Source organism: Rodentibacter heidelbergensis (assembly GCF_002000125.1).
GTDB classification, from domain to species: domain Bacteria; phylum Pseudomonadota; class Gammaproteobacteria; order Enterobacterales; family Pasteurellaceae; genus Rodentibacter; species Rodentibacter heidelbergensis.
This window is the reverse complement of sequence record NZ_MLHH01000005.1, coordinates 57,672-115,342: the sequence shown is the minus strand read 5'-3', so window position 1 is coordinate 115,342 and position 57,671 is coordinate 57,672. Positions and strand designations below refer to the sequence as shown.

Below are 57,671 nucleotides of genomic sequence, written 5' to 3'. Positions count from 1 at the left end.
TTAAAATAAAGGGGACAATGAATTTCTTTTCTAATACTTTGGCACTCATAATATTTTCCTTATATTAATTAGTAGAGAAGCACACAAAGAATCACTATTCTTCAATGCGTAATCCATAGGTATGGAATTTTCCTAATACCACTTGCATTTGCTCATGACTCAAAAGTGGAATATCCAAACCGGTGGCAAGCAACTTCAAATACCAAGAAGCCAATACCTCAACCTCTTGTGCCAGCCACAATGCTTTATCAAGATTTTCACCACAAGCGATTAAGCCATGGTGCGCCAGTAAAATTGCCTTACTTTTCTTAATTCCCTCAGAAACGTAAGAGGCAAGCTCATAGGTTCCAAATGTTGCGTAAGGCACACAAGGAATATGATCACTTCCTCCCACCGCAACCATGTAGTGAATAGCCGGAATAGGTTTTTCAAGAATGGATAACCCGGCACAATGAAGAGAATGATTATGAACAACCGCATTGGCCTCTGCACGAGCTTGATAGACTGCTAAATGAAATTGCCATTCACTGGAAGGCAGTTTTCCCTCTTCATGTTTACCTTGACTATCAACATAAACAATATCGTCCGGTGTAATTAAATGATAGGGCATACCGGTGGGGGTAATCAGCATACCTTCTTTATAACGCACACTGACATTTCCTGCAGTCCCTTGATTTAACCCCAATCGGGTCATTTCAAGGCAGGTATCGATAATTTTCTGTGAAAGTGTTTTTCTATTCATTTTTAAGACCTCTAAATTTGTTATAAAACCGGGGTAACCCCTTTTTTGATAATGATATTGCCGTATTTTGCAGTTTCGCCACTCATCACCACAGCATAGGCATGTTTTGTTCGCTCATAGAAATCAAAGCGGTCAATACGTTCAAGATTCGGCACAAAATCGACCGCACTTTGAATGGCCTCTAAATAGCGTTTTTCTACTTCAGGATCTAAACTATCGCCTTGTACTGCCTGCATCATCACAAGCGGTGCAGTCACATAAGCATCAAATTCAAACAATGGCGCAATCCCTTTTAATAAAGTCGCAATGGCAATCCCATCAGCTCTCACAACATGATGATGAAGCGAATGAGCAGGAAAATGCGCGTCAGCAAGGACAAGTTCATCACCATGTCCCATTTCAGCAAGAATTTTGAGTAATTCAGGAGAAATTGCCGGATGAATACCTTTTAACATTAAGATGACTCCTATTCGTTGTTTACAAAATTAAATCGTGGGTAAATTCGTTTGCGTTGCGGTTGCATCGCCTTTTGTGCCATTTCTTCATTGTCGTACACACCAACACCGACAAAAGTAAACATTGCCGCACCTAAAACGGTTGCTTCTGCGACATCAACCACATCAATCGGTAACCCTAAAACATCGGCACGAATTTGATTCCATAATGGATTTTTTGATCCACCACCAACACAAAGCAAACTCTCTGCTTTAAAATGACTCACCTGTTGTAGCACAGCCAATCCCTGTTTAAGCTGATTCGCCATGTAATAAAGCGCTGCACGATAGATCTCGCCACGAGAGGTAAACATAGAAAGCCCCTCTATCCGTCCTTGTCCGAGTTGATTAAAAACGCCCTGAAAATCGACCGCACTTTTACTCTCCTCGGCAGCCATAGCTTCTGTAATCATCGTTGAATAATAGCGATCAGTGCCATATACATCTGCAAATAACAGTTTTCCAAGCCATTCCATAATGCCGGAACCCACCCATTGCACTGCGGGGTTGAAGCAATTCCGTTGAACATCGAATTCTGTCGTCAGCCCTTGTGAAACAAAATCAAATTGTGGCTGTGCATATTGCGTACGAGCCATCAAAATTTCCCAAGTACCGGAACTAAGCACGGGTTGATTCAATCCTGCCCCTGAACCAAACACGGCAAATTGTGTGTCGTGTCCACAAGCGATTACCGGAATACGCTTTAGCCCCCACTTCATAGCAAGTGAAGGCATAAGATCACCTACTTTTTCACCCGCATAGCGCATTGGTGGAAAATGGGATGAGGTAAGCCCAAGCCATTGCAAAATATCTTCATCCCAATCACCGGTAGCGAGATTTGTCATCATTGATGTCCCCGCCATGGTGTGATCGGTGCTCCATTCCCCCGTTAAACGTTGAGTTAGCATGGAAGAAATGAACACGAATTTATCCATTTTTTGGAAAATTTCCGGTTCATATTCTTTTAACCAAAGCAACTTGAATAAAGTATTAAAACTGTATTGTCCGATGCCATTACGTTGATAAAGCGCTTTAACATCTAACAACTTATCTAATTTTTCCATTACCGGAAGTGTGCGTGGACACTTCCAAGAAATAATCGGATAAAGTTGCTGCCCATGGCGATCAAAAGGAGCCCCATCTACCCCAAATGTCGTCACAGAAATACCAACAATCTCTGCTAAATCAATATGTTTCTCTCTTAATTGTGCAATAGTTAGATCCGCACAATGAGATAATTTCTGCCAGATTTCTTCAAAATCCCAAATATGATAATCAGCGAATTTGATATCCGGTTGGGTATTGTTCGCCATATGATGGGAGGCCAAAATTTCACCCTTATCGCTCATCGCAATAGTACGCAAATTGGTTGCACCGCAATCAAAGATCAGCACGATAGGCATAAAAACTCCCCCTAAAATTGAGAAAAAGTGCGGCTGAAAAAGACATCGATTTTTACTTATAAATCACTAAAGTGATTTATTCGGTCCTTTGGATTTTATAACCGCACTTCAATATGGGTGTTGATTGAAATGGTGGCACACACAAAAAAGTATGTGCCATTGCGATTATTTATAAAGTGGACCGAAGTTTTGACAAGCTCGATAATCCTGACCTTCTTTATCTTGACCAAACCCATTCCAAGCACTTGGTCGGAAGATATTGCGTTCTTCAACGTTATGCATACAAACCGGAATGCGTAGCATAGAGGCCAGTGTGATAAGATCCGCACCAACGTGCCCATAAGTGGCAACACAGTGGTTCGCTCCCCAATTAGCCATTACGGAATAGACATCAGTGAATGCCCCTTTACCGGTTAAACGAGGTACAAACCAAGTGGTCGGCCAAGTTTCATTAGTACGTTTGTTGAGAATATCGTGTACCTGTTCAGGCAAATCGATTGACCAGCCTTCTGCAATTTGCAATACCGGCCCTAAGCCTTTGATAAGATTAATACGATGCATGGTAAACGGCATACCACCCTGCGTTAAAAACTGAGAAGATAAACCACCGCCACGGAAATATTCGTGTACCGCTGGACACCAACGAGTGTGCGCTAGGCAACGTTTTCCGTCCTCTTCAGTCACTTCCCAAGCCGGTTTAATGGTTGGGTTACCATTTGCATCTTTATGTTGACCTGTACCATCAAGTGCAGCAGAACCGGAATTAATTAAATGGATAAAGCCACTTTCCGGTTTCCAACCCGTCACACGCTCAACGGATTCAGGGCTCCAATAAGTGCGTACATCAGCAAACACTTGAGCCTGCCCGGTCAACTGATGGCCGAACAACATACACACGGCATTTAAACTGTCATTTTCGGTGGCCAAAATATAAGGTGGGCGAACACCATTCCAATCATAGGTAGAATTGAGTATGGCCTCCATAAAATCGCCGTTTGGTAAATGATCCGTCCAATGACGCTGACCTTGGAACCCTGCAGCAATGGCATTATGCCCTAAGGCTTCTTCAGCAAAATTCAATTTCGCCAGTTTTGGATTCCCTACCATCAAGTCACGGGTAATAATGCTCATTTTCACTACATTTTCCCAAAGTTCGGCCCGCTCTTCCGGTGTACGTTGGTTTTCCTGGCTGTTTACATCAATACCCTCTTGGCAATATTGTTTTACCCAAGAAAGGGCTAAATCCACTTCTTCTTGATCGTAGATTTTGCGATCTAAACGGCGTTTGATTTCCGTCATATCCACATATTCGTTACGCATACCAAGGTATTCTTGGAAAAATTGTTGGTTCACAATGGAGCCTGCGATCCCCATAGAAACAGAACCAATAGATAAATAGGATTTTCCTCGAAGAGTAGCAACAGTAAGACCGGCACGGGCAAAACGTAACAGTTTTTCTTTTACATCTTCCGGGATATTTGTATCATTGGCTTCTTGCACTTCGGTTCCATAAATTGAGAAGGCAGGCAAACCTAATTGAGAATGGCCGGCTAATGCAGCAGCAAGGTAAACCGCGCCAGGACGTTCCGTACCGTTAAAACCCCAAATCGCTTTCGGCATATGCGGATCCATATCAATCGTTTCAGAGCCGTAACACCAACAAGGGGTGACCGTAATCGTTAATCCAACATTTTCACGTTTGAATTTATCCGCACAAGCTGCTGCTTCAGCCACCCCACCAATACAGCTATCGGCAATCACACATTCAACAAAAGAACCGTCTGTATAGTGAATATGGGTTTGCAATAAATCGACAACAGATTTCGCCATACGCATGGTTTGATCTTCTAATGATTCTCGTACCCCCATACGGCGACCGTCAATGGTCGGGCGGATACCGATTTTAATACGATTAGTTTGAGTGAAAGATGTCATAATCGTGTTTCTCCTATCATTTTTAGTTCATATTGAAATCCCAGATAAGCGATTTATCTGCTTAACTTGAAATTATTTTTGAATAAAAAAATAGAAGAAGATAGAAGGGAAAGACCGTTAATTTCAAATTTGTGAAAAGGATCACAATAATCGGTCATTTTTAAAGAAAAATAATGCCCGTTTCTTACTTAAATTTTCAAAAATCGGGCAATTCGGTCATTATTTATTATAAAACGGTCACAATATCGTTTTTTTCACAATAGGTTTGGAGCGTTTCCGACAAATCGGTATCACTAAAAAGAGTATTAATTTTGCTCAATTCCGTTAATTGTATGAGGCTTTTTTTCTCAAATTTAGAATGATCCGCCAAAAGGTAAGCCTGTTCTGAGGCCTCCATCATTTTACGCTTCAAAGAGGCATTTAATTCATTGGATTCCCAAATATTTCCTTGATTATCAATACCGGAACAGGAAAAAATAGAAAAGTTAATATGCAGACGTTGTAATAAATATTCTGATAATGGACCGTAAAATGCTTCATACTTTGATGAATAAACCCCTCCGGTCACAATAGTTTTGATGTTGGGTTTATCAACCAATGCATTGATATTAAGCATAGAATTCGTCACAACAGTGCAAGGAATATCCGGCATTAAATGTGCGAAATACCAACTTGTAGAACTCGCATCTAATCCAATCACTGCATTTTCATAAAGCAATTCAAGGGCATTTTTAGCAATGTATCGCTTTGCCGTTGCATTGATATATCGCCGAGCCTGAAAAAAGGATCCAAGATCTGTCGTTTTATTACTTATCGCTCCACCATGTGTACGATAAAGTAATCCTTGTTTCTCAAGTCGATTAAGGTCACGTCGAACGGTTTCAACAGATATTTCACATTTTTCAGCCAATTCAGTTACACTGGCTTTTCCTTGCGAATTAACCCATTGTAGGATCATCTCATCTCTATTACGCATATCCCCCCCAACCGTTCAAAATTGTTTCATTATAGAATGTTTTAAGAAAAGATAAACAGCTTATCATCTCAGAATTTCTAAGCTAAAATACCGCCAATTTTTGATAATAAGAGATATTTTTTATGACAAATAAAACAATAAGTGCGGTCATTTTAGCGGCAGGAAAAGGCACTCGGATGTATTCTGATTTACCAAAGGTGTTGCATAAGGTAGCGGGTAAACCGATGGTAAAACATGTTATTGATACGGCTCATTCTCTGGGGGCTGAAAATGTGCATTTGATTTACGGACATGGCGGTGAATTAATGCGTGAACATCTTGCCGATGAAAAAGTCAATTGGGTCTTGCAAACCGAACAGCTTGGCACAGCACATGCGGTGCAACAGGCCGCACCTTTTTTTAAGGATAATGAGAATATTGTCGTACTTTACGGTGATGCCCCGCTGATTACAAAGGAAACCTTAGAAAAGCTCATTGCAGCAAAACCTGAAAAGGGTATTGCATTACTTACGGTGAAGTTAGATAACCCAACAGGTTATGGCCGTATTATTCGTGAAAATGGCCGTGTCATCGCTATCGTTGAGCAAAAAGATGCCAATGCAGAACAATTGAACATTCAGGAAGTGAATACCGGCGTAATGGTTTCCGATGGGGCCAGTTTCAAAAAATGGCTTGCCCGGGTGGGTAATAATAATGCTCAAGGTGAATATTATTTGACCGATTTAATTGCCCTTGCCAACCAAGATGGTTGCCAAGTTGTTGCGGTGCAGGCAACGGATATGATGGAAGTAGAAGGGGCAAACAATCGCATGCAATTAAGTGCGCTTGAACGCTATTATCAACGTAAACAGGCGGAACGTTTATTATTAGCCGGCGTGATGTTGGCCGATCCTGATCGTTTTGATTTACGCGGTTCCCTTGAGCATGGTAAAGATGTAGAAATTGATACCAATGTGATTATTGAGGGAGATGTGCGCTTAGGAAATCGGGTGAAAATAGGAACAGGCTGTGTATTAAAAAACGTTGTGATTGCCGATGATGTGGAAGTGAAGCCTTATTCTGTGTTAGAAGATACCAGCATTGGCGAAAAGGCCGCAATTGGGCCGTTCTCCCGTTTACGCCCGGGTACAGAATTGGCCGCAGAAACCCATGTGGGTAACTTTGTGGAAATCAAAAAATCCCTTGTCGGTAAAGGCTCAAAAGTCAACCACCTAACCTATGTAGGCGACAGTGAAATCGGGGCAAATTGCAATATCGGTGCGGGGGTGATTACCTGTAATTATGACGGCGCCAATAAATTTAAAACCATTATTGGTGATAATGTCTTCGTAGGTTCGGATACGCAATTAGTCGCCCCAGTCACCGTTGAAGACGGCGCAACTATCGGTGCTGGCTCAACGATTACACGCCATGTGGGAAAAGACGAATTGGTGATTACCCGAGTGCCACAACGTCATATTCAAAATTGGCAACGCCCGGTGAAAAAGAAATAAGTGATAAATCCCACACTATGTGGGATTTTTTTATGAAAAGTGCGGTTGATTTTCCGCTTATTTTTATACTTTGATATCTCGATAAAAAAGCTCACTTTCGTGAGCCTTTTTATTAATCATGTAACCCTAATTTTTTCTCAAGGTAGTGGATGTTGGTGCCGCCTTTTTGGAAGTTTTCATCTTCCAAAATCATTTCATGCAATGGAATATTGGTTTTAATGCCTTCAATAATGGTTTCCGCCAAGGCATTTTGCATACGGCGGATTGCCACATCTCGGGTATCACCGTAAGTGATCAATTTAGCAATCATGGAATCATAGTGCGGAGGCACGGAATAACCGCCATAAATATGGGAATCCCAACGCACACCAAAACCGCCCGGTGAATGTAAGTGATTGACTTTACCCGGTGATGGCAAGAAAGATGTTGGATCTTCTGCATTGATACGGCATTCAATGGCATGACCTTTCACTTTAATATCTTCCTGTTTGAAAGAAAGCGGTAAGCCTGCCGCAATACGGAGTTGCTCTTTCACCAAATCCACACCGGTAATCATTTCTGTCACCGGGTGTTCTACTTGGATACGGGTATTCATTTCGATGAAATAAAACTCGCCGTTTTCATATAAAAACTCGAATGTACCTGCACCACGATAGCCGATTTCTACACAGGCATTGGCACAACGAGAACCGATATCACGGCGTAGTTCTTCAGTAATTCCCGGTGCTGGGGCTTCTTCCACCACTTTTTGATGGCGACGTTGCATTGAGCAATCACGTTCTGCCAAATACACCGCATTACCGTGCGTATCCGCCAATACTTGAATTTCCACATGGCGTGGATTTTCTAAGTATTTTTCCATATACACCATATCATTATTAAAGGCTGCTTTCGCTTCAGCTTTGGTCATCGCAATTGACTCTTCTAGCGCCTCTTCGTTACGCACAACACGCATACCACGACCACCGCCGCCACCAGAAGCTTTAATAATAATTGGATAACCGATACGTTTTGCGATTTCTTTATTTTTGGCAATATCGTTGCCAACCGGGCCGTCAGACCCCGGCACACAAGGCACGCCGGCTTTTTTCATGGCTTTAATCGCCGAAACCTTATCGCCCATTAAACGAATTACATCTGCGGTAGGGCCAATAAAAGTAAAGCCTGAGCGTTCAACTTGTTCTGCGAAATCGGCATTTTCAGATAAAAAACCATATCCCGGATGAATCGCATCTGCCCCGGTGACCTCTGCTGCAGCAATAATAGCCGGAATATTGAGATAGCTTTTTGCAGAAGGCGGAGGCCCAATACAAACGGTTTCATCCGCCAATAAAACGTGTTTTAATTCACGGTCGGCAGTGGAATGGACAGCAACGGTTTTGATGCCTAATTCTTTACATGCACGCAAAATGCGTAATGCAATTTCACCACGGTTGGCAATGACAACTTTTTCTAACATAAGAATTCCATTTGTTAAAAAATGGCAAGTCTCCCCGCCATTTTAGATAATTGATAAGATTATTCGATAACGATTAATGGTTCGTCAAATTCAACCGGTTCGCCATCATTCACAAGAATGGCTTTGATGACGCCCGCTTTATCCGCTTCGATACGGTTCATCATTTTCATCGCTTCAACGATACAAAGCGCATCACCCACTTTTACGGTTTGCCCCACTTCAACAAAGGCTTTTGCTTCCGGGCTTGGGCTACGGTAGAAAGTTCCCACCATTGGTGAGCGAACAATATGACCGGATAATTCATCGGTAGTCGGAGCCGGGGCTGAAGCCGGTGCAGCACTTGGTGCAGGGGCTGCCACCGCAGCCGGAGCAGATACCGGTGCGACTGCAATCGGTGCGGAATATTGTGCCGCAACAGGCGCTACCGCAGGGGCTGCACGGCTAATGCGTACCGTGCCCTCTTCCTCTTGAACTTCTAATTCGGTGATACCGGATTCTTCAACTAATTCGATAAGCTTTTTGATTTTACGAATGTCCATATGTTCTTCCTAAAATAATAAAATTCTTAACCGCACTTTTATGACAATGCACAGTATTACCTCGCCAATACACAAAAGTGTAGTTAGTGATAAACGGATTTTTAATCGGGCAAAGATTACCCTAAATTGAACTAAATTGCGATAAAATTCTATAAATTTCGCCAAAATAGCTATTTTTTATTGTTTTTTTGATAAGAAATCTAAAGCGAATAAAAAGGCAAATTCATAGCCTTTTGCGCCTAATCCGCAAATCACGCCCTCTGCCACATCACTAAAATAAGAATGATGACGAAACGGCTCACGTTTGTGTACGTTCGACAAATGAATTTCCACAAAAGGGATTGAAACCGCCAATAAGGCATCACGCAATGCCACGCTTGTGTGCGTATAAGCGGCAGGATTGATTAAAATAAAATCGGTTTTTTGGAAACTTTGATGAATTTTCTCGATCAACTTTTCTTCACTATTGGCCTGAAAACATTCCAATTCAATATTGTGCTGTACGGCTAATTCTTTTAGCTTCGTTTCAATATCAGCCAGTGATAAACGGCCATAGTGTTTTGGCTCACGCGCCCCTAACATATTTAAGTTCGGGCCATTTAGCAGCAAAATTCGGGATTTTGGCGACATATTCTCTTCCTTTTAAGGTTGGGCATTATACTGATTTTTCCATCATCGCTGGTCGTATCAGATAATTTTTTTAATCCATTGTGAATCCAAATCAATGAGCGGTAAGGTTGATCCTTGCCAAGAACGCAACACTTGGTAATCCATTAAATCCAGTGTATCTAACCCCGGTGTGATATTGGGGGTATATTGTTGGGCAATTCGAGCCAGTTGGGTTAACCCTAAGCTACTTTCAATACTGGAGCTTATTACCGCTTTTAAACCTAAAGTATGGGCTTGCTTGATAAGTTCAATACAATGCTCAAGAGAGCCGATTAATGTTGGTTTAATTACAATGGCTGCCAAGTACGGTTCTTTTTTAAGCTGAAAATCGCTTTCTCGTAAGGATTCATCCCAAGCAATGGCAATGCCGCTTTGAGCAGCAAATTCACGACTTAATTCAGGTGTTTTGCAAGGTTCTTCCAAAAATTGAATTCGGCTACGGTGTTCAGGTTTGATTTTCGAAGCAAACAACAAGGCTTTCTCAAGCGTCCAACGGCGATTGGTATCAAGGCGTAATTGCAATTCAGGGATAGCCTCTAAAAACATATCTGCAATCAATCCATCCCGGTTGGCTTCATACAGCCCCACTTTGATTTTGGCCACTTTTTCACCCGGGAGATTAGCTAATTCGGCATAAAGTTCATCAGGATCGCCATAACACAAGGGCGCTGCATGATAATTTCCCTCTGCATTGAGTTTGCCTTTTAACTCTGCTAAAGCACAACTCAGCCCAAATGCAACGGAAGGATAAAGCCCCTCAAATGATAACTTCTCACCACGGGAACGTGCCTCATTCCAATCGGCAAGCCATTGTATTGTTTGTTCTTCCGCTATTTCTAAAGATTCTTCACTGAACCCCGGCAAAGGGGCAATTTCCCCCCAGCCTTCATTATCTTGGCATTGAATTTGTACCAACAATCCCTCACGGCGTTTTAAAAACCGATCTCGCAAAATCAGTTGGCTATCAACAGGAATGGAATAACGATAAAGATGATATTGTCGAATTGTCATCACATTTACCTACAAAAAGTGCGGTTGAAATTCACCGCACTTTTACTTGAATGATTAAGGATTGCGTCTAAACTTACTGAAATCCGGTGCCCGTTTTTCATTGAAAGCATTGCGCCCTTCTTGGCCTTCTTCTGTCATATAGAACAACATAGTAGCGTTACCCGCCAATTCTTGAAGACCGGATTGACCGTCACAGTCTGCATTTAATGCCGCTTTCAAACAACGTAATGCAATCGGGCTGTTACGCAACATTTCACGACACCAACGTACCGTTTCTTTTTCAAGATCGGCATAAGGCACTACGGTGTTCACTAAGCCCATATCCAAGGCTTCTTGTGCATTATATTGACGACATAAAAACCAAATCTCACGGGCTTTTTTCTGACCGACTAAACGGGCCATATAGCTTGCTCCCCAGCCGCCATCAAAAGACCCCACTTTCGGCCCGGTTTGACCGAAAATAGCATTATCTGCCGCAATGGTTAAATCGCATAACATATGTAATACATGACCGCCACCAATGGCATAACCTGCCACCATGGCAACCACCGGTTTCGGGCAAGTCCGAATATCCCGTTGGAAATCCAACACATTTAAGTGATGTACGCCACTTTCATCTTTATAGCCGCCGTAATCCCCACGAATTTTCTGATCGCCTCCGGAACAGAACGCTTTTTCACCTTCACCGGTTAAAACAATGACCCCGATTTTTTCATCAAAACGAGCATTAGAAAAGGCATGAATCATTTCTTTAACGGTTTGTGGACGGAAAGCATTACGCACTTCAGGACGGTTAATAGTGATTTTGGCGATCCCATCAGTGGATTTGTGATAGCGAATGTCCGTATAACCCTCGCTATGGTCAACCCATTCAACGGGCGCATAAAGTACATCATCTTTTGGATTTTGCATGAATATTCCTTTTAATTAACGAAAAGTACGGTCATTATAGCGGAAGTTTTTCCAATCGGGAAAATGAAAATTTATCTCAACCTTTATCTATCCGGTGCTTATTGCTAGAATTTGGTCTTTATCAATCCCTTAACCCAAACCCAAAATGAAATTGATTGTTACATTTGCCACCATATTACTTCTCAGTGCGTGCAATTTTTCCACCCCATCACAATCCCCTATTCCGGCGGAATTTGCCGGGGCAGATTATCAACTTTCCGATAAACAAGCCAAACAATGGGCGATGGCCAGCAAACAGGCAGAACAATGTATTTACCCGCATCTTACCCGTATTCAGCAAGCACATTTTGCAAAAGAAGATCGCTATATCCATTCCCAATATGTTTTTTTCTATCCATTGGAAAACCTCATTGGCGAAGACTATGTGAAGATCATCCAACAAGATGAAAAATCCATGAATTATGCCACTTATCAATTTAAAAAATTCCGTACCGCCGTGCTAGACGTAGAACCCCTATCCCCTCAACAATGCCAAATTTTACGCACCCAAGCCCGTGATGATTTAGAAGTCGTGAAAGGTCAATATAAAAACGGTATGGTGGATAAATCAAAGGACGAAGAAAGCAACACAAAAAATAGCGATGGCGTGGCAACCAATCAAAATAAATTCTTTTTTGACATTATAAAATGGGGTTCGGCACTGTTGTTATAATCGCAATCAAACGCAATGAAATACCACAAAGGAAAATCATTCCACAGGTTTTTGGCAACAAAAAATAAGAGAAATAAAAAGTGTTACCTAGATCAAATTTTCACTAAATAAGCCTTTGAACTTTAATGATTTTCCGCTAGTCTATCCATGTGTTTCTTTAAACTTAATAAGGTGGAATTATGGCAACGCTTTTTGATGTAGCACAAAATTGGTTAAACCAAGATCCGGATGCAGAAACTCGTGCAGAATTGACCGCACTTTTAGCCTCTGCCAAAGCAGGCGATGCAAAAGCAGAAGTAGAATTACAAGCTCGCTTTGATGGTCGTTTACAATTTGGTACAGCAGGGTTACGCGGGCCGTTACAGGCCGGCTCAATGGGTATGAACCGTGTATTAGTGGCACAAGCTGCCGGCGGTTTAGCCGATTTTTTGAAAGGTTACGACAAAGAACCTTCGATTGTGATTGGTTATGATGGCCGTAAAAATTCTGATGTCTTTGCGCGTGATACCGCAGAAATCATGGCAGGTGCAGGAATAAAAGCTTATCTATTACCACGCAAACTCCCTACTCCGGTGTTAGCCTATGCCATTCAATATTTTGACACCACAGCCGGTGTAATGGTCACCGCAAGCCACAACCCACCGGAAGATAACGGCTATAAAGTGTATCTCGGCAAAGCCAATGGTGGCGGACAAATTGTCTCTCCGGCAGACAAAGAAATTGCCGCACTCATCGACAAAGTGGCGGCAGGCAGTATTCAAGATTTAGTGCGTAGCGATGATTATATCGTGCTAAATGATGAAGTCATCGATGCTTACATTGCCAAAACCGCCTCCCTTGCCAAAGAACCGCAATGCGACATCAACTATGTTTATACGGCAATGCACGGTGTAGGCTATGAAGTATTAAGCAAAACACTTGCCAAAGCAGGTTTACCACAGCCTCATATTGTGGCTGAACAAGTTTGGCCGGACGGCACTTTCCCAACCGTGAATTTCCCAAACCCAGAAGAGAAAGGGGCATTGGATTTAGCCATTAAAGTGGCGAAAGAAAACCACGCCGAATTTATTATTGCCAACGACCCTGATGCCGACCGTTTAGCTGTTGCTATGCCGGATGCACAAGGAAACTGGAAAGCCTTACACGGTAATGTGGTCGGCTGTTTCTTAGGTTGGTATTTAGCCAAACAATATCACGCACAGGGTAAACAAGGGATATTGGCCTGCTCTTTAGTATCCTCCCCTGCCCTTGCCGAAATCGCTAAAAAATACGGTTTCCAATCAGAAGAAACCTTAACCGGTTTTAAATATATCGGTAAAGTTCAAGGCTTACTGTTTGGCTTTGAAGAGGCACTCGGTTATTTGGTCGATCCGGACAAAGTCCGTGATAAAGACGGGATTTCAGCCGCGATTATGTTCTTAGATCTTGTCCGCAACTTGAAAAAACAAGGTAAAACCTTGAGCGATTATGCCGATGAATTTACTAAAGAATTCGGTGCCTATGTGAGCGGACAAATTTCCATTCGTGTGAGCGATTTGGCTGAAATCGGTAAATTAATGACCGCACTTCGCAATACACCACCAACTGTTATCGGTGGCGTGAATGTGGCACAATTTATCGATCACACAAAAACTGATCGCCAAAGCGATATTCTTGTCTTTGTGTTGGAAAACGGCTCTCGTTTAATTGCCCGTCCTTCCGGTACAGAACCGAAAATCAAGTTCTATCTAGACGCTCGTGGCACAGATCCGAAAAATGCCGAACAAGTGCTGGCTGAGTTTGATGAAGGTGTACGTCATCTTCTTCGTCAAGATGCTTACGGTAAACAAGATTGCTAATAAATTAAACCATAACCTAATGAAAGGGGACGCCTATTAGCGTCTCTTTTTTATTTGATAAGGAATATTCAATGAACCCTTGGATTTTACTTGCTCTTTCCATTTGCTTAGAAATTGCTGCCACCAATTTATTAAAAGTAAGCGATGGTTTTACTAAACCACTGCCCACTCTCGGCTCACTCACGCTCTATGGCATTTCTTTTTATTTTGTGTCCATTATTTTTCGAACCCTACCCGTAGGGTTAGTTTATGCCATTTGGTCCGGGGTGGGCATTGTGCTGACTGCTGTTGTGGCGTATTTTGCATTCGGACAAAAAATTGATCTGGCGGGAATGATTGGCATTGGGCTGATTATTGCCGGCGTGATTGTGATTAACCTCTTCTCTGCTATCTCTCATTAAAAAAGAGCGGAAAATTAACCGCTCTTTTTCACATTAGGCCTTCACATCTTGCTCATCACGCAATTGGCGATCAAACACATTGGCACATTCATCCGTGCCGGAACCATACCAAGTGGTATCTCGCAATGCCACCTCTCCCTTACGGTATTTTTCCACTTCGCTTTTCTTCACCAAATAACCCGTCACACGAATGAGATCGGTATTTTTTAAATAAGTCGTGATGTAACGATAGCCCAAAGCAAAAGCGCCATCAATAATATCCACCACCGCATCGCAATGATCCACATAGGTTTGATCAAAAGCAAATAAATCCCCCGTACCGGATGGGAAATATTTGTGGAAAGGGGCCGATTGTTTGAGGTGTGCGAGTAATGTCGGCTCTTCCCCCACCCGAATACGATGTGCCGGTGCATTGTGTTTATCTTCCTCATGATTACTTGCCCCAACTTGGGCATGTAATAAATAGCGATTGCCCGTACGCTCGGCATAAACTCCCTCATGACTATCGGTGATTTCTTTTAATTTATCCATAATGGCGGTTGCGATCTCATCCCCTCGTTGGCTTTTTCCAAAGGTTTCGTTTAACCCCTCACAGTGCAACAAGTGATTGGTCGCATCCGCTAAACCTACAATAGCGAACATCCCGGTAAAATTAGTGCGTTTAATAAAGCCTTCTTTTTCTAAAAAGGAACTGCTAAAAAAGTGGCTTTCTTCCACCACAAATTTATGACGTTTATCCATGGTAGAAAGGGCGCATTTCGCTACTCGTGGTAATAATTCATTCACCATTTCGTCTGCACTTTTGCAAGCCCGAGCAATGGTTCCAAGGCGTAAACGGGTTAAAGTATAAGCCCCGCCACATTCCGGAAGCGCATTGTAGCAACTTGCTATGCCGTATTCTTCGCCTAAATCAGCAATATAGTAGGCATCGTTTGCAAAGGAAGGTTTAGAAACCAACAAACAGGCTTTTGCTGCCAGTTCGGCAAATTCACGGCTGGTTTTTGTTTTGTCATAACGGATAGTCATATTCGGTGTAGGGGCTTCAAGCTCAATGACTGCGCGTAAAATTAAACGTCCGGCTTTGGTATCATAAGGCCCAATATTGGCATGACAAAAAGAATCTGGCACGGTTTTATCAATATGATTTAAAAAGCGTTTAATTTTGATGTAATCTTTTTCTTCATCCGTAATGAAAGGCTCAAGTAAACTGTCCAATCGCCCCACATAAACGGGGTAGGTCGTAATAGAAGGGATATGGGAATAAAGAATAAGCAAACCATCAAGCGCTTCATCAAGATCCTTTGGCGGCGGTAATTCTAAAAATTCACAGCCTTTTTGAATATACACATTGTAATCAGGCAGGATATAACGAGGACGATAAATCGCATACCCCTCGCATAAATCACAAATCATTTGGTTCTGTAAAAAGCCCCATTCTTCATCGGTGTAACCCAACAATTCTCTGGGGTCAAACAACCGTTCGGCAATATTGCCCAACATCATTAATTTTTGGTGATAAGTGAGATTATTAGCTTTAACAGTATCGAGAATATCTTGAAGGGAAGCGAGCATAATGAGTTCCTTAGAAACAAAAATCAGTCATATTTTACTTGAAGGTAATAAGAACTCAATTTTCAATCAGTGATCAAGATCACAGTTTTTAAAAATAAAATCTTTGGCCTAAATTTGCCAACAAAAAAGATGAGGAATGTTCCTCACCTTCTATACTCACTTAGTAACCGGTTTTCATCACCTTACCAATACCTTCATTTATTTTGGCTGAACCATGAATTTTTGCAGAGTTCACTGCACTGTCTTTCGCTGATTTACCTAAATCTTTGACCGTATCTTGCAATTCAGCACAGCCAACTAATCCCATAGTCAAAGCGATGGTTAATGATGATAAAAGTAACTTCTTCATAATTTTCTCCTTAAGGTTAGTTATAAAATCCGAAAGAATTTTAAACCATGTCAGTTTTATTATCAACTATTTTGGTTTTAAATCAAACCAATATGGTTTTCATATGAAGTTTTATTGAGCACATAATTCCTCTATGAAAATACGAACAGAAAAAGAAAAATTTGGCGAGCGATTACACCTCGCTTTAAATCAAGCAAATCTGGCACATTTAAAGGTCAGTGAAATTGCTGTTAAGTTTAATTTACGCCATTCGGGAGAAGCCGTCACTAATCAGGCGGTTCATAAATGGTTAAACGGCTTGGCCATCCCATCTCCGGAAAAGATTGATACCCTAGCAAAATGGCTTGATGTTTCACCTCAGTGGTTGCGTTATGGGGTTTCAGATGAAGAACAACAAGATTTAACTGAGCTTGATAATCTGCTTTTAACCCGTTTTCTTACACTTTCTGAGCCTCAGAAAAAACTGATTTTAGAAGTGATTAATCATTTCAAAATAGACAATGAACACTAAGAACCGTTACTTCAGAAAGTCGTGGCTATTCCTTTTTCTTAATGTATCGAAACACAACACACCATTTGATTTCTAATCACATTTCTTAGATAGACTAAGATAGCCCATCAAATTGTTTTATTTTTATGAAGTTTCCTTTTATGATAAATGCTCAAATAAAAGGATATCATTATGAAAAAAGCACGCGTTATCCCCTATCCCTGTTGGGCAGCGAGTTCATTGTGGTCTGCCAATTTTTCGACCCTATCGGTGTTAATCTTATCATTGGCGATTTTAGGCATTGGCGATGGTTTAATTGTGCTTTCCGGATTGGGGTCTACGCCTTGGACAGTACTTTCTCAAGGGGTAGCATTACAAACTGAAATCAGCATTGGTTGGTCATCGTTTTTTATTAGCGTTGTTGTGATGCTTTTGTGGTTGCCATTAAAACTCCGCTTTGGGTTAGGCACGATCTTAAATATTATTGTGATCGCTTTCTTTTTAGGTATCACCACAAAAATCCTGCCACAACCCACCGCACTTTCAAGCAAAATCGGCTTTGGTATGATAGGTATGTTGTTATATGGATTAGGCACAGCATTTTATCTGACCTGCCACTTAGGGGCAGGGCCAAGAGATGGATTAATGGTGGGATTATGCCAACGCTTTCACCTCAAGGTCGGCGTTGTTCGCACGACACTGGAAGTGTCTGTTTGCCTATTGGGCTTTATTCTCGGCGGCACCGTTGGCATTGGCACGCTGATTTTTGCCAGCGGAATTGGCTGGATCGTGCAAGGCTATTTGAATTTAATTTCCCGTCTGCCACATTCGTTGAACGAACGCCCTGATCTCAATTAATGCCTGCGGAATGGAAATTAAACCTAAATTCATCTGTGTTGCTTTGCCCTTTGGTGGACAAAAGGCGATATGCTTATCCGCATCATTAATCGGTTTCCAACGAATCGGTAAAGCAGAACGGCGACTTGGATAGAACCCTACGGTCGGCACATTCAATGCTCCACTTAAATGCAAAGGTCCTGTGGAGCCGGCAATAAATAAATCCGCACAAGCTAAGGAATGGGCAAAATCAACCAAACCCTGATTTTTATCGTAAATAGCAAGGCGTTCATCCCCCACTAATTGCGCCAATTCATGGGCTTGTTCGCTTTCCCCCGGGCCTGCAGTCAGCACAATTTGACAATCAAATTCAGCAAGCAACCCTTGAATTAATTGTGCATATTGCGCCAGTGAAAGATTGGTTGCAGATCCCCCAGAACCGCTATGCACAAAGACCCATTTTTTCTTCGCAGAAAGTCCCAAGCTTTGCTGTAAAAAAACACGTTGATTTTCAACCGCACTTTTATCAAATACTAAATAGGGCGGGGTTGGCTCTACAATCGGCATTTGGTGTTTTTTCAAAAAGGCACGCACCAAATCCTGATTATATTCCGCCTCTGATTTTTCTGAACGGGAACGGCGTTGGGTCAAACGATGATTATAAAGAAATTGAATAAGCTTCGTGGCGGGCGCAAGACGATATTTTATGCCGCTTTTCCAAGCTAATTTGGCATTATGCACATCCGAAACAAAGCTTATCATGGCATCAAAATGGTGTGCTTTGATTTCACTCACCAAACGATTGAAATCCGCTTTATCGTCCCTTTTGCTATCAATAATCACCTCATCCAAATAAGGGCAAATTTCTGCCAATGGTGCGGTATAGCGAGGCACAAGTGCGGTCAATTTTAATGAAGGATTAGAGGCTTTTAACATAGCGAAAGCCGGCCATGCCTGCATAAAATCCCCCAGTTTATCATTACGAATAACCAATATTTTGTTCATCACTGCGCCTCATTGTGTGTTTTTTCTGCTTGTTTTAACAGAGCATAAAACACAACCGTTAAGAAAAGATAGAAAATGTTCCCGGAATTATGAGTGAAAAAACCTTGGCTCAAACAATAGATCATAATGGAAAGAATATGCACCGTTCCCAAGGTAGCGATTAATTTCACTTCTGAAGAGGGGCTATTCAAACGGCGTTTAAATTGAGATAAAGGCACGAGTAAAATCCCTAAAAAAGCGATAAATCCAATCACACCCCGTTTGGATAAATCATCAAGATACTGATTATGGGCATGATCATATCGTCCAATATTCCCCATAACTACTTTCTCTTTCACATCTTGCTTACGCTTTTCTATCGCCCCTTTTTCTCCCCAGCCTAAAATCGGTTTTTCTTTTATCATTAATACAGCACTTTTCCACATATCAAAACGTGCGCCAAGCGAGGTATTCGTCTTATTGTTTTCATAGTTGGCAATATCACTCTGAATCAAAGAAAAACGTTCCATCACTCGGCTATTAGGCATTTGGCTTATGCCAACAAGGGCGAGGGTAAATAGCCCCAAAACGCCAAGGAAGAATTTTTTTGAAAGTGAATGGCGATAAATCCATAACATTGCCACCAGCATAATCGGTAAGGCAACCCATCCGCCACGGGCAGTAGAAAAAATGCTTCCTGCAATGCCGAAGAAGGAGGCGAAAAGACAAAGTGCGGTCATTTTTTTCTGCGATTTTTGCCAAAAATAAAGGCCAATGGCAAGACTGAATAAGCCCAATGACATCGCAATATCACCCCCTTGAATCTGCATCGTTCGGGGAGAATAGGCCATCGGGCTATGTAAAATAAACTTATCATAAAGCGCAACAAGCCCCGCCATTACCGAGCCTAACGGAATAGCATAAATCAATGCACAGAGCTTTAACGGCATATTCAATAAAAAAATTAAAGTGGGGATTAATAAAACCGCCCGACTTGGGTTATCCAATACCCGTCCTTTTTCGTCATTCACAAAAAAGGAAAGTACAAAAACCGCAAAGTAAAAAATATAGCTATAAATAAGCCATTTATCCTCTTGCGATAAATGCCATTTAAACTTTTTAATCAATCCGTAAATACCATAGCCTAGACCTAACAACATCAAAAAAATCGGGGCAATATTGTGTCCACCTTTAAAGGCCAACACGGATAAAAAGAAAAAGCTAATACTAAAATTTGCTAAGACTGGAAGGATATTTTGTTTTGAAATTTGCATAAGTCGTCACTCGGCGATACATTCAACCATAAAAAAACCGCACTAAAAAGTGCGGTAGTATTTTATGTTATTTTGCCGGATTATAAAACATCAACGCAGTTGAGATCTTCAAAAGATTGCTCTAAACGTTTAGACATGGATTCTTCCATTTTGCGTAACCAAACGCGTGGATCGTAGTATTTTTTGTTTGGAACATCCGGGCCTTCAGGATTACCTAATTGACCTTGTAAATAAGCTTCATTGGCTTTGTAGAAGTTTAAAATACCGTCCCAAGATGCCCATTGTGTATCCGTATCAATGTTCATTTTGATTGCACCGTAGCCGATTGCTTCACGAATTTCTTCACGAGAAGAGCCTGAACCGCCATGGAATACAAAGTTGATTGGTTTAGCCGGAAGATTACGTTCTTTTGCCACAAACTCTTGTGATGCGCCTAAGATAGACGGTTTTAATTTCACATTACCCGGTTTGTAAACACCGTGAACGTTACCGAATGCCGCCGCAACGGTAAAGTTCGGGCTAACCGGATTTAATTGGTCATAAACGTATAACACATCTTCAGGTTGGGTATAGAGTTTGGATTCTTCCACATCGGAATTATCTACGCCGTCTTCTTCTCCACCGGTGATACCGATTTCGATTTCAAGGGTCATCCCGATTTTATCCATACGGGCAAGGTATTCACGACAAATCACCATATTTTCTTCCATTGGCTCTTCCGATAAATCGATCATATGAGAAGAGAATAATGGACGGCCGGTTTCGGCAAAATGTTTTTCACCAGCTTCTAATAACCCGTCAATCCAAGGAAGGAGTTTTTTCGCAGCGTGGTCGGTATGAAGGATAACCGGCACACCATATTCTTTTGCAAGAGTATGAACGTGTTTTGCCCCTGCAATCGCCCCTAATACATCCGCACGCGCGCCTGATGCCGGTTTGATGCCTTTACCTGCATAGAAAGAAGCCCCACCGTTAGAAAATTGAACAATCACCGGTGCTTTTACACGAGCCGCCGTTTCTAATACGGCATTTACCGAATCAGAGCCTACACAGTTTACCGCAGGGATTGCGAAGTTATGTTTTTTAGCATAAGCGAATACTTTTTGTACATCTTCACCGGTTAATACACCCGGTTTAACAATATCTAATAAACCCATCTTGTTGTTTCCTCTTTAAGTGTTGAACATTTTAGTGAGTGTGTGGATTTGCCCACACACTACTTTACGACTCAATTTGCGTGATTACCTCTTCGCACGTTTTTCAAGAATTTCTACCGCCGGTAAGACTTTGCCTTCAACAAATTCTAAGAATGCACCACCACCGGTTGAAATGTAAGAAATTTTATCGGCAATACCGAATAAATCGATTGCCGCTAAGGTATCACCACCACCGGCAATGGAGAAAGCATCGCTATTTGCAATAGCATGAGAAATCACTTCTGTTCCTTTACGGAAGTTAGGGAATTCAAACACCCCTACCGGGCCGTTCCATAACACGGTTTTTGCATTTTTAATGATTTCAGCCAATTGCGCTGCAGATTTATCACCAATATCAAAAATGGACTCATCGTCTTTCACTTCCGTTACCGCTTTTTCGGTTGCCGGTGCGGTTTCAGAAAATTCTGTGCCTACACGCACATCAACCGGCACAGGGATATCTGTACTTGCCGCTAATTCTTTTGCCACCGGGATCAAATCTTCTTCATATAAAGATTTCCCTACATTATGGCCGGCTGCCGCAATAAAGGTATTAGCGATACCGCCACCCACAATAATTTGATCAGCGATTTTTGAAAGGGAATTTAACACTTCTAATTTTGTGGAAACTTTAGAACCACCCACGATGGCCACCATTGGACGAGCCGGTTCTTTTAATGCTTTGCCTAAAGCATCTAATTCAGCTGCAAGCAATGGGCCTGCACAAGCAACAGGGGCAAATTCCGCCACACCATAAGTGGAAGCTTGCGCACGGTGTGCCGTACCAAATGCGTCCATCACAAAGACATCACAAAGTGCCGCATATTTTTTACCTAACTCAGGATCGTTTTTCTTTTCACCTTTGTTTACACGCACGTTTTCTAACACCACGATTTCGCCGTCTTTGACCTCTACGCCATCAAGGTAATCACGCACTAAACGCACAGGAACATCAAGATGTTCGTTCAAATAATCAACCACCGGTTGTAAAGAGTCTTCAGGTTTGAATTCGCCTTCTGTCGGACGGCCTAAGTGAGAGGTCACCATCACTTTTGCCCCTTTTTCAAGGGCTAATTTCAACGTTGGGATGGTGGCACGAATACGCGCATCGGAAGTCACTTTGCCGTCTTTTACCGGTACATTAAGATCAGCACGGATAAACACACGTTTTCCGGCTAAATCCAAATCGGTCATTTTGATTACTGACATAATCTATCCTCTTTGTTGGTTAAAGTTAAAATTAAAACCCGTTCATTATAGCGAGTTATGACAAAGTTGTAACGATTTAGATCAAAGAAATCCCAATTACTTCGGGCAATCTATCACTTGCCATTGCTTGTTATAACAAATAAATAATTCATTCCGACTAGCCCCCAAATAGGCATTTTTCAACTGAGGATTATGTTGTTTCATCCAACGGAATAATTCTCGCCGATCTAATTTCTCTGTTGGTAAACGTAAATCACTAAATAAGGCTAATTCTTTAGCAAAATATTGCTCTGCAGAGCTGAACGCACAACTGCCGTGTTTTTCCCACTCCCCTTGTAAAAGCTTCGCCCCCGGCGATAAAGCGAGATAAGGTTCAATCACCGATTGAGGTAAGGCAGGTAAATCCCCTTGGCAAAAACGAGGGTGATCCGCCACAGAGCGTGCCTGAGCATTTTGTGGCCATAAGCCATGGACAACCCAGCCAAAACTGCGGTTATTTTCACATTGATATTGGGCCGATGAAGGCAATTGATTACCGTATTTTTCACGCTGAGAGGCACAAAACCCCGGAGACCAAGAAAGCGCTAACATATAATAATCCACCGGTGCATTAGCATTTTGCCCGATAGGATCATCACGCATCACCACATCATAATCGGCAAAAACTTCCGTATTTTTAACCGCACTTTTGCGCTCTTGAGCGGTATTTTGTGTTGAGGGTTTAGAGGGGGAAGGTGCGTTTTTCCCTTCGCTGAAATATTGCCAGAGGCTGATGAGTGCAAGAACAATAATGGAAAGAGTAGAAATATGTTTTTTCATAAGGGTATCTTTTGTCAATTTTGGGTTTGTCGGCTATAATTCGCCACTTTCTATCTATGCTATTTAACATGTAAGGGATCATTAATGGCATTACTCATCACGCAAAAATGCACAAATTGCGATATGTGCTTACCGGAATGTCCTAATGAGGCGATTTCTGTCGGTGATGACATTTATATCATTGATCCTATGCTTTGCACAGAATGTGTCGGCCATTATGACACCCCGACCTGCCAAAAAGTTTGCCCTATCACAAATTGTATTAAACCCGACCCTGATCATCAAGAAAGTGAAGAACAACTTTGGGAACGCTTTGTCATGCTTCACCATGCCGATAAACTTGAAGGCTAAATGAGGTTTAACCGAATGAATAAAACCAAACTCATTAAAATCATCTTGATTTTAGTCTATCTCTTCAGCCCGATTGATATTTTACCTGAGGCAATACTCGGCCCGATGGGCTTGGTGGATGATGCGGCAGCGATTGGGTTATTGATAAAAATTTTACTAAGTAAATAAGAATTGTGTAGGGATGCCGATGTAGCATCCCTTTCTGTTTCCCCCCCATTTAAAAAGATTTCTCAAAAATCACATTCAGATTTTGACGGTTGTAGGAATACAAGGTGGGAATATTGCTTTTTTGCTTGCGATAAGAAAATTGCAGTTTTGGGGTGATGCCGAGAATATGTCAATCCCGTTTCCATAGGGTGAAATTCACGTTGAAAATGCGATCTTTACGCACTTTCCCCAAGGCAATCAGCCCGCCTAGCTCCGCTTTATCTTTGTAGTGTCGTTGTGAAATGCCGAAAGCCAAACGGCTTGAAATCCCTTTGCCCCACTCTTGTCCCCAGCCAAAGCGGAGGGATTTGGTGTCTGAACCATACTGTTTCACCTGGGTGGTTTCACGGTTGAAATCGCCGCCAAGGTAGAAAAATTGGCGTGGTGTTCTTGCCCAAACCAAGGTGGCGGAAATCAGTTTTCGATTGCCGTTTTGCGCTTGGCTGTCGAAATAACGCTGTTTGGCAAATTCTGCGGCGCTTGAAAGTTGCCAATTTGGGGTGAGCCAATGGCTCAATTCCAACCTTGCACCATTTGCCCATTGGTAGCTTTCGCCCCCATACCCACGTTTTTCATAAAAAGGCATCAGACTGAGGGTGGATTGTGCGGTTTTGTAACGTAGCCCAAGGGAAGTGCGGTTGTAAATATCGTCATAATCGTGATTATCCCAATAACTTTTACCCGATAAATCATTTTCAAAGCCTAAATAATAGCGGTTGCCTAAGTTAAAATCTTTGCCAAGCGAAAAATTATAAGCAATGCCATGTGCGGTTTGCGGCATCATATCGTCATTTTTCACATAGCCCGTTTGTTCAATATTGCGACTATCGGCGGTGTTATTCACGTTGGTGTCACGCACATAATAAGTACTGGCGGAAATCTGCCAGGCATCCCGCTCCTGCAATGCCTCTAAATAAGCATTGATGAGCTGTTGCACTGGGGCAGGCGTGGCGGGGGCGCTTAAGGCTTTTTGAAATTGTTCAGTGGCGGCGGTGTTTTGTTTATCGTTAAATAAGGCAATCGCCAGTTCAATACGCACGGGGTTAAGATCCGCCCGCTCTGCCAACATCTCACGATAAACCCGAATGGCTTTGCTGAATTCCCCTTTTAATGCCGCCTGTTTGGCTTCCGCAAACTGAATAAGCAAAGGATCGGTATGAGGAAAGGTTTTATAAATCGCCAGCAATTGCTCAATCATCTGTGGTTCACGGGCGTAAATGGCTTGGCTTAACAATTGTTGGGTTAAAGTCGGGTTATGTTTTAAATCCGCCTCGGAAAGATGAAGCGGTGGTTGATTTTGCCTTGGAATACTCACCTCTTGCTCGCCTTTCTGTGGCTCTGCCACTTTGATGTTTTGTTGTGGCTCGCTGATATTGGCTGAGGTGGGTAAGGTAAAAAGCAGGGGGACAAGTGCGGTTAAAATTTGAGGTGTTTTCATATTTTCTTTGATGAAATTGTATTTTATATGTGAGGGCGAATAAATATTCGCCCTATAAGACATGATGTTATTTGGGCTGTTTTTCAGCACTAAACACCGCATTGTATGAGGAATATCGATAGTTACCATTTCCTTGGTCTACTGCACCACTATCATAGCGAATAGTCCCTACGGCTTCATCAGCATGCTGACCGATGAATAACCCATCCAGTATCACACCGGTGCTGTTAGTACGATAAAATTCAATATCTCTCTTATCAGAAATCGTCATTCTTGATTTCTCAAACTGTTGTTCACCTAAGGTTTTACTCTTCAATGTTGCGGTAATAAAACTATTCTCCGGGCGTTCACCAAAATGCGCATTAATCGTAATATTTCCGTCTTTAAACGGTAATGATCTACGATACTCAGAAGGAACGCCTTTATTGGTTAGCAATTCTCCGGTACGAGCCAGTACTTCTCCTTTATAGGTGGCAGAACCTTTTACCTCATCAATAAAATCAATATGATCGGTTTTAATCCCTTTATCATTAATGCGATATTTTCCGATAGAATAGGCATTATTCGTTTCCCCAACCACAGCCGAACTTCCTCTCGTTGTAAACATCATCACATCATGTTCATTTGTAAATAACGCACCATAAGTGGAATAAGGGGTATTTTTAAAAATATAATTAAATCTTTCCGGACGAACTGCTTGAGTGAGAATATTTCTAGGTGACATATCTCCCGCAAGTTCGAAACTTTTAATTTCAATCCCTTCAATGCCTTCATTTTCAATCGAACCTTCATGCCAACCATAGAAATTCGGATTATTTTTATCTTGTTTTGCGATTTGATAGAAGTCAAGATCTCTGAAATAAGCGGTATTTTGATCGGATAACACTAGATCTCCTCGAGGGACATCATAATCTGTCGCATACTTTGCTATTGATGTATAAAAACGCTCCGTTCCAACGGCATCCCAATTACGCCATGCTACCCCTCTAAATTCACCTCCGGTTTTTCTGTTCCGGGCTGAGGGGTTGGTTGTACCTGTTGAGAAGCATTGCCCGATTGACTTGGAGATACGCTGCCCGGCTTGTTTGGCTGAGATGCTCCGCCTGACTGACTTGGCGATGTACTGCTCGGCTGACTTGGCTGAGAGGCATTGCTCGGTTGGCTTGACTGAGGTGGTTGATTTGATTGCGAGGATTGGTTTGATTGGTTAGGTTTTGATGGTTTCCCTGGTGTCACAATGACAGAGGGGTTATTTTGCTCGGCCTTTTTCTCAATCAAAATATTTTGCACATTCATTACATTGATTTGTGCTTGCTTCACATCTTGTTGAACCACCACCAAAATTTTATTTTGTACGATTAATAATTGTTTTGCCTCAGCCAAGGCATCACGCTTCGTTTTTAATGCATTGACATCGGTTTTTTCTGCTTTTTCCAATACACGAATTTCTTCATTAAGCACAATAATACGGCGATTAATTTCCGTGATTTTGGTTTCCACTTGCGTGAGTTTGGTTTGGCTCTCCATCAATACTTTTTGTGCCTTAATCACACTTTGCTCAAGTTGTTGTACGGATTGTTCGCTGTAATCAATGGCTTTCACCGTTGGAGCAGGCTCAATCGGTTGAGGCGTATGGCTACCAGAAGAACCTGAAATCTTACATCCACTCAACATTAAAGCGACAACCACTGCCGCTGCTGTTTTTTTCATTGTAACGTTCATTGTTACCTCCATATCCAATTAATTTTCTAAAAATAGCTTTCTGTTTTTGCACACAAAAACGCGCACATTGTACAAAAAAAAAACAAAAGCAAAGCAAAATTTAACCAAATATTAACAATGAATTAACATTAAATTTTCTCAAAGGTATCCATTAATCACTTAAAATTCACCCAGAATTTCGCCACAAAAGCACCTATCCCACAAAAAATAAAGGGACATTTCGCTTTGTTGGTTTGAAAGAAAGAGAGGGATAAACAGGAAAGTGCGGTCCAAAATAGCATTAAATTTTAATCGGTTGAAAAGATGGATTTGGGGGAAAGGTGGTTTTTTGAAAAATGGTAGGGACACACTGCGTGTGTCCGTTTATAACATATTGAAATTGTTTGATTTTATAACGGACACACGCAGTGTGCCCCTACTGCATCACATCGCATAAATTCAGCGAATTTTGACCGCACTTTTGCGCTATTATGCCGTCTTCATTTGGAAGATAACTAATTCCGCTTGGCAACAAAAAGCAAAGCTTGCGTTTAACAAATAACCGTCATCGACTTTGCTGATTTCTGATTGAATTTCGCAAGGTTCGCTTTCCACCTCTCGGGCTTTCTGAGTGAAGAAATCAAGGGCGGTTTGTGCCTGTTCTTGGGTGTCGTAGAGATAGCTGATCGCTTGTGTACAATCCCGATTGTCAAACAATGATTTCATATCAAAGGTATTACAGCCCACACATTCAATGGGCTTTTCGGTTTGAATTGCCATCATTCACTCCTTCTTTAATTCATTATTTTGCTGCCACAAAGCCCACGGCCTCATAGACTTTTGCCAAGGTTTCTTGTGCCTTGGCTCGAGCTTTTGCCGCCCCTTGACGAAGCACTTCATCAAGCAAGGCTTCATTATGACGATATTCATTGAAACGTGTTTGCAAACCGGCAAGCAAATTCGATACTTCATCAGCAACAGCGGTTTTTAAATGACCGTACATTTTCCCTTCAAATTCTTGTTCCAACTGTGCAATAGATTTATCCGTTACTGCAGAAAGAATATCCAATAGGTTTGATACGCCTGCTTTGTTTTTCACATCATAACGCACCACCGGCGGCTCATCAGAATCGGTCACCGCACGTTTAATTTTTTTCGCCACAGATTTTGGATCTTCTAACAATGTCACCACATTATTGCGGTTATCATCGGATTTTGACATTTTCTTTTCCGGATCTTGCAACGACATAATCCGTGCACCGGCTTTGCCAATGAATATTTCAGGAATGGTGAAAACATCGCCATAAAGCGCATTAAAACGGTTTGCAATATCACGGGTGATTTCCAAATGTTGTTTTTGATCATCGCCCACCGGCACACTTTTGGCTTGATAAAGTAAGATATCTGCCGCCATCAGCACAGGGTAATCAAACAATCCCACATTAATATTTTCCGCATAACGTGCCGATTTATCTTTAAACTGCGTCATACGGCTCATTTCACCAAAATAAGTATAACAATTAAGCACCCAACCTAATTGCGTATGCTCCGGCACATGAGATTGCACGAAAATGGTCGCTTTGTTCGGATCAATACCACAGGCTAAATATAAAGCCACTACATCAAGGGTCGCTTTACGAAGGGCAGCAGGATCTTGACGAACCGTAATCGCATGTAAATCCACTACACAGAAAATACATTCATAGTCTTCTTGCATTTTCACCCAATTACGCAGCGCCCCTAAATAATTCCCAATAGTGAGTTCACCGGAAGGTTGCACACCGCTAAATACGATCGGTTTTGTCATAGGTTATCCTTTCATTTTGCAAACAAATTGGCGGTATCATATCAAAAGATAGTGAGTTTTTTAATGAGAGAGTTCAAAACAGCCGGCAAAAATGCTATATTGCCGCCACTTTTGACCTGTTTTATCACATCGATGATATTTCTTTTATGAAAAAATATGATGATATTGTATTGGCATTTGCCGGCATATTTCAATCTGTTGCCCTCATCAACCAATTAGCGATGAAAGGGGAAGTTGAGGATCTTGAGGCTTTTCACACCAGCATCTACTCTCTTGTAAAAACCCAACCGAAAAATACCCTCGCCGTTTTTAGTGGAAAAAGAAAGCATTTAAAACTGGGCTTAGAAACCCTTATCGAACAATTTTCCACTCTGAAGGATCGCAATTTGCTCGATTATTGGAGTGGTCTGATGAATTTAGAAAGATTGCTGAATAAATCCCCTGAAACCAAATCCCTCGTTGCCCAACGCATTAGACGCCTACCGGATCAACTCGCCTATCACGACTTATTAAATGAAAGCGTCCTCTCTGTTATGGCAGGCATTTATTCTGATCTTATCAGTCCTTTAGGAAAAAAAATTCATATAATCGGCGATGCTTTCTACTTACAACAGCCGTTTATCCAAAATAAAATCCGAGCCTGTTTGCTTGCCGGTATTCGTTCGGCGGTATTATGGCGACAAGTCGGGGGCAATAAATGGCAGCTTTTATTCTCTCGAGGAAAAATCCTCAATACGGCAAAAGAAATCTATTCAACCCTATAACCTCAATCTCTTTACTATAACCGGAGTATTTTATGCAACTTTCCGCACTGACTGCGATTTCCCCAATTGATGGGCGTTACCAAGATAAAGCCACCGAACTTCGTTCAATTTTCAGTGAATTTGGTTTACTCAAATTCCGTGTTACCGTTGAAGTGCGTTGGCTACAAAAACTAGCGGCAACTGCTGAGATTTCGGAAGTTTCCCATTTATCTAAGGAAGCAAACGATTACCTTGATAAAATTGTCAGTGAATTTAGCCTAAAAGATGCCGAACGCATCAAAGAAATCGAACGCACCACCAATCACGATGTAAAAGCGGTGGAATATTTCCTAAAAGAAAAAAGCGAAGCCCTACCGGAATTAGCAAAAGTCTCGGAATTTATCCACTTTGCCTGCACTTCGGAGGATATTAACAATCTTTCCCATGCCTTAATGCTGAAAACCGCTCGTGATACGGTAATTTTACCGCAATGGCAAAAATTGATTGATGACATTACCCAACTGGCAAACGACTACAAAACCATCCCATTGCTTTCCCGCACCCACGGGCAACCGGCTTCGCCAACCACAGTGGGAAAAGAAATGGCGAATGTAGTCTATCGCTTACGCCGTCAATTCAAACAACTGCAACAAAATGAAATTCTCGGTAAAATTAATGGTGCCGTGGGGAACTACAATGCCCACCTCTCAGCCTATCCAAACCTTGACTGGCATAAATTCAGTGAGGAATTTGTCACTTCACTGGGGTTAAACTGGAACCCTTACACCACACAAATTGAACCGCATGATTACATTGCCGAATATTTTGATGCCATTGTGCGTTTCAACACCATTATGATTGATTTCGACCGTGATCTTTGGGGTTATATTGCATTAAATCATTTCAAACAACGTACCGTTGCCGGAGAGATCGGCTCTTCTACCATGCCGCATAAAGTGAACCCGATTGACTTTGAAAACTCTGAGGGCAATCTTGGGCTTGCCAATGCGGTGATGACCCATTTAGGACAAAAACTGCCTATCTCTCGTTGGCAACGGGATTTAACGGACTCCACCGTATTGCGTAATTTGGGTGTTGGGTTAGGCTATTGCTTAATCGCCTATGCGGCAACCCGCAAAGGGATCAGCAAACTGGAAGTGAACGAACAGCATTTGCGTGACGAACTCAATCAAAACTGGGAAGTGCTGGCAGAACCAATTCAAACGGTGATGCGCCGTTATGGCATTGAAAAGCCTTATGAAAAATTGAAAGAATTAACCCGAGGCAAGCGTGTGGATGAACAAGCAATGCGTGAATTTGTAGAAAAACTAGAAATTCCTGCGGAAGAGAAAGCCCGCTTACAACAGCTGACCCCGGCAACCTATATCGGTGCGGCAGTTGAATTAGTGGAAAAACTCTAATTAGCTCACTTTAATCACGCCAAAAAAATCCAGTATGATGTTACGACACATCATACTGGAAATTCTGCAACAATATTGACCGCTCTTTTTTATCTTATTGATTAGGCTTCAAAATCATCTAAATCAAGGGGTTCTTGTGAAAGGATGATGCCGGTGAGATCCGCATAAATATAATCTTCAGGAAAGAACGTTACCCCGCCAAAATTCACCGGAATATCACTTTCACCGGCTTCGCTTTCATCTGCGCCCACCGGAATTGGCGCAAGGGCATGAATCCCAATATCAATATTTTCTAACTGCTGGATTTGGCGAACTGCGCCGTAAACGATAATCCCTTCCCAGCCATTATCTGCTGCCAATTGAGCAAGCTCGGCATCGATCAAAGCACGGCGTACTGCGCCACCGCCATCGATCACTAAAACACGGCCTTCCCCGTTTTCTTCCAATACTTCAGCGATAAGTCCATTGTTTTCAAAACACTTTACGGTGGTGACTTTCCCAAAAAAGTGGCTTAACCCACCAAAGCTTGAAAAAATCGGCTCAACCACATCCACTTGATCCGCATAAAGATCGCAAAGTTCTGAAGTATCAATAAACATAAGTTTCCCCTATTAAACGTTGAGATAGCCATTAGTATAGGCGGATTTATCCGATAAGCAAGCCTAAACTAAAAAGCAGATTGGTGAAAAGTGAAATCATCGACATTTGTGCCAACATGGGGCGTAATGCACTCGGTTCTTGACTGCGATAAACAAAAATAGCATGTTGAGCAAGCAATGGAAAAGCGACCAAGAACAAATAATTCCCCCATGATGTGGCCGTGGTGAGGGCAAAAAGCAAATAACAGAGTGCGGCAAGGCTTAATATAATACAGTGATAAATACGCCCTTTATGTGCACCTAAGCGAACGGCAAGCGTGTTTTTGCCGGCTTTAGCATCTTGTTCAATATCCCGTAAATTATTGATATTTAACACTGCACTGGCAAGTAAACCGGAACCAATGGCCGGGAGGATAATATAGCTATCAACACTATGGGTTTGTAAATAATAGGTTCCCCCCACACCAAGCAAACCAAAAAAGACTAAAACAGAAATATCCCCTAAGCCCATATAACCATAAGGCTTCGCCCCTACGGTATAAGTGATTGCCGCCACAATCGCTAAAATGCCAAGTAATGCAAAAGCAAAGAGGTCGGTTAAGCTTTCATAAGCTATGCCGATCAAAAAACACCCAGAAATAAAACTGGCGACCACCATGAAAATGAGCCCCCATTTTAATTCCACCGCTGAAATCCCCCCTTTCTGGATACCACGCAATGGCCCAATGCGCTCTTCCGTATCCGTACCTTTTTGGTGATCGCCATAATCATTGGCAAAATTCGATAGCACTTGTAATAAAACTGTTGTCAGCAAACAAAGCCCCATCACTCCCCCATTAAAGGTTTCCGGTTTTGCCCAATAGGCCAGCGCTGAACCTGTGAAGATAGAGGCTAACGCCAAAGGTAAGGTTTTTGGACGTGCCGTTTCCCACCACATTTTCAATTTTTCATTTGTCATTTTTTTTGACCGCACTTTTGATTACAATAAGTGGCGTATTCTACCTTAATCCCAACGATTTATGAATGATTTAACCCTTTCGCCCATTGCGATTATTCACACGCCTTATAAAGAAAAATTTTCCGTGCCTCGACAGCCTGATTTGGTTCAAGACGGTGTAGGAATTGTGGAGCTGCTCCCCCCTTATAATTCACCGGAAGCGGTGCAAGGGCTGGAACAATTTAGCCATCTTTGGCTGATTTTTCAGTTCGATCAAATTCAACAGGGAAAATGGCAGCCTAAGGTTCGTCCACCACGTTTAGGGGGAAATCAACGTGTGGGCGTATTTGCTTCTCGGGCCACCCATCGCCCAAACCCATTAGGCTTATCAAAAGTCGAACTACGCAAGGTGGAGTGTATCAACGGCCATGTTTTTTTACATTTAGGTGCGGTAGATTTAGTTGATGGGACCCCCATTTTCGACATCAAACCCTATATTGCTTATGCCGATAGCCAGCCTGATGCAAAATCCGGTTTTGCAAGAGAAAAGCCCGTGGCAAAACTTCAAGTGGAATTCACCGAGCACGCACAAAGTACGGTCAAAAAACTGGAAGAAAAACGCCCTCACCTCGCCCGTTTTATTCGTGAAGTGATCGAACAAGATCCTCGCCCGGCCTATCAGCAGGGAAAACCCAATGAGCGTATTTATGGCATTAGTCTTTATGAATTTAACGTTAAATGGCGAATTAAAGCCGGGTCATTAGATATTGTCGAAGTACTTGATATTGAGAAAAAGTCCCAGAAGTGAAGGATTTTAGGCTTTTCAGAAAACATGATGCTCACAGGGAAAACAGACAAAATAAGGGAAAAAATGACCGCACTTTCGACACTCAATTCAGTTTATGTTCCACTTCATCGGATCATTCCTTTTTCCAATGTGGAAGGGCAAGGTAACCGAACCAGCATTTTTTTACAGGGCTGTAAACTCAATTGTCTGTATTGTCACAACCCTGAAACGATCCCACGCTATGCGGAAGGGGTACAACAGGTGAGTTTACGTTACCTTTATGATCAGGTAATGGAAGCCGCCCCTTTTATTCGTGGCGTCACCATTTCAGGCGGTGAGCCCACACTCCATCATAAAAAGTTAATCCCTTTATTTCACGCCCTCCATGCGGAGGGTTTGAGTTGTTATTTGGATAGTAGCGGTTTTTTTGATTTTAATCGCATCAAACCCTTAATTGAGGTGACAGATAAATTCTTGTTCGATTTAAAAGGTGAAGGATTAGGTTTGCAACGCCTTTGTTTTGATCTGAAAAACCGAGCGGGTAATGTGTCGCCCCCTCATCTCACCACCCAGCCGATGAAAAGCGAAAATCTGACCCGCAATTTATCCAATCTTGCCAAACTGCTTCCTCTCAATAAAGTGGAAGAAGTGCGGTTGGTTTTTGTAAAGGATTTTTTTGATGCCTTTCAATTAATCGAAAAGCTTGCCCTTCTTCTTAAACCTTATCCCCATGTTCTGCTGAAAATTATCCGAGTGCATACCAAAGGCGTACGGGATGAAAAAGGCTTGCAGGCTTTTGTACCAAGCCGAGAAAAAACAAAACAGCTCGAAGATTATGCAAAAAAATGTGGCATCGATCACATATTGACGATTTATTAGATGATTGTGTTACTTTTTTGTGAAAAAGTTCACACTGCTTCACAAAAAAGCAGTAGAATGACCGCCAATTTTAATTTTAACGATTTGAGGTGTGTATGAGTGTTTTAATGAGCATTCTTGGTATGGTGGTGCTAATTGCCATCGCATTATTATTCTCAAATAATCGCAGAGCGATTAATTGGAGAACCGTGTTAGGGGCGTTTGCAATCCAAATTGGATTTGCCGCCCTTATTTTATATGTACCGGCAGGTCAAAAAGCCTTAGGGGCAACGGCTGATGCAGTATCCAACGTGATCGCTTATGGTAATGAAGGAATTAACTTCGTTTTTGGCGGATTGGCTGACCCAAGCAATGTCGGCTTTATCTTTGCGGTGAAAGTGTTACCGATTATCGTCTTTTTCTCCGGTTTAATCTCTGTGCTTTATTACTTAGGGATTATGCAAGTGGTCATCAAAATTATCGGTGGTGCTTTGCAAAAAGTATTGGGCACATCAAAATCAGAATCTATGTCTGCCGCCGCCAATATTTTCGTGGGTCAAACAGAAGCGCCATTAGTGGTGAAACCTTATATCAGCCGTATGACCGAATCCGAATTATTTGCCATTATGGTGGGAGGCACCGCCTCTATTGCCGGTTCAGTGATGGCAGGTTATGCCGGAATGGGCGTACCACTCACCTATTTAATCGCCGCTTCTTTTATGGCAGCGCCGGCCGGTTTATTATTTGCTAAAATCCTTTATCCTCAAACCCAGCAATTCACGGATTCCCAACCGGAAACCGATGACAGTGAAAAACCGTCCAATGTGTTAGAAGCCATGGCGGGCGGTGCAACTGCCGGTATGCAATTAGCCTTAAATGTTGGGGCAATGTTGATCGCCTTTGTCGCCTTAATTGCTCTTATTAACGGTATTTTAAGCGGTGTGGGCGGTTGGTTTGGCTATGGCGATTTAACCCTACAAGCAATCTTCGGTTGGGTCTTTAAACCACTTGCTTATTTGATTGGCGTATCTTGGGAAGAATCCGGTATTGCCGGACAAATGATCGGAATGAAATTAGCGGTAAACGAATTTGTGGGTTATCTCGAATTTGCCAAATACTTACAACCGGATTCCGCTGTCGTATTAAGTGAAAAAACCAAAGCAATTATTACATTCGCCCTTTGCGGTTTTGCCAACTTCAGCTCGATTGCCATTTTAATTGGCGGATTAGGCGGTATGGCACCAAATCGCCGTAGCGATATTGCACGACTTGGTTTAAAAGCCGTCATTGCAGGAACATTGGCTAACTTAATGAGTGCCACCATTGCAGGGCTTTTCATCGGATTAAGTGGTGCTGTGCTATAAAGTGCGGTCAAAAAAAGCCAAGTTTTTGAATCTTGGCTTTGCCAACAGTGCCAAAGCGGTAAATAAATCACTTTGGTGATTGATGAATAATTTCAATGATGCTTTTTGCACCACGGTTAACGTGGTGCATTTCTTTCAAATAACAGTCAAAAAAGAGGTAATACTATGACTCCACATATTAACGCACCTGAAGGTGCATTTGCAGATAGCGTATTAATGCCGGGTGATCCGCTTCGTGCCAAATATATCGCAGAAACATTTTTAGATGATGTGAAAGAAGTCACCAATGTACGCAATATGCTTGGTTTCACCGGCACTTATAAAGGACGTAAAATCTCAGTCATGGGACACGGCATGGGGATCCCATCTTGCTCAATCTATGCAAAAGAATTAATCACCGAATACGGCGTGAAAAAAATCATTCGTGTCGGCTCTTGCGGTGCGGTAAAAATGGACGTTAAATTGCGTGATGTGGTGATAGGCTTAGGGGCTTGTACGGATTCTAAAGTCAATCGTATTCGCTTTAAAGATAATGATTTTGCTGCCATTGCTGATTTTGGTTTAGCCAGTGCAGCTGTTGCGGCGGCAAAAGAGAAAGGCATTCCAGTAAAAGTGGGGAACTTATTTTCGGCAGATTTATTCTACACACCGGATGTAGAGATGTTCGATGTAATGGAAAAATACGGTATTCTTGGGGTAGAAATGGAAGCGGCCGGCATCTACGGTGTGGCGGCTGAGTATGGTGCTCGTGCATTAACTATCTGTACGGTTTCAGATCATATCCGCACCCACGAACAAACCAGTGCTGAAGAGCGTCAATTAACCTTCAATGAAATGATTGAAATTGCATTAGAAAGCATTTTAATTGACGATAAGGCCTAATCAGATTGAATAAATAAATCGATTGGATTAAAACGAAAGAGCGGTCAAATCAAATTGATCGCTCTTTACTTTGCTATTTCACTATTTCCAGGTTTGTTGTTCAAATACCCGTTTTTTCAATGTTGGATAGTCGTCAATTTTAAATTCCGGCGTTTTTCCGGCTTTAAGTTGACGTTGATAATCCTTCAATAGCGTCCATACAATTGGTGAAAGCAATACAATTGCCACTAAATTGAGAATTGCCATCACCGCCATCACGGTATCTGCAAAATTCCATACCACATTACCGGAACGCACCGCCCCAAAATAAACGAAAAACAGCACGGTTAGACGGAATAACAACACAAACCAAGGTTTGTTTTTAATGAAGCGGATATTACTTTCTGCATAAGCATAGTTACCAATAATAGAAGAATAGGCAAAAAGCAATAAAATAAAGGCAAGGAAATGCAGCCCAAATTCCCCCACATGATATTGCAAGGCATTTTGCGTAAGAGAAATACTTTTCAGTTCTTCACCGCCATAATTATTTGAAAGTAAAATCACAATTGCCGTACAAGTACATACCATCATGGTATCAACAAATACGCCTAGCATTTGCACTAAGCCTTGGCTAACCGGGTGTTTAACATGAGCCGCTGCTGCCGCATTAGGGGCAGAACCCATACCGGCTTCATTGGAAAACAAACCACGTTTAATCCCCATCATCATCGCTTTAGACACCATAGCACCAAAGAAACCGCCTGCTGCAGCATCAAAGGTAAAGGCACTTTTGATGATGTTATTGATCACCGTTGGCACCAATTCAATGTTCATTCCCAAAATAATCACAGCCATAATGAGGTAGAACAATGCCATCATCGGCACAAGGCTACTGGAAATCACCGCAATGCGTTTAATCCCACCGAAAATAATGACGGCCGTTAAAATCACTAGGGCGATCCCGACATATTCACCTTGCCAATCCCAAGCATTGCGCGTCGCTTCCACAATAGAATTTGCCTGCACGGAATTGAAAGCAAAACCAAAAGTAAAAATGAGTGCAATAGCAAAAGCTATCGCCATAACCCGTGATTTCAGCCCCTGCACCATATAATAAGCCGGCCCGCCACGAAACGATCCGTCTTTATCTTGAATTTTAAATAGCTGTGCGAGCGTAGACTCAGCAAAGGCACTCGACATGCCGATAAAAGCGGTGATCCACATCCAAAACACCGCCCCTTCTCCACCTAGGGCGATAGCGGTAGCAACGCCACCAATATTGCCTACGCCAACTCGGCTGGCAAGCCCCGTTGTAAAGGCTTGGAAAGGGGTGAGAGAACTGCCTTCTGCTGCCCGCCCGAACCACATTTCTCGAATACTCACCGGGAATAATCGTAACTGCACAAAACCCGTTGTAATGGTGAAAAATAAACCGACACCCAACAAAATGACAATGGTTAAATTCCATATCGGCCCGTCAAGATGATCAACAATCCATACTAATAGTTGTTCTAAAGCGTTAATCATTTCCATAAAGCTCCTCCCAAAATAAAAATAAGGAAAGAAATTGTAGGCAAAAAGAGGAAGAAAAACGATGTTTATCAAAAAATATTAAAAATAAATGGACTTTAAGAAGATTTTATTTAATTAAATAGGAAATTATTAGATCAAAAACAAAAGGCGTATAGAAAATCTACACGCCTAATCATTACTTGGTTAAAAAGAGTGCAGCCGCACCACGAACACCACCGGAATCACCATGTTTGGCTTTTTTAATCGGTGGCACTTTTGCTGTCCGCATTAAATGGGGCGGTAAGGCTTTGGGTAAGGCTTCATATAAATAATCAAAATTCGATAAGCCGCCGCCTAGCACGATCATATGTGGGTCAAAAGCAGTAATAATATTACCGATAGAAATCGCCGCTAATTCCACAAAAAGATTAACAAAATCCACCGCACTTTCTTTACCTCGGTAAAAGGCATCAATAATTTCTCGGGCCGATAATTTTTCACCTTTGAGATCATGGTATAACATTTCAAACCCACGGCCGGAAAGATAGGTATCGAGGCAAGCTTTATTCCCACAACCACATTCATAAATTGGTGCCTTATCCCAACCAAGTAACTTCAAGGCATGATAATTTAATTGCAAATGTCCCAGCTCCCCCGCCATGCCCACTTGCCCGGAATGCACTTTTCCATTTAGCACAAAACCGCCACCAAATCCGGTGCCGAGAATTAACCCGAGTACGCTAGGATATTGTTGATTTTCCTCATCCCAAGCTTCAGATAAAGCAAAACAATTGGCGTCATTTTCTGCACGCACTTCACGCCCTAATCGTTCGGAAAGATCACGCAAAATCGGTTTATTATCTGCTACACGGATATTGGTAATTTCTGCCAGCCCCGTTTGTTGATTAACAAAGCCCGGTACACCTAACCCAACGGTGCCACGCTCACCGAATTGCTCATCAGCACGATTGACTAGCTCCACAATCACATTGAGCCATTCATCGTAATCTGTTTTTGGTGTGGGAACCCGTTCAGAATACAATTTCTCTAACTTTTCATTAAATACCGCAAGCTCAATTTTTGTGCCACCGATATCTAAACCATAATACATAGCCCGCTCCTTTTACAAAATAAAAACTCATGAGATTTTAACCGCACTTTTATGTGGATTTTATGACGAAGATCGCTTTTTCTGTAAAAAACCGAAAATAATCAGATTAATTAGCCAAGCAAAAAGTGTCGCCACCAAAAGATCAATAGGATAATGCATTCCCAAACGTACACGGCTAATTAACATCAGTAAACTCCAAATCGCCATACCGCCCACCAACAATTTTGCCTGCCATGAGCGATGACCTAATAATTGGGTAAAGCCGACGGCAAGCATTAACCAGGTTGCAGCAAAAATCGTATGGCCGGAGGGAAAAGAATAACCCGTTTCATCTTCATAATGTTTCACCAACCAAGACGGTGTATCGGGTTGTGTCGAATAAAAGTCTTTGGCGATAACTGCACGCTGAGTGCGATCATTGGCATAAAAATTTTCCGGTGTACGGTTTGTCTGTTCCGCTAAATAGACCGTAAATGGACGAGGCTCTTTGAACACCGCTTTTAATCCTGTTTTCACTGCTTGTGTTGCCACCACCGAAAAAGCCATCACCGCCACACCTAATATCCATTGTTTACGGCTTTTAAACAAAAATCTAAACATCAGGGCAAAGACACCACAAGTTATTAACGCATAAGGCACGCTGCCTGTTTCGGTGAGTAAATAAAGCCAATAATCTGCTTCTACCAGCTGGGCATTCCCATGCCATTGATAGGAAAAACCCCACATAAAAAACGGTACAAGACAAAGTAATAACGTATATAATGACAGCCTTTTAAACATACTCGTTCCTTGATAAGCAAAAGAAAGTACGCATTTTAGCAGAAATACAAAGGAAGAAGGATAACTTTATGGCAAAAATTCAACTGGTTGCTCAAGCCAATTTACCCACCGAATATGGCATTTTTAAAATGGTTGGGTTTGAATTTCCTGATACCAAAAAAGAGCATGTTGCGTTGGTGATGGGCGATATTTCAAATCACAATGAACCGGTTTTGGCCCGAATTCACTCCGAATGTTTAACCGGAGATGCCCTTCACAGCTTAAAATGCGATTGTGGCTTCCAATTAGCCACCGCACTTCGTCAAATAAAAGAAGAAGGGCGAGGGGTATTAATTTACCACCGTGAAGAAGGGCGTGGGATCGGATTAATCAATAAAATTCGGGCTTATTCCTTACAGGATCAAGGAATGGATACCATTGAGGCTAACCTTGCACTGGGGTTTAAAGCCGATGAACGCAATTTCGAGGTCTGTGCCGATATGTTTGAGTTATTGGGCGTAAAACAAGTCCGCTTAATGACAAACAATCCGGAAAAAGTAGAAACGATGAAAAAGGCGGGCATTAATGTGGTAGAACGTGTCCCGCTGAATGTCGGCGAAAATCGCTACAATACAAAATATTTAGATACCAAAGCCAAAAAAATGGGGCATTATATTGTGCATCACCATGAAGAGCATCTTATGACTTGTCCTCATTGTCAGGAAGAAGTGGTGGTTGATAAGGAATAAAAGCGGTTATAAACCTTTAAAGTGCGGTCACAAAAAACAACGTTTTTTGAGCGTTGGCTTTGCCAACGACCCTGATAAGGGTGAACAAACGAGTAAGCGAGTTTGTGAATAATTTTGATCGCATTTTTTATAGGTAAAAAAGAGAAATAATTGTCCGTTAAAAGTAATAAAACAAGAAATGAGATGGCTGGGGTACTAGGATTCGAACCTAGGGATGCCGAGATCAAAACCCGGTGCCTTACCGCTTGGCGATACCCCAACAGAAATTCTTTTCATTAAGAATACAGGAAAATTTAGGATAGTATGGCTGGGGTACTAGGATTCGAACCTAGGGATGCCGAGATCAAAACCCGGTGCCTTACCGCTTGGCGATACCCCAACAACTATTTTTGACTTACAAAGCGATAAATGGTGCGGGACGAGGGACTTGAACCCACACACCTCTCGGCGCCAGAACCTAAATCTGGTGCGTCTACCAATTTCGCCAGTCCCGCATGGTGGCTACAGCGAGATTCGAACTTGCGACCCCAACATTATGAGTGTTGTGCTCTAACCAACTGAGCTATGTAGCCATCTTGCTAACCATATCGGCTTTGCGGGGCGTATTATGCTGATTTGTCCGAACCTAGTCAATCACTTTTTATAAAAAATCCTATTTTTGAATTTAGTTGCTTATAAAAAAAACGGTTTTATTCTTTTTCTTTCACCGCAGCAACTGAAATCATCCCCACGAAATAATGCCAATGAAAACTGCTTGATATATTCGGAATATACCAATTAGAAATCGTCCCGTCTAAATACAAGGCATTATGGCATCCTATTTTTTGTAATGCTTGGCTAAAGGTATAAAGATTGGGTTTTCCTGAGGTGGTGAGAATAAAGAAAAGTTCATTTTGCTTGTTTAAACATACGGCATTACGCTTATGATAACTTTCCAAAGTAGGGCGAAATTGAGGATTTATTTTTCCATTAATTAGGAGCATCGGCCCTGATTGCAGGGCAAATGTCGGTTTTAATTTTTTCTGTTGATAGGCTTTTGTCGTCAAAATATAGGGTTGTTTCCCCACTAAAACAAAGACCCCGTTGGGTTGCACATGAAAATTACCGCTTCCCCGTTTAGTATTTAAAGGATTTAATTCTTTTCCCTTTTCGATCCACAAGCCCGCCGGCACATCATTTTGACTATAAATCCCCCCATTCATAATCATTTTGACCTGATAATTTTTTTCTAAGGCACGTTTTAAATTGGTGATTGAGCGGTAGTTTTTCCCTTCACTATCACGCCAATGTAACCGCACTTCTTCCGGTTTTGCTTGGAAAATACCATAAGTGATGTGCGATTCAGTAAAACTACGATATGAGGCTTGTGAAGAAAAGGCAAGAAAGCCACAAAGTGCGGTCAAAAATTTAACTGTTTTTTTCATCAAGAGGATGGGAAAGATTGAGCGTATTGGAAAACAAATGCAAGCCTTCTGCATTGCCGGCTCTCATCATTGATTGCATGGTTTGTGTCGGCGCATGAATGAGTTTATTCATTAATTTATAACTCAACTCTTGCAATACTTTTTCTGCATTATCACCTTGTTGTAAATGCTGTAATGCTTTTTCCAACAAATCTTGGCGGATATGCTCTGCATCATCACGATAATGCTTAATCAGATTGGAAAATTGACGCACTTTTAACCATTCAAAAAAATCACGGCATTCTTGTGCAATGATCCCTTCCGCTTGTTTGGAGGCTTGCTCGCGTTGGTTTAAATTGTGCTGAATAATCCCTTGTAAATCATCTACGGTGTAATGATAAACGCTGTCTAATTTTGCCACACTTTCATCAATATCCCGTGGCACGGCAATATCGACCAACAACATCGGGGCATAATGGCGTTTTTTCTGAGCAATTTTCACCATTTCTTGGTGAATTAATACATTAGGGCTACCTGTGGAACTGATCACAATATCCGCTTGATTTAAAGCATTTTGCAAATCCGCTAAGGAAAACACCTCAATGTCCGTTTCTGTTGCCAAATTTGCCACTAATTGTTCAGCCCTTGCCAAGGTTCGGTTGGCAATCATTAATTTTTTTACACCATGGCGTAATAAATGACGGCTTACTAATTCGATGGTTTCTCCGGCCCCCACCAGCAAAATATTGAGTTCCTGTAAGGATTCAAAGATCTGACGGGCTAAACTACAAGCGGCATAAGCCACCGAAACCGCACTCTCACCAATATGGGTTTCCGTGCGAACTCGTTTGGCCGTAGAAAATGTTTTTTGGAATAAACGGGAAAGCTCGGTTGAAAAAGGCACTTTTTCTGTTTGATAGTAATCTTCACTTATCTGAAAAGCCTGTTTAACCTGCCCTAAAATTTGTGGCTCACCTAAAATTAAAGAGTCTAACCCACTGGCAACTCTCATTAAATGATTGGCAGCCTGTTGGTTTTGATGGGCATAAAGACTGGAACTCAGTTCATCTAAGGGAAGATGATGGATATTGGCAAACCATTTTTCTGCATTTTTCAGCCATTCATCACATTCTTGGGGAGAAATTTGGCGATGATGCAAATACACTTCCGTTCGGTTACAGGTAGAAAGGATAACCGCACCTTCAGCAAGATTTTGCTGTTGAATTTGTTGCAAGGCAATGCGGCGCTTTTCATCAGAAAAAGCCACTTTTTCACGCACAGAAACGGACGCGGTTTTATGATTAATGCCAAGAACAAGAAGGGTCATAATGCAATTAAAAATCACCGCACTTTTAACGGCGGTGAACATTCAAGAAAAACTTGTGCGCTATTTTAATGAATTGTTATGCGTTCGGCAAATCAACACCGCACAATCTATTTAGAATAACCTAAAATAGTTAGAAGCGATCTTTTGCTTGACGTAATGCGATAAATTCCTGTTCGCTCTTCGCCTGTAAAAAGGGATTAATGCGTTTCTCTAATTCCAGTGTTGTTGGCAAACTGGGTTTACCTTCCTGACGTAAATGTTCCACAAAAATACGATGATTTTTGACCGCACTTTTCTCTTCTATCACAGTTTCCGCAAAAGCCAAATTGCTTAAAGTATATTCATGACCGGGGCATACAATGGTATCGTCAGGAAGTTGCTTTAAACGCCCTAACCCCTCAAACATTTGCTGATAGTTACCGGTAAATACCCGCCCACACCCTGCTGAAAATAATGCATCACCACAAAATAAATGATTATCCACCAGAAAACTTATATGCTGTGCTGTATGGCCGCCGGTGGGGATCACTTGGATAGCATAATTCGGGGTGATAATTTCCCCCTCATTGACAATATGCGTTGCCCCTTTTGAGGCACATTCTTGCGAGCCATAAATGGGCACATTCGGATAACGTTGCTTAAAGGAAGCCACCCCTTGAGTATGGTCATCATGCTCATGAGTAAGCAACAAGGCCTCAATGGGAGTAGGGTTCGCCACAAGCCAAGCAAAAAGCTTGTCCGTTTCCGGTAAATCGACAATAATAAGCGGTAAATTTTCCCGTTGATAAAGCCAAATATAATTGTCATTCAACGCAGGTAAGGCAACTAACATAATTCTTCTCTCAATTTGGATGGATGATGCTCAACTGGCACGCAAAATCAAAACGTTCCTTTTCTTCGCCAACCAGTTGGCAGCAATTGCCACAGGGTGAGGCATATTGTAACGCATTACAAAAAGCCTGTGCCCCTTGGTTGCCAAAAATTTTAGGTTATCAAGTGTTAAAGCTTGGAGCATTAAGTGCCGAAATCCCCACAGAATTACCCATGCGTCATCAAATGTGGGTGTGTGAAAACATCTCGCCCAATTTAACCACGCCTTTAACGCCAAATGACACGCTCATTCAAGCAGAATTAACGGCACTGCCTTTTATCCAAAAAGAAATCAATGCGGCGTTTCTTGCCAATACTCTTAACTTTGCGCAAGATCCCCATCAAATATTGCGTGAAACCCACCGTGTATTAAGCGATGACGGTTGGTTATTTCTTTCGTTGTTTAATCCACTCAGCCCACTGATTTTTAAACAGAAACTCGGGACGTTTCCTTTCCGCCAATATCCTACTTGGCGCATTATTGATTGGCTTGAATTGCTGCATTTCGATATCATTTCGTGCCAAAACCTTGCGATCAAACCACAGCAGGCAACACTGTTTTCACCTTTAACGTTGATTGTGGCACAAAAACGCCATTATCCCTTAACCCTCAACAGGGAAAAAGTGCGGTCAAAAACACCAACATTTTTGCAACCGGCGGAAGCATTCCAAGAAGAAATACCTCATGCACCGCTGAACCTAACACTAAATAGTGACGGCATTAAAATCAATCCTTGCCCCCTCGCCAAAACTCCCCTATTATGCACCGCACTTTTTTCGTTTATTTAGGAACAATCATGACTGAACAAACCTTTATTCCCGGTAAAGATGCTGCATTAGAAGACAGTATTGCAAAATTTCAACAAAAATTAACCGAACTGGGCTTTAATATTGAAGAAGCCTCTTGGCTCAATCCCGTACCTAATGTGTGGTCTGTTCATATTCGGGATAAAGATTGCCCTCAGTGTTTTTCCAACGGTAAAGGAGCAAGCAAAAAAGCCGCACTGGCTTCGGCATTGGGAGAATATTTTGAACGTCTTTCCACCAACTATTTTTTTGCTGATTTCTATTTAGGGAAAGAGATTGCCAAGGGGGATTTCGTTCATTATCCCAGTGAAAAATGGTTCCCAATTGAGGATGAAACAAGCCTACCGAAAGGGATTTTAAACGATGAGTTGCTTACCTATTTTGATCCTAACGGTGAACTTACACCGGAATTATTAGTGGATTTACAATCGGGCAATGATGAGCGTGGCATTGTGGCAATGCCTTATGTTCGCCAATCCGATGAACAAACCGTCTATATTCCACAAAGCATTATTGCCAATCTTTATGTGTCTAATGGGATGTCTGCGGGTAACAGCAAATTTGAAGCCCGTGTGCAAGGCTTATCAGAGGTTTTTGAACGCTATGTCAAAAATAAAATTATCGCAGAAGCCATCAGCCTACCGGAAATCCCTCAAGAGGTGATGAACCGCTATCCTGCCATCCAAACCGCTATTGCTAAATTAGAGGAAGAAGGCTTTCCGATTTACGCCTTTGATGCCTCTTTAGGCGGGAAATATCCGGTAATTTGCGTAGTGCTGTTCAACCCAAACAATGGGACTTGCTTTGCCTCTTTTGGCGCTCATCCTAATTTCCAAGTGGCATTGGAACGTACCGTAACAGAACTCCTGCAAGGTCGAAGTTTAAAAGATTTAGACGTTTTTGCCCCCCCTTCTTTTAATAATGAGGATGTCGCTGATCATGCCAACCTCGAAACGCATTTTATTGATTCCAGCGGTTTAATTTCATGGGATTTATTCAAACAAACCCCTGACTATACCTTTGTTCATTGGGATTTCTCCGGCACAACACAAGAGGAATATCATAACCTTATGGCGATTTTCCGTGAGGAAAACAAAGAAGTCTACATTATGGATTACCAGCATTTGGGCGTTTACGCTTGCCGTATTATCGTGCCGGGTATGTCTGATATTTATCCCGTAGATGATTTAATTTATGCCAATAACAATATGGGAATGGATTGGCGTGAAATTTTGCTGGATTTACCTCACTGGCATCATACCCCGGAAACCTATGCAGAATTATTAGAAGAATTGGATGCACAAAATATTGATGATGCCACCCGTGTACGAGAATTTATCGGTATCGTTGCTCCAAAAACAAGTGGTTGGACAACCTTACGGGTGGGCGAATTGAAATCCATGCTTCACCTGGCATTAGGTGAATTAGAACAAGCCTTAGATTGGGCAAACTGGACATTGAATATGAATGGTTCGGTTTTCACACCGCAACGAGCAAACTACTACCGAGCGTTAATCAGCGTGCTTGAACTTTATTTAGACGAAAACCGCATACCTGAACAATATCGCACTGCCTTTGAAAAAATGTATGGCGAAGAAACGGTAAAACAAGCTTGGGCGGCTGTCGCTGAAGGGGGTAATCCTTTCTACAACCTACCGGCAAGTGATGAGCAATTAAAAAATTTCAAAGAACATCAAGCATTGCTCAATGCCTATGCCAAATTACAAAAAGTAAAATAAAAGGTTCAACTAAGCCTTTCACCAGAAACAGAAGTCAATAATACTTCCGTTCCCCAATCACACTAAATCCCTATTGAAATCAGTCAATAGGGATTTTCTTTGTAAGATCTAAGGTGAACCAAAAACTGCTGTTCTTGCCAGCTTTACAAGCTTGATTGATAAAAAATGGATAAGAAAGTCTATTTTGATAATAACGAAATGGCACGCCCTAAAGGATTCGAACCTTTGACCCACGCCTTAGAAGGGCGTTGCTCTATCCAGCTGAGCTAAGGGCGCATTTTAAAGGTGATATCTTTTGTATCCGGCACAAATTTTGAAGGAAGATAAAAAGAAATGGTCGGCGAGATAGGATTTGAACCTACGACCCACTGGTCCCAAACCAGTTGCGCTACCAAGCTGCGCTACTCGCCGACAAGTGCGCACAATTATAGAGCGGTTTCTTATTCAGTCAATCAATTTTTATCGTTTTTCTATTAATTGCTCAAAATTATTCCAATTGTTCCGCCTAATAGATTTGATTTTGTAAATTTATGCGTTGTCAGCTAAAATAGCAAACGTTTACTTTTATTCATTAAGGCTTCCCAATGACAGCAAAAATTATTTCCGGTACCCTACTTTCTAAGCAAATCAAATCCGATATTTCACAAAAAATATCAAATTATCGTAGCAAAGGAGAACGTGCACCGGGCCTTGCTGTGATTTTGGTGGGGTCCGATCCTGCTTCTCAAGTTTATGTAGAAAGTAAACGCCGAAGTTGTGAAGAAGTTGGCATTCGTTCTCAATCCTATGATTTACCGGAAGACACGACTGAACAAGCGTTACTCAGCTTAATTGATACCTTAAACGCAGATAACACTGTTGATGGTATTTTGGTTCAGCTACCGCTACCAAAACAAATTCACTCTGAAGCCATTATTGAACGTATTGATCCTAAAAAAGATGTGGATGGCTTTCACCCTTATAATGTTGGGCGTTTATGCCAACGTATCCCCACTTTACGAGCCTGCACCCCCTATGGTGTAATGAAATTATTAGAAACCACCGGTATTGATTTACATGGTAAACATGCGGTGATTGTGGGGGCATCAAACATTGTCGGTCGCCCTATGTCCTTAGAATTATTACTGGCAGGCGCCACCGTTACCGTTACCCATCGTTTTACAAAAGATCTTGAAGCTCATATTCGTCAAGCGGATATTTTGGTGGTCGCCGTGGGGAAACCTAACTTAATACCGGGTGAATGGGTAAAAGAAGGGGCTGTCGTGATTGATGTTGGGATTAACCGTATTGAAGGAAAATTAGTTGGTGATGTCGGATTTGAAGCGGCCGCCCAAAAAGCTAGCTATATCACCCCCGTCCCCGGTGGGGTCGGCCCAATGACGGTGGCAATGTTGATGCATAATACGCTTTATGCCTACGAACACAACCAATCCTAATATTAAAAACGAAAAGTAAAAAAAACAAAATAGCAGTCAAATGACTGCTATTTTTTAGGCTTCCATTGACTGACAAAGTAGACTCAATGGGTGAATACAGGTGACATTGGAAGACATATCAATTTGCCATTTACAGGTTTGACATTCAGAAATCACATAATCAAATCCGCCTTCGTTGATATGCTCAAATAAGCTTTTCCCAATAGCTTGTGCGGTGTCATAGTTTTCCGCTTTAAAACCATAAGTACCGGCAATGCCACAACATTGTGATGGCAACATAATGATTTCCAATCCCGGAATTTGTTTCAACACCTCCAATGTGTAAGGCGCCCAACCTGCTTTTTCGACATGACACGCCGTGTGGTACGCCACCCGCAATTTCAGCGGTTTCAACGGTAAGCGTTTCCCCTCTTTAAAAAGCCGATATAAGAAAGGGGTCACCATATGGATATGTGGGCGGACTTTAGCATTGTCGATGCCCAAAATATGATGATATTCATCCCGTAAATTTAACGCACAACTTGAGGCTTCGCTAATCACATCTAAACCATTTTCATCCACCATTTTGCCGATAAAATTGGTATTGAATTGAGCAATGTTGCGTGCACGCTCAGGAAAACCGTTCACCGTTAAAGGTAAGCCGCAGCATTTTTCTTTTTCCAACAACATCACGCCAATCCCCATGGCATTGAATACTTTCAAAAATTCTTTGCCCAGTTGGGGATTGTTATAGTTCACATAACAGCCGTGAAAATAGGCCACTTTATGTTCAAACTTTTTCTGCGCTTCCAAGGCATTTTTCATATACCAGCTACGAAACGTACCAAAGGCATATTTCGGTAAGGTGCGTTTTTTGCTGATATTAAGAGTTTTCTCAAGCACAAATTTTGTTGCGCTCAATCCTGTAATACGGTTCACAATAGGGGCAAGAGGCGTGTTGAGTTTTCCCATCACATCGGTGTTACTCAAAATAACATCACGCAATTTGTTCATCAGCGGTTTTTTCTGTTGAGCCAAATGATTATTACGCGCCCGAACAATGAGATCACCAATTTTGACATCAGACGGACAAGCCACTTCACAACGTTTACAGTTGGTGCAGTATTTAAGGGCTTCGTCATAAAGTTCAGCCGATTTTAAACGCAAACGCTCTCCATCGGGGCCGGATTGCTTCGGGCCGGGATAAAGCGGGTTATTACGGGAAACCGGACAAACAGCGGTACAGGCGGTACATTTAATACAACTTTCAAAACTTTCATCAATATATTGATGGCTTGAGGCCGAATTAAGCGATTGTTTTGCGCTGTCAATTAATCGTTGAATATTGGTATCCATTATCGCCCCCCTATTTCGCCAAAATTTCATCGGCAACCGTCAATGCCGTCACCACAGCTACCCCGGAACCACAGCCGAGTTCTAACGCATTAAAACCCCCGATGACATTCCCCACTGCATATAAATTCTTTAAAAATTGACCGCTCTTTTGCACTTGGCAATGGGCGTTAATCACCACCCCGGCCGATTGATAAGGTTGCGGATTAGAGAAACGGTTATCCGTCCAAGTGAAACGATCTTTCTCATCAAAACCGGCTACCCCTGTCATATCGGCATAAAACACCGGTTCGAAAATTCGATCAAATTCGGACATTAAGCCTTTGCTGAAAAAACTGCCCGAAGCAAGCACAAAATTATCCGCAACAATTTCTTCGTCATTATGCAAACGTGTCATAATACAACGCACACGATCACCATCAAAATGCGCTTTCACCGCACTATCACCATTCATCATTAAGCCCCCAAGAGATTCAAATTGACGGCGTAATTGAAGACGCTGACGCATACCTAATAATGAGGGCGGTAAGGTTGGGAGTTCAAATAATGCCAGTTTTGTCGCTTGGCGGAGTGCGGTCATAAATGCTTGATTTTCTAGCCCAAAGCACGCCGGCAAAAAGACCGCCTCTGCCCCAAGCGCAGACTCCACAATTTCTTTCACTAAATCATCAAAAGCCAATTTATGCTCTAAAAGCTGGGCAATATTAACACTACGGAACTCACGGGCATTTTGGCGAAGTTCGTCCAACTGAGGAATATTTAAGAAACCACTTGTTACCTCACAATGGGCGAATTGGGGATTAAGCACTAAATTTGCCGCTAATAATTGCGGTTGAAAATCGTGATACCCCTCAATCCCTAACACTGCAATGCGTTTGTGTGGGAAAGGTTCGTTCCCTTCTACCGTAGGCACACTATTCGGGGAAAGCCATGTGCCACGCAAACTCCCCAGCCCCGCAACACGCCAGTGATTTTTTTCACTTGAACCGACTAAATGAAGATTGAGCGATTGCGCCAAGTCTTCAAAGGCTTGCGCTTTGCTTATCACCTGTTCTGCACCCAATAGGCTATAAGGATGCGCCGGTAATGCGTTGCAAAGTGCGGTCAAATTTTCGGGTAAATTTTCCACCGCACTGCCGTCAGGCAAACGGCTTAATAAATCAAATGAACCGGAAGCAAAATCCATAGCGGCTTGTCCGTTGTTGATGATCACACAATGTTTACCCTGTTGTTGAAGGGCGATACCGCAGGTTAATCCTGCCAAACCGCCACCAATAATGGCTACATCAAAATTCATTACTGTCCGTCCCCTGTTGTGCTTGTTCTTCAAGGGGTTTCACATCATTTAACCCCAATACACTGCCATACATCCAAGCGGTAAATTCCGCCTCACGAATTGCCTCGCCCCAAGCGATAGGCTGAATTCCACGCCAACGTTCTTCCATAAAAGCATTCAGTTGTGTGGTGGATTGGCGAGGCGTGGCAACCTCAAAACGGTTCATCAACCCGGCAGCACGACAGGCGCAAAGTTCTGCTTGGCAAGTTCCCATGCCCACACGGGTGCGGCGGCGTAAATCCACCAGATTATTCACATCAAGCTCATCAACGGCATAACGCACTTCACCTGCTGTCACCGCTTCACATTCACACACCATAGAACGATCTAAACGATCGGTTTGTAACAATCGGCTGGCTCTCGCCCCATGACGATACACTGCGGAATAACGAATGGTGCTTGGTAATGAAATCACTTTTTGATTGGTTTCTTGGCGACTTTCTGTCGAACCCGGTAAAGGACGCTCTGCGGTCACACAAGACGCATTTTTATTCAGTTTTTTGCACACCAAATCCGTTGCCCACTCCGCCATTAAGCGATAAGTCATCAATTTACCACCGGTTATTGTGATAAATCCGTCTAAGCCGTCACGCTCGGCATGATCCAATAAAACAATACCACGGCTGACATTCCGACCGGACGGATCATCATCCGTTGCCACTAATGGTCTAACCCCTGCATAAGCACGAAGCACACGGGTATGACGTAAACTTGGCGCCAGTTTTTCCCCTTCACGGAAAAGAATATCCACCTCTTCGGGGGTAATTTCCATATTGTCAATTTGATCGTAAGGAATACGGCTGGAAGTGGTGCCAATCACACAAATGGTATCACCCGGCACAAGAATATCGGCGTCTGCCGGTTTACGACAGCGGTTAATCACCATTTTATTGATACGGTGTCCCATCACCAGCAATGCGCCTTTGGCAGGGAACATTTTTATTTTGAGATCCGCATATTCCGCAATCCCTTGTCCCCAAATGCCACTGGCATTCACCACCACCGGTGCAAAAAATTGGCGTTTCACTTTGTTTTTATGATCATAAACATCCACACCAATCACTTTCCCGCCTTCCCGAATGAGATTTTTCACTTCACAGTAGGTGAAAACTTTAGCACCATTTTCTGCCGCATCCATCATATTGGAGGCAGTTAAACGGAAAGGATCAATAGAGCCATCAGGCACTACTACAGCGCCCACTAAATTTGGATTAACGGAAGGTTCCATTATTTTGGCAAGTTGAGGATCAATCGCCACAGCTTCAATACCGGATTTGGTGCAGCTTTCAATGAAGGTTTTTTGATAATCGAGGGAATCTTCAGGTAAGGTGATAAATAACCCTTCCGTTTCATCAACACAGTGGCGGGCAATTTGGCGCAAAATGCGGTTTTCTTTAATACATTCTTCTGCTGATTCTTGATCATTAACAGCATAGCGGGCACCACTATGTAAAAGCCCGTGATTACGCCCGGTTGCACCGGTGGCAATATCACGGCGTTCCAATAAAATACAGGAAATCCCCCGCAATGCACAGTCACGGGCAATCCCCGCACCGGTTGCCCCACCACCGATGATAATCACATCTGTTGATAAGGGAGAGAAATCTCCAACATCTCGATATAAATTAGGCGATAATCCCATGTTTACCCCCACAGCCCACAAAAAAATAATAAAAGATAAAAATTAATCAAATTGTAGAGAATTATGCCTAAATAAACAACATTTTGAGCGAAAAAGAAAATTATTTTGTGAAGTAGATCACATTATTTTCGAATTCACTCATTGTAAGATCATTTTTTCTGTGAAGAACTTCACATTTTTTTATTCTCAAACTTTCTTATTTTTTATTTTTCATTATTATGCACACTCTCCTTTCTTTTTAATGGGAAAGGACAAATCATAATTCAATATGTTGGAGAAAAATTATGTTTGGACCATTTAAACCCGCACCGCACATTGCGGAACTTCCGGCGGAAAAAATTGATTCCACCTATAAACGTTTACGTTGGCAGGTCTTCGCAGGAATCTTCTTTGGCTACGCCGCTTATTATTTTGTGCGTGCAAACTTTGACTTGGCTCAAAAAGGGTTAATTGAAGCAGGTATGTATAATAAAGCTGAATTGGGTATTGTCGGTACGGCAGCCGGTTTAGCTTACGGTTTATCAAAATTCTTTATGGCAATGCTTTCGGATCGTTCTAACCCGAAAGTCTTTTTACCGTTCGGTTTATTACTGTCCGGTTTATGTATGACCATGATGGGGTTATTCCCGTGGGCAACATCCGGCATCGTTATCATGTGGATCATGATCTTTTTAAACGGTTGGTTCCAAGGTATGGGATGGCCGCCATGCGGACGGACAATGGTTCACTGGTGGTCTAAATCCGAACGTGGAACCATTGTTTCTATTTGGAATACCGCCCACAACCTTGGTGGTATGGTACCGGGTGCTATGGTACTTCTCGCCGGTGCGCTTTATTTCAGCACACATGGGGTAGAAGCCACAGCGAAAGATGTATGGCAACAAGCCCTTTACTATCCGGGTATTGCAGCGATGATCATCGCTATTCCAATTTATCTTGTGATGAAAGATACCCCACAATCTTGTGGCTTACCGCCTGTTGAAAAATGGCGTAATGACTACCCTGATGACTATAACGAAAAAACCTACGAGCATGAGCTTTCCACGAAAGAAATCTTTATGACTTATGTGTTGAAAAACAAATTGTTATGGTACATCGCCATTGCTAACGTCTTTGTTTATTTAATTCGCTACGGTGTGTTGAAATGGTCACCGGTTTACTTAGGTGAAGTAAAACACTTCAACATTAAGGGAACGGCTTGGGCGTACACCATTTATGAATTGGCTGCAATTCCGGGCACATTATTATGTGGTTGGGTTTCTGACCATGTATTCAAAGGTAAACGTGGATTAACCGGTTTCATCTTTATGATTTTAACCACGATCGCCGTTGTCGCTTTATGGAAAAACCCGGCAACACCGGAAGCAGAGATCGCAAGCTACGGTGCTTGGTATGAAAACCCATATCAATTAACCGACTTTATTTTAATGACGACTATCGGTTTCTTAATTTATGGTCCGGTGATGTTAATCGGCTTACACGCCCTTGAGCTTGCACCGAAAAAAGCTGCAGGTACGGCAGCAGGTTTCACCGGTTTATTCGGTTATTTAGGTGGTACGGTATCGGCTTCTGCTGTAGTTGGTTGGGCAGCAGAATATTACGGCTGGGATGGCGGTTTCTATGTGATGATCGCCGGTGGTATCTTAGCAGTATTACTCCTTTTCATTGTGATGATTGAAGAAAGTAAACACAAAGCAAAATTAGGCGATACCTACGGTACGAAATAATTTACATAAATAAGGCGACAAGCAAAAGCTAAAGTCGCCTTTTTTATTCATCAAAAACAATCTCAAAATTGACCGCTCTTTTAAGGAGAGATTTATGAAACTTAAACCCCTAGCCCTTGCTTTATTCGCTGCCGGCGTATTAGCCGGTTGTAGCAGCCAATCTATGACAGCAAATCATATGAAATCAGAGAAACTCATTATCGCCCACCGTGGTGCAAGTGGTTATTTACCTGAGCATACACTGGAATCCAAAGCCCTTGCCTTTGGTCAACAGGCTGATTATTTAGAACAAGATTTAGCGATGACAAAAGACGGTCGTCTTATCGTCATTCATGATCACTTTTTAGACGGCCTAACGGATGTGGCAAAAAAATTCCCAAACCGACACCGTAAGGACGGTCGTTACTATGTGATCGACTTTACCTTAAAAGAAATTCAAAGTTTAAATATGACGGAAAACTTTGAAACCAAAGAAGGAAAACAAATCGCTGTTTATCCTAACCGCTTCCCGCTTTGGAAATCCCATTTCAAAATTCATACCTTTGAGGACGAAATTGAATTTATTCAAGGTTTAGAAAAATCCACCGGTAAAAAAGTAGGGATTTACCCGGAAATTAAAGCCCCTTGGTTCCATCACCAAAACGGCAAAGATATTGCGGCGGAAACCCTCAAGGTGTTGAAAAAATACGGTTATGACAAGAAAACCGATAAGGTTTATTTACAAACCTTCGATTTCAACGAGCTAAAACGTATCAAAACCGAATTACTGCTAAAAATGGGAATGGATGTGAAATTAGTTCAACTCGTGGCTTACACCGATTGGCATGAAACTGAGGAAAAAAACGCCCAAGGCAAATGGGTGAACTACGATTACGATTGGATGTTCAAACCGGGAGCAATGGCTGAGGTGGTGAAATACGCTGATGGCGTAGGACCGGGCTGGTATATGTTAATCGACAAAGAAAAATCGAAAGTCGGCAATATTCAATATACGCCGTTAGTGAAAGAATTAGCACAATATAACGTAGAACTCCATCCTTACACGGTGCGTAAAGATGCCTTGCCGGAATTTTTTACCGATGTAAATCAAATGTATGATGCCTTATTCAATAAAGCCGGTGCAACAGGCGTATTTACCGATTTCCCGGATACAGGCGTTGAATTCTTAAAAGGTAAATAATCATTTCCTAAGCAAAAGAAAGAACCCAATCAATGAAAGATTGGGTTCTTTTTTATGTTTGAAAAGTGCGGTTGATTTTCAACCTGTTTTCACATTGGCTACATCACGAGGGCATAAAACCCGGCCGCCAATAAAGACCCAATGATAGGCCCGACAATAGGCACCCAGCAATATCCCCAATCCGCTTTGGTGTTTAAGCGACGACGAAGGAAAAGCCCTAAGGTTAAACGTGGCCCCAAATCCCGTGCAGGATTAATGGCATAACCGGTTGTACCACCCAAACACAACCCGATCGCCCAAACAAGAATAGCAACAGGCAATGCACCAAGAGATCCTAATCCGATTGGCGTTACCTCTGTTGTTCCCGGTAGAGTAATGCCCGCGCCTGAAAGATAAAAAATCACGAAAATCAACACAAAAGTGCCGATAATTTCACTGATGAGATTACTGGAATAATGACGAATTGCCGGCTCTGTGCAAAAACACGCACGTTTTAGACCTTCATTTTCAGTGGCTAAGAAATGGTCACGATACACAATATAAACCAATAAGGCCCCCACCATCGCCCCTAAAATCTGTGCGATAACATAGCCCGGCATTAAGCCCCAGTCGAATGCTCCTTTTGCGGCAAGCCCTAAAGTCACAGCGGGATTTAAATGAGCACCACTATAAGGCCCAACAACCGTCACTGCCACATACACCGCAAATGCCCAAGCGGTGGTGATGACAATCCAACCTGAACTTTGCCCTTTGGTTTTATCAAGACAAACATTCGCCACCACACCATTCCCTAAGAGAATCATTAAAGCGGTGCCGAAAAACTCTGCGAAATATACATTCATAAGAGAATCTCCATACGATGATTGAAGAAGGCATTTCTAAAAGAACTGCCGATAAGCAATTATGTTCGTTGTTCGATCAAAGGTGAGATACTCATATTTGAGCCCAGTCATTATCTGATAAAAACCCCACAATTCAAGGAAGTATTTGAATTAAATGCGAGAAATGAGAAACAGATCACATAATTTATCGAAAAAGAAAATTTTTTTGTGATCCCTATCACGAAATAACAAAGTCACACTTTAAACTTGATGAGAATTCGATTAGGTTAACGGCGCAATTTGTTCGTTTAAGCTCAAAATTTTCGTTTATCACTCAAACGTTTTCTAAGGAGTTTACCATGGCAGACAAAAAATACATTATCGCTTTAGACCAAGGCACAACCAGTTCTCGAGCGGTATTATTAGATCATAATGCTAACATCGTCGAAATTGCTCAACGAGAATTCACACAAATCTACCCACATGCAGGTTGGGTAGAACATAATCCAATGGAAATTTGGGCGACCCAAAGCTCCACACTCAATGAAGTGGTCGCCAAAGCCGGAATTACCTCTGATGAAATTGCCGCAATCGGCATCACTAACCAACGTGAAACCACTATTGTGTGGGAAAAAGCAACAGGTGCCCCGGTTTATAACGCCATTGTTTGGCAATGCCGCCGTACTGCGGATATTACCGATAAACTCAAAGCAGACGGCTATGAAGACTATATTCGCCACACCACAGGCTTAGTGGTAGACCCTTATTTTTCCGGCACGAAAGTAAAATGGATTTTGGATAATGTGGAAGGGGCGCGTGAAAAAGCAGAACGTGGTGAACTCTTATTTGGTACAGTAGATACCTGGCTTGTATGGAAATTAACTCAAGGCCGAGTTCACGTCACCGATTACACCAACGCCTCACGCACCATGTTATTTAATATTCACACCAAACAGTGGGATGACAAGATGCTTGAAATCTTGAATATTCCTCGTTCAATGCTACCGGAAGTCCGTAACTCCTCTGAAATTTACGGTCAGACTAACATCGGTGGTAAAGGCGGTGTGCGTATTCCGGTGGCAGGGATTGCCGGTGACCAACAGGCTGCACTTTATGGGCATTTATGTGTACATGCAGGCCAGGCCAAAAACACCTATGGTACAGGTTGTTTTATGCTGCTCCACACCGGTAATAAAGCCATCACCTCAAAAAATGGGTTGCTTACCACTATCGCTTGTAATGCCAAAGGTGAACCGGAATATGCGTTAGAGGGTTCAGTCTTTATTGCAGGGGCTTCTATTCAGTGGTTGCGTGATGAACTCAAAATTGTTCACGACAGTTTCGATTCCGAATATTTTGCCCAAAAAGTGCCGGATAGTAATGGTGTTTATGTGGTGCCGGCGTTCACCGGTTTAGGAGCACCTTATTGGGATCCTTATGCACGAGGCGCTATTTTCGGGCTTTCCCGTGGCGCTAATCGTAACCACATTGTGCGAGCGACCCTTGAATCTATCGCCTATCAAACCCGT

55 protein-coding genes, 6 tRNA genes and 1 pseudogene (2 of these 62 cut by a window edge) are annotated in these 57,671 nt (G+C 42.2%); 21 read left to right on the top strand and 41 right to left on the bottom strand.

Translation table 11 applies throughout. From position 1 onward, the window contains the following. The 6 genes from fucP to BKK48_RS02750 form a co-directional block, all read right to left on the bottom strand. On the bottom strand, positions 1-49 hold the start of the coding sequence (gene fucP, locus BKK48_RS02775; protein ID WP_077426674.1) for an L-fucose:H+ symporter permease. Its footprint begins 1,241 nt before the window's first position; only the first 49 of its 1,290 coding nucleotides appear in the window; its start codon is at positions 47-49; its stop codon lies beyond the left edge, outside the window. Positions 50-94: 45 nt separating this feature from the next. After that, entirely contained in the window at positions 95-742 is a 648-nt protein-coding gene (gene fucA / locus BKK48_RS02770) for an L-fuculose-phosphate aldolase (RefSeq protein WP_077418143.1), read from the bottom strand. A 20-nt stretch (positions 743-762) separates the two neighbouring features. Next, entirely contained in the window at positions 763-1,197 is a 435-nt protein-coding gene (gene fucU / locus BKK48_RS02765; RefSeq protein WP_077426673.1) for an L-fucose mutarotase, read from the bottom strand. Positions 1,198-1,208: 11 nt separating this feature from the next. Further along, positions 1,209-2,639, bottom strand: a complete 1,431-nt coding sequence (gene fucK, locus BKK48_RS02760; RefSeq protein ID WP_077426672.1) for an L-fuculokinase — start codon at positions 2,637-2,639, stop codon at positions 1,209-1,211. Positions 2,640-2,804: 165 nt separating this feature from the next. Continuing rightward, positions 2,805-4,574 carry an L-fucose isomerase gene (gene fucI / locus BKK48_RS02755; RefSeq protein ID WP_077426671.1) on the bottom strand — a complete coding sequence of 590 codons (1,770 nt, stop codon included), beginning with the start codon at positions 4,572-4,574 and terminating at the stop codon, positions 2,805-2,807. A 226-nt stretch (positions 4,575-4,800) separates the two neighbouring features. Next, complete coding sequence (locus BKK48_RS02750; RefSeq protein WP_077426670.1) at positions 4,801-5,550, bottom strand: DeoR/GlpR family DNA-binding transcription regulator; 750 nt, start codon at positions 5,548-5,550, stop codon at positions 4,801-4,803. Positions 5,551-5,672: 122 nt separating this feature from the next. On the opposite strand from BKK48_RS02750, the gene glmU reads away from it, so the two are divergent. After that, the gene (gene glmU / locus BKK48_RS02745; RefSeq protein ID WP_077426669.1) at positions 5,673-7,043 is read left to right on the top strand and encodes a bifunctional UDP-N-acetylglucosamine diphosphorylase/glucosamine-1-phosphate N-acetyltransferase GlmU; all 1,371 of its coding nucleotides are present in this window, start codon (positions 5,673-5,675) and stop codon (positions 7,041-7,043) included. A 112-nt stretch (positions 7,044-7,155) separates the two neighbouring features. Here the strand turns inward: glmU and accC are convergent, their stop codons facing one another. The 5 genes from accC to menB form a co-directional block, all read right to left on the bottom strand. Next, positions 7,156-8,502 carry an acetyl-CoA carboxylase biotin carboxylase subunit gene (accC, locus tag BKK48_RS02740; RefSeq protein ID WP_077414489.1) on the bottom strand — a complete coding sequence of 449 codons (1,347 nt, stop codon included), beginning with the start codon at positions 8,500-8,502 and terminating at the stop codon, positions 7,156-7,158. 59 nt (positions 8,503-8,561) lie between these two features. Continuing rightward, positions 8,562-9,041: an acetyl-CoA carboxylase biotin carboxyl carrier protein gene (accB, locus tag BKK48_RS02735; protein WP_077426668.1), complete on the bottom strand. Its 480-nt coding sequence runs from the start codon at positions 9,039-9,041 to the stop codon at positions 8,562-8,564. A gap of 177 nt (positions 9,042-9,218) precedes the next feature. Further along, on the bottom strand, positions 9,219-9,671 hold the full coding sequence (gene aroQ, locus BKK48_RS02730; RefSeq protein ID WP_077414485.1) for a type II 3-dehydroquinate dehydratase: 453 nt from the start codon (positions 9,669-9,671) through the stop codon (positions 9,219-9,221). Between the two features lie 57 nt (positions 9,672-9,728). Continuing rightward, positions 9,729-10,721 carry an o-succinylbenzoate synthase gene (gene menC / locus BKK48_RS02725; RefSeq protein ID WP_077426667.1) on the bottom strand — a complete coding sequence of 331 codons (993 nt, stop codon included), beginning with the start codon at positions 10,719-10,721 and terminating at the stop codon, positions 9,729-9,731. Between the two features lie 54 nt (positions 10,722-10,775). Continuing rightward, positions 10,776-11,633, bottom strand: coding sequence for a 1,4-dihydroxy-2-naphthoyl-CoA synthase (menB, locus tag BKK48_RS02720; protein WP_077414480.1), 858 nt, complete (start codon positions 11,631-11,633; stop codon positions 10,776-10,778). A gap of 145 nt (positions 11,634-11,778) precedes the next feature. Here menB and BKK48_RS02715 point away from each other — a divergent pair, with 145 nt between their 5' ends. From BKK48_RS02715 to BKK48_RS02705, 3 genes are all read left to right on the top strand, one after another. Further along, on the top strand, positions 11,779-12,345 hold the full coding sequence (locus BKK48_RS02715; protein WP_077426666.1) for a DUF5358 domain-containing protein: 567 nt from the start codon (positions 11,779-11,781) through the stop codon (positions 12,343-12,345). A 179-nt stretch (positions 12,346-12,524) separates the two neighbouring features. After that, positions 12,525-14,183 (top strand): phospho-sugar mutase, encoded by a 1,659-nt coding sequence (locus BKK48_RS02710; protein WP_077426665.1) that lies wholly within the window; start codon positions 12,525-12,527, stop codon positions 14,181-14,183. Between the two features lie 71 nt (positions 14,184-14,254). Further along, positions 14,255-14,584, top strand: coding sequence for a DMT family transporter (locus BKK48_RS02705; protein ID WP_077426664.1), 330 nt, complete (start codon positions 14,255-14,257; stop codon positions 14,582-14,584). Between the two features lie 33 nt (positions 14,585-14,617). Here the strand turns inward: BKK48_RS02705 and BKK48_RS02700 are convergent, their stop codons facing one another. Together BKK48_RS02700 and BKK48_RS02695 are read right to left on the bottom strand one after the other, a co-directional pair. Then, positions 14,618-16,156, bottom strand: coding sequence for a YjjI family glycine radical enzyme (locus tag BKK48_RS02700; protein WP_077426663.1), 1,539 nt, complete (start codon positions 16,154-16,156; stop codon positions 14,618-14,620). A gap of 160 nt (positions 16,157-16,316) precedes the next feature. Then, a complete protein-coding gene (locus BKK48_RS02695) occupies positions 16,317-16,505 on the bottom strand; it encodes a hypothetical protein (RefSeq protein ID WP_077426662.1) in 189 nt (62 codons plus the stop codon). Positions 16,506-16,638: 133 nt separating this feature from the next. On the opposite strand from BKK48_RS02695, the gene BKK48_RS02690 reads away from it, so the two are divergent. Both BKK48_RS02690 and yczE read left to right on the top strand, forming a co-directional pair. After that, positions 16,639-17,016 carry a helix-turn-helix domain-containing protein gene (locus tag BKK48_RS02690; protein WP_077426661.1) on the top strand — a complete coding sequence of 126 codons (378 nt, stop codon included), beginning with the start codon at positions 16,639-16,641 and terminating at the stop codon, positions 17,014-17,016. Between the two features lie 168 nt (positions 17,017-17,184). After that, complete coding sequence (gene yczE, locus BKK48_RS02685; protein ID WP_077426660.1) at positions 17,185-17,853, top strand: membrane protein YczE; 669 nt, start codon at positions 17,185-17,187, stop codon at positions 17,851-17,853. Here yczE and BKK48_RS02680 read toward each other — a convergent pair. The 5 genes from BKK48_RS02680 to BKK48_RS02660 all read right to left on the bottom strand — a co-directional run bounded on the left by BKK48_RS02680 (position 17,803) and on the right by BKK48_RS02660 (position 23,314). Beyond that, a complete protein-coding gene (locus BKK48_RS02680; protein ID WP_077426659.1) occupies positions 17,803-18,837 on the bottom strand; it encodes a glycosyltransferase family 9 protein in 1,035 nt (344 codons plus the stop codon). The two genes, yczE and BKK48_RS02680, sit on opposite strands and share 51 nt — an antisense overlap. After that, positions 18,837-20,090, bottom strand: a complete 1,254-nt coding sequence (locus tag BKK48_RS02675; RefSeq protein ID WP_077426658.1) for an O-antigen ligase family protein — start codon at positions 20,088-20,090, stop codon at positions 18,837-18,839. The genes BKK48_RS02680 and BKK48_RS02675 overlap by 1 nt, the downstream gene beginning before the upstream one ends. An 80-nt stretch (positions 20,091-20,170) precedes the next feature. Further along, entirely contained in the window at positions 20,171-21,247 is a 1,077-nt protein-coding gene (gene fbaA / locus BKK48_RS02670) for a class II fructose-bisphosphate aldolase (RefSeq protein WP_077426657.1), read from the bottom strand. An 84-nt stretch (positions 21,248-21,331) separates the two neighbouring features. Further along, positions 21,332-22,495: a phosphoglycerate kinase gene (gene pgk / locus BKK48_RS02665; RefSeq protein WP_077426656.1), complete on the bottom strand. Its 1,164-nt coding sequence runs from the start codon at positions 22,493-22,495 to the stop codon at positions 21,332-21,334. Between the two features lie 96 nt (positions 22,496-22,591). Further along, positions 22,592-23,314, bottom strand: coding sequence for a ribonuclease T2 family protein (locus tag BKK48_RS02660; RefSeq protein WP_077426655.1), 723 nt, complete (start codon positions 23,312-23,314; stop codon positions 22,592-22,594). A gap of 84 nt (positions 23,315-23,398) precedes the next feature. Here BKK48_RS02660 and BKK48_RS02655 point away from each other — a divergent pair, with 84 nt between their 5' ends. Both BKK48_RS02655 and BKK48_RS02650 read left to right on the top strand, forming a co-directional pair. Next, positions 23,399-23,665: a YfhL family 4Fe-4S dicluster ferredoxin gene (locus BKK48_RS02655; RefSeq protein ID WP_077426654.1), complete on the top strand. Its 267-nt coding sequence runs from the start codon at positions 23,399-23,401 to the stop codon at positions 23,663-23,665. Between the two features lie 15 nt (positions 23,666-23,680). Continuing rightward, positions 23,681-23,833 carry a DUF1232 domain-containing protein gene (locus BKK48_RS02650; RefSeq protein WP_077426653.1) on the top strand — a complete coding sequence of 51 codons (153 nt, stop codon included), beginning with the start codon at positions 23,681-23,683 and terminating at the stop codon, positions 23,831-23,833. Between the two features lie 49 nt (positions 23,834-23,882). Here the strand turns inward: BKK48_RS02650 and BKK48_RS02645 are convergent. The 5 genes and pseudogenes from BKK48_RS02645 to trpS form a co-directional block, all read right to left on the bottom strand. Next, a pseudogene (locus BKK48_RS02645) lies at positions 23,883-25,310 on the bottom strand (surface lipoprotein assembly modifier). A 67-nt stretch (positions 25,311-25,377) separates the two neighbouring features. After that, positions 25,378-26,196: a hypothetical protein gene (locus BKK48_RS02640; RefSeq protein ID WP_077426652.1), complete on the bottom strand. Its 819-nt coding sequence runs from the start codon at positions 26,194-26,196 to the stop codon at positions 25,378-25,380. 92 nt (positions 26,197-26,288) lie between these two features. After that, positions 26,289-27,032 carry a hypothetical protein gene (locus BKK48_RS02635; protein ID WP_077426651.1) on the bottom strand — a complete coding sequence of 248 codons (744 nt, stop codon included), beginning with the start codon at positions 27,030-27,032 and terminating at the stop codon, positions 26,289-26,291. Positions 27,033-27,500: 468 nt separating this feature from the next. Next, the gene (locus BKK48_RS02630; RefSeq protein WP_077426650.1) at positions 27,501-27,791 is read right to left on the bottom strand and encodes a YfcZ/YiiS family protein; all 291 of its coding nucleotides are present in this window, start codon (positions 27,789-27,791) and stop codon (positions 27,501-27,503) included. Between the two features lie 22 nt (positions 27,792-27,813). Continuing rightward, the gene (gene trpS, locus BKK48_RS02625; RefSeq protein ID WP_077426649.1) at positions 27,814-28,818 is read right to left on the bottom strand and encodes a tryptophan--tRNA ligase; all 1,005 of its coding nucleotides are present in this window, start codon (positions 28,816-28,818) and stop codon (positions 27,814-27,816) included. 146 nt (positions 28,819-28,964) lie between these two features. Between trpS and hflD the strand changes: the two genes are divergently transcribed. Together hflD and purB are read left to right on the top strand one after the other, a co-directional pair. Beyond that, complete coding sequence (hflD, locus tag BKK48_RS02620) at positions 28,965-29,582, top strand: high frequency lysogenization protein HflD (RefSeq protein ID WP_077426648.1); 618 nt, start codon at positions 28,965-28,967, stop codon at positions 29,580-29,582. A 32-nt stretch (positions 29,583-29,614) separates the two neighbouring features. Next, the gene (gene purB, locus BKK48_RS02615; protein WP_077426647.1) at positions 29,615-30,982 is read left to right on the top strand and encodes an adenylosuccinate lyase; all 1,368 of its coding nucleotides are present in this window, start codon (positions 29,615-29,617) and stop codon (positions 30,980-30,982) included. Positions 30,983-31,083: 101 nt separating this feature from the next. Here the strand turns inward: purB and rraA are convergent, their stop codons facing one another. Together rraA and BKK48_RS02605 are read right to left on the bottom strand one after the other, a co-directional pair. Next, positions 31,084-31,581, bottom strand: coding sequence for a ribonuclease E activity regulator RraA (rraA, locus tag BKK48_RS02610; protein ID WP_077426646.1), 498 nt, complete (start codon positions 31,579-31,581; stop codon positions 31,084-31,086). A gap of 46 nt (positions 31,582-31,627) precedes the next feature. Beyond that, positions 31,628-32,539: a 1,4-dihydroxy-2-naphthoate polyprenyltransferase gene (locus tag BKK48_RS02605; RefSeq protein WP_077426645.1), complete on the bottom strand. Its 912-nt coding sequence runs from the start codon at positions 32,537-32,539 to the stop codon at positions 31,628-31,630. 61 nt (positions 32,540-32,600) lie between these two features. Here BKK48_RS02605 and tsaA point away from each other — a divergent pair, with 61 nt between their 5' ends. From tsaA to deoD, 4 genes are all read left to right on the top strand, one after another. Continuing rightward, positions 32,601-33,326, top strand: a complete 726-nt coding sequence (gene tsaA / locus BKK48_RS02600; RefSeq protein WP_077426644.1) for a tRNA (N6-threonylcarbamoyladenosine(37)-N6)-methyltransferase TrmO — start codon at positions 32,601-32,603, stop codon at positions 33,324-33,326. Between the two features lie 63 nt (positions 33,327-33,389). After that, positions 33,390-34,184: a 4Fe-4S cluster-binding domain-containing protein gene (locus tag BKK48_RS02595; protein ID WP_077426643.1), complete on the top strand. Its 795-nt coding sequence runs from the start codon at positions 33,390-33,392 to the stop codon at positions 34,182-34,184. 95 nt (positions 34,185-34,279) lie between these two features. Then, a complete protein-coding gene (locus tag BKK48_RS02590; RefSeq protein WP_077426642.1) occupies positions 34,280-35,527 on the top strand; it encodes a NupC/NupG family nucleoside CNT transporter in 1,248 nt (415 codons plus the stop codon). A gap of 165 nt (positions 35,528-35,692) precedes the next feature. Beyond that, positions 35,693-36,409, top strand: a complete 717-nt coding sequence (gene deoD / locus BKK48_RS02585) for a purine-nucleoside phosphorylase (RefSeq protein WP_077426641.1) — start codon at positions 35,693-35,695, stop codon at positions 36,407-36,409. Positions 36,410-36,490: 81 nt separating this feature from the next. On the opposite strand, the gene BKK48_RS02580 is transcribed toward deoD, so the two are convergent. The 3 genes from BKK48_RS02580 to BKK48_RS02570 form a co-directional block, all read right to left on the bottom strand. Continuing rightward, entirely contained in the window at positions 36,491-37,924 is a 1,434-nt protein-coding gene (locus tag BKK48_RS02580) for an alanine/glycine:cation symporter family protein (protein ID WP_077426640.1), read from the bottom strand. Positions 37,925-38,099: 175 nt separating this feature from the next. Next, positions 38,100-39,014 carry an N-acetylglucosamine kinase gene (nagK, locus tag BKK48_RS02575; RefSeq protein WP_077426639.1) on the bottom strand — a complete coding sequence of 305 codons (915 nt, stop codon included), beginning with the start codon at positions 39,012-39,014 and terminating at the stop codon, positions 38,100-38,102. Between the two features lie 60 nt (positions 39,015-39,074). Further along, positions 39,075-39,794, bottom strand: a complete 720-nt coding sequence (locus BKK48_RS02570) for a phosphatase PAP2 family protein (protein ID WP_077426638.1) — start codon at positions 39,792-39,794, stop codon at positions 39,075-39,077. Positions 39,795-39,862: 68 nt separating this feature from the next. Here BKK48_RS02570 and ribA point away from each other — a divergent pair, with 68 nt between their 5' ends. Further along, a complete protein-coding gene (gene ribA, locus BKK48_RS02565; RefSeq protein WP_077426637.1) occupies positions 39,863-40,522 on the top strand; it encodes a GTP cyclohydrolase II in 660 nt (219 codons plus the stop codon). Between the two features lie 184 nt (positions 40,523-40,706). Here the strand turns inward: ribA and BKK48_RS02560 are convergent. The 7 genes from BKK48_RS02560 to gloB all read right to left on the bottom strand — a co-directional run bounded on the left by BKK48_RS02560 (position 40,707) and on the right by gloB (position 44,084). Beyond that, positions 40,707-40,781 (bottom strand) — tRNA-Gln (locus BKK48_RS02560). 45 nt (positions 40,782-40,826) lie between these two features. Continuing rightward, positions 40,827-40,901, bottom strand: a tRNA-Gln gene (locus BKK48_RS02555). Between the two features lie 30 nt (positions 40,902-40,931). Beyond that, positions 40,932-41,016, bottom strand: a tRNA-Leu gene (locus BKK48_RS02550). Position 41,017: 1 nt separating this feature from the next. Then, a tRNA-Met gene (locus BKK48_RS02545) sits at positions 41,018-41,094 on the bottom strand. A gap of 117 nt (positions 41,095-41,211) precedes the next feature. Continuing rightward, positions 41,212-41,946 carry a phosphodiester glycosidase family protein gene (locus BKK48_RS02540; protein WP_077426636.1) on the bottom strand — a complete coding sequence of 245 codons (735 nt, stop codon included), beginning with the start codon at positions 41,944-41,946 and terminating at the stop codon, positions 41,212-41,214. After that, positions 41,930-43,252 (bottom strand): glutamyl-tRNA reductase, encoded by a 1,323-nt coding sequence (hemA, locus tag BKK48_RS02535; RefSeq protein WP_077426635.1) that lies wholly within the window; start codon positions 43,250-43,252, stop codon positions 41,930-41,932. Before hemA ends, BKK48_RS02540 begins: the two co-directional genes overlap by 17 nt. A gap of 130 nt (positions 43,253-43,382) precedes the next feature. Next, positions 43,383-44,084 (bottom strand): hydroxyacylglutathione hydrolase, encoded by a 702-nt coding sequence (gene gloB, locus BKK48_RS02530; protein ID WP_077426634.1) that lies wholly within the window; start codon positions 44,082-44,084, stop codon positions 43,383-43,385. A gap of 23 nt (positions 44,085-44,107) precedes the next feature. Here gloB and BKK48_RS02525 point away from each other — a divergent pair, with 23 nt between their 5' ends. Continuing rightward, the gene (locus tag BKK48_RS02525; protein ID WP_077426633.1) at positions 44,108-44,911 is read left to right on the top strand and encodes a class I SAM-dependent methyltransferase; all 804 of its coding nucleotides are present in this window, start codon (positions 44,108-44,110) and stop codon (positions 44,909-44,911) included. A gap of 8 nt (positions 44,912-44,919) precedes the next feature. Continuing rightward, complete coding sequence (gene ycaO, locus BKK48_RS02520) at positions 44,920-46,668, top strand: 30S ribosomal protein S12 methylthiotransferase accessory factor YcaO (RefSeq protein WP_077426632.1); 1,749 nt, start codon at positions 44,920-44,922, stop codon at positions 46,666-46,668. A gap of 199 nt (positions 46,669-46,867) precedes the next feature. Here the strand turns inward: ycaO and BKK48_RS02515 are convergent. Both BKK48_RS02515 and BKK48_RS02510 read right to left on the bottom strand, forming a co-directional pair. After that, positions 46,868-46,944, bottom strand: a tRNA-Arg gene (locus BKK48_RS02515). A gap of 58 nt (positions 46,945-47,002) precedes the next feature. Next, a tRNA-Pro gene (locus tag BKK48_RS02510) sits at positions 47,003-47,079 on the bottom strand. Between the two features lie 173 nt (positions 47,080-47,252). Between BKK48_RS02510 and folD the strand changes: the two genes are divergently transcribed. Then, positions 47,253-48,104, top strand: a complete 852-nt coding sequence (gene folD / locus BKK48_RS02505; protein ID WP_077426631.1) for a bifunctional methylenetetrahydrofolate dehydrogenase/methenyltetrahydrofolate cyclohydrolase FolD — start codon at positions 47,253-47,255, stop codon at positions 48,102-48,104. 54 nt (positions 48,105-48,158) lie between these two features. On the opposite strand, the gene glpC is transcribed toward folD, so the two are convergent. From glpC to glpA, 3 genes are read right to left on the bottom strand one after another with little or no spacing between them, the layout of a single operon-like run. Further along, a complete protein-coding gene (gene glpC / locus BKK48_RS02500; RefSeq protein WP_077426630.1) occupies positions 48,159-49,439 on the bottom strand; it encodes an anaerobic glycerol-3-phosphate dehydrogenase subunit GlpC in 1,281 nt (426 codons plus the stop codon). A 10-nt stretch (positions 49,440-49,449) separates the two neighbouring features. Next, a complete protein-coding gene (gene glpB / locus BKK48_RS02495; RefSeq protein ID WP_077426629.1) occupies positions 49,450-50,733 on the bottom strand; it encodes a glycerol-3-phosphate dehydrogenase subunit GlpB in 1,284 nt (427 codons plus the stop codon). Next, positions 50,723-52,414: an anaerobic glycerol-3-phosphate dehydrogenase subunit A gene (glpA, locus tag BKK48_RS02490; protein WP_077426628.1), complete on the bottom strand. Its 1,692-nt coding sequence runs from the start codon at positions 52,412-52,414 to the stop codon at positions 50,723-50,725. Before glpA ends, glpB begins: the two co-directional genes overlap by 11 nt. 284 nt (positions 52,415-52,698) lie before the next feature. Between glpA and glpT the strand changes: the two genes are divergently transcribed. Further along, a complete protein-coding gene (gene glpT, locus BKK48_RS02485; RefSeq protein ID WP_077426627.1) occupies positions 52,699-54,141 on the top strand; it encodes a glycerol-3-phosphate transporter in 1,443 nt (480 codons plus the stop codon). Between the two features lie 94 nt (positions 54,142-54,235). Next, positions 54,236-55,321, top strand: coding sequence for a glycerophosphodiester phosphodiesterase (gene glpQ, locus BKK48_RS02480; RefSeq protein ID WP_077426626.1), 1,086 nt, complete (start codon positions 54,236-54,238; stop codon positions 55,319-55,321). A 98-nt stretch (positions 55,322-55,419) separates the two neighbouring features. Here glpQ and BKK48_RS02475 read toward each other — a convergent pair whose 3' ends face one another. Continuing rightward, on the bottom strand, positions 55,420-56,163 hold the full coding sequence (locus BKK48_RS02475; RefSeq protein ID WP_077426625.1) for an MIP/aquaporin family protein: 744 nt from the start codon (positions 56,161-56,163) through the stop codon (positions 55,420-55,422). Positions 56,164-56,501: 338 nt separating this feature from the next. Here BKK48_RS02475 and glpK point away from each other — a divergent pair, with 338 nt between their 5' ends. Next, positions 56,502-57,671: the 5' portion of a glycerol kinase GlpK gene (gene glpK / locus BKK48_RS02470; RefSeq protein WP_077426624.1), read on the top strand. 342 nt of this gene lie beyond the right edge of the window; the window shows 1,170 of its 1,512 coding nt (coding positions 1-1,170); it begins with the start codon at positions 56,502-56,504; its stop codon lies off the right edge, out of view.

Coding starts and splice junctions, on each gene's coding strand:
- fucA (WP_077418143.1), bottom strand. CDS start 742: ATGAATAGAAAAACACTTTCACAGAAAATTATCGATACCTGCCTTGAA.
- fucU (WP_077426673.1), bottom strand. CDS start 1,197: ATGTTAAAAGGTATTCATCCGGCAATTTCTCCTGAATTACTCAAAATT.
- fucK (WP_077426672.1), bottom strand. CDS start 2,639: ATGCCTATCGTGCTGATCTTTGATTGCGGTGCAACCAATTTGCGTACT.
- fucI (WP_077426671.1), bottom strand. CDS start 4,574: ATGACATCTTTCACTCAAACTAATCGTATTAAAATCGGTATCCGCCCG.
- BKK48_RS02750 (WP_077426670.1), bottom strand. CDS start 5,550: ATGCGTAATAGAGATGAGATGATCCTACAATGGGTTAATTCGCAAGGA.
- glmU (WP_077426669.1), top strand. CDS start 5,673: ATGACAAATAAAACAATAAGTGCGGTCATTTTAGCGGCAGGAAAAGGC.
- accC (WP_077414489.1), bottom strand. CDS start 8,502: ATGTTAGAAAAAGTTGTCATTGCCAACCGTGGTGAAATTGCATTACGC.
- accB (WP_077426668.1), bottom strand. CDS start 9,041: ATGGACATTCGTAAAATCAAAAAGCTTATCGAATTAGTTGAAGAATCC.
- aroQ (WP_077414485.1), bottom strand. CDS start 9,671: ATGTCGCCAAAATCCCGAATTTTGCTGCTAAATGGCCCGAACTTAAAT.
- menC (WP_077426667.1), bottom strand. CDS start 10,721: ATGACAATTCGACAATATCATCTTTATCGTTATTCCATTCCTGTTGAT.
- menB (WP_077414480.1), bottom strand. CDS start 11,633: ATGCAAAATCCAAAAGATGATGTACTTTATGCGCCCGTTGAATGGGTT.
- BKK48_RS02715 (WP_077426666.1), top strand. CDS start 11,779: ATGAAATTGATTGTTACATTTGCCACCATATTACTTCTCAGTGCGTGC.
- BKK48_RS02710 (WP_077426665.1), top strand. CDS start 12,525: ATGGCAACGCTTTTTGATGTAGCACAAAATTGGTTAAACCAAGATCCG.
- BKK48_RS02705 (WP_077426664.1), top strand. CDS start 14,255: ATGAACCCTTGGATTTTACTTGCTCTTTCCATTTGCTTAGAAATTGCT.
- BKK48_RS02700 (WP_077426663.1), bottom strand. CDS start 16,156: ATGCTCGCTTCCCTTCAAGATATTCTCGATACTGTTAAAGCTAATAAT.
- BKK48_RS02695 (WP_077426662.1), bottom strand. CDS start 16,505: ATGAAGAAGTTACTTTTATCATCATTAACCATCGCTTTGACTATGGGA.
- BKK48_RS02690 (WP_077426661.1), top strand. CDS start 16,639: ATGAAAATACGAACAGAAAAAGAAAAATTTGGCGAGCGATTACACCTC.
- BKK48_RS02680 (WP_077426659.1), bottom strand. CDS start 18,837: ATGAACAAAATATTGGTTATTCGTAATGATAAACTGGGGGATTTTATG.
- BKK48_RS02675 (WP_077426658.1), bottom strand. CDS start 20,090: ATGCAAATTTCAAAACAAAATATCCTTCCAGTCTTAGCAAATTTTAGT.
- fbaA (WP_077426657.1), bottom strand. CDS start 21,247: ATGGGTTTATTAGATATTGTTAAACCGGGTGTATTAACCGGTGAAGAT.
- pgk (WP_077426656.1), bottom strand. CDS start 22,495: ATGTCAGTAATCAAAATGACCGATTTGGATTTAGCCGGAAAACGTGTG.
- BKK48_RS02660 (WP_077426655.1), bottom strand. CDS start 23,314: ATGAAAAAACATATTTCTACTCTTTCCATTATTGTTCTTGCACTCATC.
- BKK48_RS02655 (WP_077426654.1), top strand. CDS start 23,399: ATGGCATTACTCATCACGCAAAAATGCACAAATTGCGATATGTGCTTA.
- BKK48_RS02650 (WP_077426653.1), top strand. CDS start 23,681: ATGAATAAAACCAAACTCATTAAAATCATCTTGATTTTAGTCTATCTC.
- BKK48_RS02635 (WP_077426651.1), bottom strand. CDS start 27,032: ATGAACGTTACAATGAAAAAAACAGCAGCGGCAGTGGTTGTCGCTTTA.
- BKK48_RS02630 (WP_077426650.1), bottom strand. CDS start 27,791: ATGGCAATTCAAACCGAAAAGCCCATTGAATGTGTGGGCTGTAATACC.
- trpS (WP_077426649.1), bottom strand. CDS start 28,818: ATGACAAAACCGATCGTATTTAGCGGTGTGCAACCTTCCGGTGAACTC.
- hflD (WP_077426648.1), top strand. CDS start 28,965: ATGAAAAAATATGATGATATTGTATTGGCATTTGCCGGCATATTTCAA.
- purB (WP_077426647.1), top strand. CDS start 29,615: ATGCAACTTTCCGCACTGACTGCGATTTCCCCAATTGATGGGCGTTAC.
- rraA (WP_077426646.1), bottom strand. CDS start 31,581: ATGTTTATTGATACTTCAGAACTTTGCGATCTTTATGCGGATCAAGTG.
- BKK48_RS02605 (WP_077426645.1), bottom strand. CDS start 32,539: ATGACAAATGAAAAATTGAAAATGTGGTGGGAAACGGCACGTCCAAAA.
- tsaA (WP_077426644.1), top strand. CDS start 32,601: ATGAATGATTTAACCCTTTCGCCCATTGCGATTATTCACACGCCTTAT.
- BKK48_RS02595 (WP_077426643.1), top strand. CDS start 33,390: ATGACCGCACTTTCGACACTCAATTCAGTTTATGTTCCACTTCATCGG.
- BKK48_RS02590 (WP_077426642.1), top strand. CDS start 34,280: ATGAGTGTTTTAATGAGCATTCTTGGTATGGTGGTGCTAATTGCCATC.
- deoD (WP_077426641.1), top strand. CDS start 35,693: ATGACTCCACATATTAACGCACCTGAAGGTGCATTTGCAGATAGCGTA.
- BKK48_RS02580 (WP_077426640.1), bottom strand. CDS start 37,924: ATGGAAATGATTAACGCTTTAGAACAACTATTAGTATGGATTGTTGAT.
- nagK (WP_077426639.1), bottom strand. CDS start 39,014: ATGTATTATGGTTTAGATATCGGTGGCACAAAAATTGAGCTTGCGGTA.
- BKK48_RS02570 (WP_077426638.1), bottom strand. CDS start 39,794: ATGTTTAAAAGGCTGTCATTATATACGTTATTACTTTGTCTTGTACCG.
- ribA (WP_077426637.1), top strand. CDS start 39,863: ATGGCAAAAATTCAACTGGTTGCTCAAGCCAATTTACCCACCGAATAT.
- BKK48_RS02540 (WP_077426636.1), bottom strand. CDS start 41,946: ATGAAAAAAACAGTTAAATTTTTGACCGCACTTTGTGGCTTTCTTGCC.
- hemA (WP_077426635.1), bottom strand. CDS start 43,252: ATGACCCTTCTTGTTCTTGGCATTAATCATAAAACCGCGTCCGTTTCT.
- gloB (WP_077426634.1), bottom strand. CDS start 44,084: ATGTTAGTTGCCTTACCTGCGTTGAATGACAATTATATTTGGCTTTAT.
- BKK48_RS02525 (WP_077426633.1), top strand. CDS start 44,108: ATGATGCTCAACTGGCACGCAAAATCAAAACGTTCCTTTTCTTCGCCA.
- ycaO (WP_077426632.1), top strand. CDS start 44,920: ATGACTGAACAAACCTTTATTCCCGGTAAAGATGCTGCATTAGAAGAC.
- folD (WP_077426631.1), top strand. CDS start 47,253: ATGACAGCAAAAATTATTTCCGGTACCCTACTTTCTAAGCAAATCAAA.
- glpC (WP_077426630.1), bottom strand. CDS start 49,439: ATGGATACCAATATTCAACGATTAATTGACAGCGCAAAACAATCGCTT.
- glpB (WP_077426629.1), bottom strand. CDS start 50,733: ATGAATTTTGATGTAGCCATTATTGGTGGCGGTTTGGCAGGATTAACC.
- glpA (WP_077426628.1), bottom strand. CDS start 52,414: ATGGGATTATCGCCTAATTTATATCGAGATGTTGGAGATTTCTCTCCC.
- glpT (WP_077426627.1), top strand. CDS start 52,699: ATGTTTGGACCATTTAAACCCGCACCGCACATTGCGGAACTTCCGGCG.
- glpQ (WP_077426626.1), top strand. CDS start 54,236: ATGAAACTTAAACCCCTAGCCCTTGCTTTATTCGCTGCCGGCGTATTA.
- BKK48_RS02475 (WP_077426625.1), bottom strand. CDS start 56,163: ATGAATGTATATTTCGCAGAGTTTTTCGGCACCGCTTTAATGATTCTC.